This window comes from Halomonas smyrnensis AAD6, assembly GCF_000265245.1.
Classification (GTDB): Bacteria; Pseudomonadota; Gammaproteobacteria; order Pseudomonadales; family Halomonadaceae; genus Halomonas; species Halomonas smyrnensis.
The window spans coordinates 56890-111604 of record NZ_AJKS02000002.1 but is presented as its reverse complement, the minus strand read 5'-3'; the positions used below and the strand labels follow the sequence as shown (position 1 = coordinate 111604).

Annotated in this window: 56 protein-coding genes and 1 pseudogene (2 of these 57 running past the window's edge); 33 read left to right on the top strand and 24 right to left on the bottom strand. The window is 68.0% G+C overall.

Going from position 1 to position 54715, the window contains the following annotated elements:
• Together slyA and UYS_RS0202590 are read right to left on the bottom strand one after the other, a co-directional pair.
• Positions 1–342, bottom strand: partial view of a transcriptional regulator SlyA gene (slyA, locus tag UYS_RS0202595; RefSeq protein ID WP_016853935.1) — the 5' portion only. It extends 99 nt beyond the left edge of the window; only the first 342 of its 441 coding nucleotides appear in the window; the start codon lies at positions 340–342; its stop codon lies off the left edge, out of view.
• A gap of 72 nt (positions 343–414) precedes the next feature.
• Positions 415–1575 carry a DUF5924 family protein gene (locus tag UYS_RS0202590; RefSeq protein ID WP_016853934.1) on the bottom strand — a complete coding sequence of 387 codons (1161 nt, stop codon included), beginning with the start codon at positions 1573–1575 and terminating at the stop codon, positions 415–417.
• Between the two features lie 188 nt (positions 1576–1763).
• Here UYS_RS0202590 and fadB point away from each other — a divergent pair, with 188 nt between their 5' ends.
• Positions 1764–3929, top strand: coding sequence for a fatty acid oxidation complex subunit alpha FadB (gene fadB / locus UYS_RS0202585; protein WP_016853933.1), 2166 nt, complete (start codon positions 1764–1766; stop codon positions 3927–3929).
• A 20-nt stretch (positions 3930–3949) separates the two neighbouring features.
• Positions 3950–5128, top strand: coding sequence for an acetyl-CoA C-acyltransferase FadA (gene fadA, locus UYS_RS0202580; protein WP_016853932.1), 1179 nt, complete (start codon positions 3950–3952; stop codon positions 5126–5128).
• Between the two features lie 265 nt (positions 5129–5393).
• Here the strand turns inward: fadA and UYS_RS0202575 are convergent, their stop codons facing one another.
• Complete coding sequence (locus UYS_RS0202575) at positions 5394–6065, bottom strand: GntR family transcriptional regulator (RefSeq protein WP_016853931.1); 672 nt, start codon at positions 6063–6065, stop codon at positions 5394–5396.
• Between the two features lie 135 nt (positions 6066–6200).
• Here UYS_RS0202575 and UYS_RS0202570 point away from each other — a divergent pair, with 135 nt between their 5' ends.
• The 4 genes from UYS_RS0202570 to madM all read left to right on the top strand — a co-directional run bounded on the left by UYS_RS0202570 (position 6201) and on the right by madM (position 10484).
• Positions 6201–7568: a malonyl-CoA decarboxylase gene (locus tag UYS_RS0202570; RefSeq protein ID WP_040477885.1), complete on the top strand. Its 1368-nt coding sequence runs from the start codon at positions 6201–6203 to the stop codon at positions 7566–7568.
• A gap of 37 nt (positions 7569–7605) precedes the next feature.
• Positions 7606–9156, top strand: a complete 1551-nt coding sequence (locus tag UYS_RS0202565) for a malonate--CoA ligase (protein WP_016853929.1) — start codon at positions 7606–7608, stop codon at positions 9154–9156.
• A gap of 122 nt (positions 9157–9278) precedes the next feature.
• Complete coding sequence (gene madL, locus UYS_RS0202560; protein ID WP_016853928.1) at positions 9279–9710, top strand: malonate transporter subunit MadL; 432 nt, start codon at positions 9279–9281, stop codon at positions 9708–9710.
• Between the two features lie 12 nt (positions 9711–9722).
• Positions 9723–10484: a malonate transporter subunit MadM gene (madM, locus tag UYS_RS0202555; RefSeq protein WP_016853927.1), complete on the top strand. Its 762-nt coding sequence runs from the start codon at positions 9723–9725 to the stop codon at positions 10482–10484.
• 34 nt (positions 10485–10518) lie between these two features.
• On the opposite strand, the gene UYS_RS0202550 is transcribed toward madM, so the two are convergent.
• A complete protein-coding gene (locus UYS_RS0202550) occupies positions 10519–10980 on the bottom strand; it encodes a flavodoxin family protein (protein WP_026068297.1) in 462 nt (153 codons plus the stop codon).
• 123 nt (positions 10981–11103) lie between these two features.
• Here UYS_RS0202550 and UYS_RS0202545 point away from each other — a divergent pair, with 123 nt between their 5' ends.
• The gene (locus UYS_RS0202545; RefSeq protein WP_016853925.1) at positions 11104–11580 is read left to right on the top strand and encodes a YbhB/YbcL family Raf kinase inhibitor-like protein; all 477 of its coding nucleotides are present in this window, start codon (positions 11104–11106) and stop codon (positions 11578–11580) included.
• A 54-nt stretch (positions 11581–11634) separates the two neighbouring features.
• On the opposite strand, the gene UYS_RS0202540 is transcribed toward UYS_RS0202545, so the two are convergent.
• Positions 11635–12534 (bottom strand): LysR family transcriptional regulator, encoded by a 900-nt coding sequence (locus UYS_RS0202540; RefSeq protein WP_016853924.1) that lies wholly within the window; start codon positions 12532–12534, stop codon positions 11635–11637.
• A 103-nt stretch (positions 12535–12637) separates the two neighbouring features.
• Between UYS_RS0202540 and UYS_RS0202535 the strand changes: the two genes are divergently transcribed.
• The 4 genes and pseudogenes from UYS_RS0202535 (at position 12638) to UYS_RS0202520 (ending at position 17241) form a co-directional block, all read left to right on the top strand.
• Complete coding sequence (locus tag UYS_RS0202535) at positions 12638–13522, top strand: HalD/BesD family halogenase (protein WP_016853923.1); 885 nt, start codon at positions 12638–12640, stop codon at positions 13520–13522.
• 89 nt (positions 13523–13611) lie between these two features.
• Positions 13612–14895, top strand: coding sequence for a M24 family metallopeptidase (locus tag UYS_RS0202530; protein ID WP_016853922.1), 1284 nt, complete (start codon positions 13612–13614; stop codon positions 14893–14895).
• Positions 14896–15098: 203 nt separating this feature from the next.
• Positions 15099–16590 (top strand): annotated as a pseudogene (locus UYS_RS16725) (CoA-acylating methylmalonate-semialdehyde dehydrogenase).
• Between the two features lie 366 nt (positions 16591–16956).
• Positions 16957–17241 carry a YrhK family protein gene (locus UYS_RS0202520; protein ID WP_016853920.1) on the top strand — a complete coding sequence of 95 codons (285 nt, stop codon included), beginning with the start codon at positions 16957–16959 and terminating at the stop codon, positions 17239–17241.
• Between the two features lie 17 nt (positions 17242–17258).
• Here the strand turns inward: UYS_RS0202520 and UYS_RS0202515 are convergent, their stop codons facing one another.
• Positions 17259–18197, bottom strand: a complete 939-nt coding sequence (locus tag UYS_RS0202515; RefSeq protein WP_016853919.1) for a zinc metalloprotease HtpX — start codon at positions 18195–18197, stop codon at positions 17259–17261.
• Between the two features lie 279 nt (positions 18198–18476).
• Between UYS_RS0202515 and rloA3 the strand changes: the two genes are divergently transcribed.
• The 3 genes from rloA3 to UYS_RS0202500 are packed head-to-tail and all read left to right on the top strand — an operon-like array spanning position 18477 to position 20114.
• Positions 18477–19052, top strand: a complete 576-nt coding sequence (gene rloA3, locus UYS_RS0202510; protein WP_016853918.1) for a retropepsin-like aspartic peptidase RloA3 — start codon at positions 18477–18479, stop codon at positions 19050–19052.
• A gap of 55 nt (positions 19053–19107) precedes the next feature.
• Complete coding sequence (locus UYS_RS0202505) at positions 19108–19716, top strand: O-methyltransferase (protein ID WP_016853917.1); 609 nt, start codon at positions 19108–19110, stop codon at positions 19714–19716.
• A gap of 32 nt (positions 19717–19748) precedes the next feature.
• The gene (locus tag UYS_RS0202500) at positions 19749–20114 is read left to right on the top strand and encodes a thiol-disulfide oxidoreductase DCC family protein (protein WP_026068296.1); all 366 of its coding nucleotides are present in this window, start codon (positions 19749–19751) and stop codon (positions 20112–20114) included.
• Positions 20115–20132: 18 nt separating this feature from the next.
• On the opposite strand, the gene UYS_RS18330 is transcribed toward UYS_RS0202500, so the two are convergent.
• Positions 20133–20303 carry a hypothetical protein gene (locus UYS_RS18330; RefSeq protein ID WP_016853915.1) on the bottom strand — a complete coding sequence of 57 codons (171 nt, stop codon included), beginning with the start codon at positions 20301–20303 and terminating at the stop codon, positions 20133–20135.
• 145 nt (positions 20304–20448) lie between these two features.
• Between UYS_RS18330 and UYS_RS0202490 the strand changes: the two genes are divergently transcribed.
• Together UYS_RS0202490 and UYS_RS0202480 are read left to right on the top strand one after the other, a co-directional pair.
• Positions 20449–20886 carry a nucleoside deaminase gene (locus UYS_RS0202490; RefSeq protein ID WP_026068295.1) on the top strand — a complete coding sequence of 146 codons (438 nt, stop codon included), beginning with the start codon at positions 20449–20451 and terminating at the stop codon, positions 20884–20886.
• A gap of 299 nt (positions 20887–21185) precedes the next feature.
• The gene (locus UYS_RS0202480; RefSeq protein WP_016853912.1) at positions 21186–21524 is read left to right on the top strand and encodes a zinc ribbon domain-containing protein YjdM; all 339 of its coding nucleotides are present in this window, start codon (positions 21186–21188) and stop codon (positions 21522–21524) included.
• Positions 21525–21555: 31 nt separating this feature from the next.
• Here UYS_RS0202480 and UYS_RS0202475 read toward each other — a convergent pair whose 3' ends face one another.
• Entirely contained in the window at positions 21556–22461 is a 906-nt protein-coding gene (locus tag UYS_RS0202475; RefSeq protein ID WP_016853911.1) for a complex I NDUFA9 subunit family protein, read from the bottom strand.
• A gap of 198 nt (positions 22462–22659) precedes the next feature.
• Between UYS_RS0202475 and UYS_RS0202470 the strand changes: the two genes are divergently transcribed.
• The 4 genes from UYS_RS0202470 (at position 22660) to UYS_RS0202455 (ending at position 26444) form a co-directional block, all read left to right on the top strand.
• Positions 22660–23448, top strand: coding sequence for a FadR/GntR family transcriptional regulator (locus tag UYS_RS0202470; protein WP_016853910.1), 789 nt, complete (start codon positions 22660–22662; stop codon positions 23446–23448).
• On the top strand, positions 23445–24464 hold the full coding sequence (locus UYS_RS0202465) for a TRAP transporter substrate-binding protein (protein ID WP_016853909.1): 1020 nt from the start codon (positions 23445–23447) through the stop codon (positions 24462–24464). Before UYS_RS0202470 ends, UYS_RS0202465 begins: the two co-directional genes overlap by 4 nt.
• A gap of 82 nt (positions 24465–24546) precedes the next feature.
• The gene (locus UYS_RS0202460; protein WP_016853908.1) at positions 24547–25143 is read left to right on the top strand and encodes a TRAP transporter small permease subunit; all 597 of its coding nucleotides are present in this window, start codon (positions 24547–24549) and stop codon (positions 25141–25143) included.
• Positions 25143–26444, top strand: coding sequence for a TRAP transporter large permease (locus UYS_RS0202455; RefSeq protein WP_016853907.1), 1302 nt, complete (start codon positions 25143–25145; stop codon positions 26442–26444). The genes UYS_RS0202460 and UYS_RS0202455 overlap by 1 nt, the downstream gene beginning before the upstream one ends.
• Positions 26445–26698: 254 nt before the next feature.
• Here the strand turns inward: UYS_RS0202455 and UYS_RS0202450 are convergent, their stop codons facing one another.
• From UYS_RS0202450 to UYS_RS0202415, 8 genes are all read right to left on the bottom strand, one after another.
• The gene (locus UYS_RS0202450) at positions 26699–27220 is read right to left on the bottom strand and encodes a gluconokinase (RefSeq protein ID WP_016853906.1); all 522 of its coding nucleotides are present in this window, start codon (positions 27218–27220) and stop codon (positions 26699–26701) included.
• A gap of 100 nt (positions 27221–27320) precedes the next feature.
• A complete protein-coding gene (locus UYS_RS0202445; RefSeq protein ID WP_016853905.1) occupies positions 27321–28163 on the bottom strand; it encodes a nitrilase-related carbon-nitrogen hydrolase in 843 nt (280 codons plus the stop codon).
• A gap of 46 nt (positions 28164–28209) precedes the next feature.
• The gene (locus UYS_RS0202440) at positions 28210–29520 is read right to left on the bottom strand and encodes an MmgE/PrpD family protein (protein WP_016853904.1); all 1311 of its coding nucleotides are present in this window, start codon (positions 29518–29520) and stop codon (positions 28210–28212) included.
• An 88-nt stretch (positions 29521–29608) separates the two neighbouring features.
• Positions 29609–30496 (bottom strand): glycine betaine ABC transporter substrate-binding protein, encoded by an 888-nt coding sequence (locus UYS_RS0202435; RefSeq protein ID WP_016853903.1) that lies wholly within the window; start codon positions 30494–30496, stop codon positions 29609–29611.
• Positions 30497–30611: 115 nt separating this feature from the next.
• Entirely contained in the window at positions 30612–31493 is an 882-nt protein-coding gene (locus tag UYS_RS0202430) for a glycine betaine ABC transporter substrate-binding protein (protein WP_016853902.1), read from the bottom strand.
• 63 nt (positions 31494–31556) lie between these two features.
• Positions 31557–32288 carry an ABC transporter permease gene (locus UYS_RS0202425; protein WP_016853901.1) on the bottom strand — a complete coding sequence of 244 codons (732 nt, stop codon included), beginning with the start codon at positions 32286–32288 and terminating at the stop codon, positions 31557–31559.
• Positions 32289–32292: 4 nt separating this feature from the next.
• Positions 32293–33450: an ABC transporter ATP-binding protein gene (locus UYS_RS0202420; RefSeq protein WP_016853900.1), complete on the bottom strand. Its 1158-nt coding sequence runs from the start codon at positions 33448–33450 to the stop codon at positions 32293–32295.
• A gap of 46 nt (positions 33451–33496) precedes the next feature.
• The gene (locus UYS_RS0202415; protein ID WP_016853899.1) at positions 33497–34162 is read right to left on the bottom strand and encodes an ABC transporter permease; all 666 of its coding nucleotides are present in this window, start codon (positions 34160–34162) and stop codon (positions 33497–33499) included.
• 392 nt (positions 34163–34554) lie between these two features.
• Here UYS_RS0202415 and UYS_RS0202410 point away from each other — a divergent pair, with 392 nt between their 5' ends.
• The 7 genes from UYS_RS0202410 to UYS_RS16720 all read left to right on the top strand — a co-directional run bounded on the left by UYS_RS0202410 (position 34555) and on the right by UYS_RS16720 (position 41404).
• A complete protein-coding gene (locus UYS_RS0202410) occupies positions 34555–35016 on the top strand; it encodes an SUF system Fe-S cluster assembly regulator (RefSeq protein WP_016853898.1) in 462 nt (153 codons plus the stop codon).
• 70 nt (positions 35017–35086) lie between these two features.
• Positions 35087–36529: a Fe-S cluster assembly protein SufB gene (sufB, locus tag UYS_RS0202405; protein WP_026068293.1), complete on the top strand. Its 1443-nt coding sequence runs from the start codon at positions 35087–35089 to the stop codon at positions 36527–36529.
• 107 nt (positions 36530–36636) lie between these two features.
• Positions 36637–37389 carry a Fe-S cluster assembly ATPase SufC gene (gene sufC, locus UYS_RS0202400; RefSeq protein WP_016853896.1) on the top strand — a complete coding sequence of 251 codons (753 nt, stop codon included), beginning with the start codon at positions 36637–36639 and terminating at the stop codon, positions 37387–37389.
• A complete protein-coding gene (gene sufD, locus UYS_RS0202395; RefSeq protein WP_016853895.1) occupies positions 37386–38735 on the top strand; it encodes a Fe-S cluster assembly protein SufD in 1350 nt (449 codons plus the stop codon). Before sufC ends, sufD begins: the two co-directional genes overlap by 4 nt.
• 3 nt (positions 38736–38738) lie before the next feature.
• Positions 38739–39980: a cysteine desulfurase gene (locus tag UYS_RS0202390; RefSeq protein ID WP_016853894.1), complete on the top strand. Its 1242-nt coding sequence runs from the start codon at positions 38739–38741 to the stop codon at positions 39978–39980.
• An 80-nt stretch (positions 39981–40060) separates the two neighbouring features.
• Positions 40061–40636 (top strand): putative Fe-S cluster assembly protein SufT, encoded by a 576-nt coding sequence (sufT, locus tag UYS_RS0202385; protein ID WP_016853893.1) that lies wholly within the window; start codon positions 40061–40063, stop codon positions 40634–40636.
• A 12-nt stretch (positions 40637–40648) separates the two neighbouring features.
• Entirely contained in the window at positions 40649–41404 is a 756-nt protein-coding gene (locus UYS_RS16720; protein ID WP_040477856.1) for a SanA/YdcF family protein, read from the top strand.
• On the opposite strand, the gene UYS_RS0202375 is transcribed toward UYS_RS16720, so the two are convergent.
• From UYS_RS0202375 to UYS_RS0202360, 4 genes are all read right to left on the bottom strand, one after another.
• A complete protein-coding gene (locus UYS_RS0202375) occupies positions 41325–41771 on the bottom strand; it encodes a hypothetical protein (protein ID WP_016853891.1) in 447 nt (148 codons plus the stop codon). The two genes, UYS_RS16720 and UYS_RS0202375, sit on opposite strands and share 80 nt — an antisense overlap.
• An 88-nt stretch (positions 41772–41859) precedes the next feature.
• A complete protein-coding gene (gene rimK, locus UYS_RS0202370) occupies positions 41860–42768 on the bottom strand; it encodes a 30S ribosomal protein S6--L-glutamate ligase (protein ID WP_016853890.1) in 909 nt (302 codons plus the stop codon).
• 28 nt (positions 42769–42796) lie between these two features.
• Positions 42797–43234, bottom strand: a complete 438-nt coding sequence (locus tag UYS_RS0202365; RefSeq protein WP_016853889.1) for an ATP-dependent zinc protease family protein — start codon at positions 43232–43234, stop codon at positions 42797–42799.
• 37 nt (positions 43235–43271) lie between these two features.
• A complete protein-coding gene (locus UYS_RS0202360) occupies positions 43272–44300 on the bottom strand; it encodes a DUF3549 family protein (protein WP_016853888.1) in 1029 nt (342 codons plus the stop codon).
• Between the two features lie 323 nt (positions 44301–44623).
• Here UYS_RS0202360 and UYS_RS0202355 point away from each other — a divergent pair, with 323 nt between their 5' ends.
• The 5 genes from UYS_RS0202355 to UYS_RS0202335 all read left to right on the top strand — a co-directional run bounded on the left by UYS_RS0202355 (position 44624) and on the right by UYS_RS0202335 (position 47722).
• Positions 44624–45382 carry an amino acid ABC transporter substrate-binding protein gene (locus UYS_RS0202355; protein WP_016853887.1) on the top strand — a complete coding sequence of 253 codons (759 nt, stop codon included), beginning with the start codon at positions 44624–44626 and terminating at the stop codon, positions 45380–45382.
• A 15-nt stretch (positions 45383–45397) separates the two neighbouring features.
• Positions 45398–46072, top strand: a complete 675-nt coding sequence (locus UYS_RS0202350) for an amino acid ABC transporter permease (RefSeq protein ID WP_016853886.1) — start codon at positions 45398–45400, stop codon at positions 46070–46072.
• Positions 46069–46815, top strand: coding sequence for an amino acid ABC transporter ATP-binding protein (locus tag UYS_RS0202345; RefSeq protein ID WP_016853885.1), 747 nt, complete (start codon positions 46069–46071; stop codon positions 46813–46815). Before UYS_RS0202350 ends, UYS_RS0202345 begins: the two co-directional genes overlap by 4 nt.
• Positions 46816–46881: 66 nt before the next feature.
• Positions 46882–47214 carry a YqcC family protein gene (locus UYS_RS0202340; protein WP_016853884.1) on the top strand — a complete coding sequence of 111 codons (333 nt, stop codon included), beginning with the start codon at positions 46882–46884 and terminating at the stop codon, positions 47212–47214.
• A gap of 7 nt (positions 47215–47221) precedes the next feature.
• Complete coding sequence (locus tag UYS_RS0202335; RefSeq protein ID WP_016853883.1) at positions 47222–47722, top strand: gamma-glutamylcyclotransferase family protein; 501 nt, start codon at positions 47222–47224, stop codon at positions 47720–47722.
• A gap of 84 nt (positions 47723–47806) precedes the next feature.
• Here the strand turns inward: UYS_RS0202335 and UYS_RS0202330 are convergent, their stop codons facing one another.
• Both UYS_RS0202330 and UYS_RS0202325 read right to left on the bottom strand, forming a co-directional pair.
• On the bottom strand, positions 47807–48421 hold the full coding sequence (locus UYS_RS0202330; RefSeq protein WP_016853882.1) for an OmpW/AlkL family protein: 615 nt from the start codon (positions 48419–48421) through the stop codon (positions 47807–47809).
• A 164-nt stretch (positions 48422–48585) separates the two neighbouring features.
• Positions 48586–49194 carry an OmpW/AlkL family protein gene (locus UYS_RS0202325; protein WP_016853881.1) on the bottom strand — a complete coding sequence of 203 codons (609 nt, stop codon included), beginning with the start codon at positions 49192–49194 and terminating at the stop codon, positions 48586–48588.
• Between the two features lie 288 nt (positions 49195–49482).
• On the opposite strand from UYS_RS0202325, the gene UYS_RS0202320 reads away from it, so the two are divergent.
• The gene (locus UYS_RS0202320; protein ID WP_156821519.1) at positions 49483–49788 is read left to right on the top strand and encodes a hypothetical protein; all 306 of its coding nucleotides are present in this window, start codon (positions 49483–49485) and stop codon (positions 49786–49788) included.
• Between the two features lie 71 nt (positions 49789–49859).
• On the opposite strand, the gene putP is transcribed toward UYS_RS0202320, so the two are convergent.
• Together putP and putA are read right to left on the bottom strand one after the other, a co-directional pair.
• Positions 49860–51350 carry a sodium/proline symporter PutP gene (gene putP / locus UYS_RS0202315; RefSeq protein WP_026068291.1) on the bottom strand — a complete coding sequence of 497 codons (1491 nt, stop codon included), beginning with the start codon at positions 51348–51350 and terminating at the stop codon, positions 49860–49862.
• A 180-nt stretch (positions 51351–51530) separates the two neighbouring features.
• On the bottom strand, positions 51531–54715 hold the 3' portion of the coding sequence (gene putA / locus UYS_RS0202305; protein WP_016853877.1) for a bifunctional proline dehydrogenase/L-glutamate gamma-semialdehyde dehydrogenase PutA. 7 nt of this gene lie beyond the right edge of the window; 3185 of the gene's 3192 nt are visible here — the last part of the coding sequence; the start codon falls outside the window, past its right edge; the stop codon is at positions 51531–51533.

The window sequence follows — 54715 nt, the reverse complement described above, 5'->3', positions numbered from 1 at the left end:
CATCTCTTCCCGGGCCTGGCTGACCACGGCATCGATGCGCTCGAGCAGCGGCATGGCCGCGTCGGTGAGCATGATGCGCTTGGTGCGCCGGTCCTTGTCGCAGGGGCAGCGCTGTATCAGCCCCTGTTCGGCGAGCTGATCGAGGGTGCGCACCAGCGAGGGCGCCTCGACGCCGATGGTTCGGGCGAGGTCGCACTGCGGCTGGTCATCCCCCATCTGCCAGAGATGGTAGAGCGTGACCCAGCGGGTCTGGGTCAGCCCTTCGGGGGCCAGCCGGCGATCGATGACCGCGCGCCATAAGCGCGGTAAACGAGAAAGCGTAAAACCGATGTTCTGTTGCATTAGTGTCTGCACAAACGATGAATCCTAAGGGATTGTCCGGAGCTGCGGAGTGTAATGCAAGTCGTTAGCGCTCTACGGTGCTTCCGCCGGCCGAGCGATGAGACGCCGCAGATCCAGCCCGGGCAGCCCGGCCGGCAGGCGTATACGACCATCGGCCAGGGTCGCCTGTTCCGGCGTGTCGCTGACCCGGAAGCGCAGCACGCCGATCCGCTGGCCGCTGGCGGTCATCACGTCGACTCGCCAATTGCCCGACGGCTCCTCCGGGAAGTGGCGCTTGTGGGTCCAGGCCCGGTAGCCGGCCTCGCGTCCGCCCTGGATCTGCAGCGGAATGCGATCCACCAGCCGGCCGTCCTGACGCCACTCGTGCACGACCTTCTCCTCGAGGCCCCGCGGGGCGTGGATCGCGGTGTAGGCGTAGAGACCGTGGCCGGTCAGCGCCTCGGGCGTGAGGCGCAGCTCGCCCTCCGGGCGCCGGGCCGGCTCGTCGAAGGACGGCGACAGCGCATGGCCCGAAAGCCACAGGCTGGCCGGCGGCACCCAGGCGCGTCCCAGCCAGCCGAGGCCGGCCAGCAGCGGCAGCAGCACCATCATGGCCAGCCAACGGGCGGTGTTCATCGGCCGCAGCAGCTGCATCAGGCTCGGCAGGCTGAAGACCATCATCGCGACCAGCGCGATGACCAGGCTCTCGCCGGTGGTCAGGTGCAGCACCGTCGGCAGCGTCACCAGCACCACCAGGAACACGCACTGGGCGTGGAAGGCGAAGTAGAGCCAGCGGTGCCGGGCGGCCAGGCGGTAGTAGAGCGGATCGAGGATCGACAGCAGCGCGAGCCCCACCATCAGCGCCGTGAACAGCCCCTGGGCGCTGGTCCAGACGGTCGTCGCCAGCAGGAACGGCAGGGCGAAGAACAGTGTCTCCTGGTGGACCATCTGGGCGATGAAGGTGGTGATGCCGCGTGGCAGGGCGGGATAGCCGCGATGGATCAGCCAGCGGGCGATCAGGCTCTCGGACAGCAGCAGCACCCAGGCCACCAGCATGCCCAGCGCCAGGGCGGCGCCCAGCCACTGCTGGCGCTCCACCAGGAAGAAGCTCGCCGCGCCGGCGAGGAAGGCCACCGGCGGCCACAGCCAGTGCCAGCGACGGGCACGTTCCGCCACGCGGGTGAGGCGATGCTGCCAGCCCTCGAGGCGGGAGGCACGGGGATCGGGGGGCGGTGGCAAGCGGTCGGCAGTCATGGACGCATCCTAGCAGGGCGCCGCGCGCCGCGGGAGTCGCCGCGAAGCGACGGACCCGGCGGAGAGGGGCCATGCCGCGATGACTCAGGAGAGGCGTATCGACCATGGCAGGGCTTGACGCTCTTCTCGGTCTGGCCCAAGCTGATGGAATCAAACGGCCGTATGAATTTCTGCACGGAGATTCGTGGATGATCTACCAAGGCAATGCCATCACCGTGGCGCGCGACGATGACGCCGTCGCCACCCTGACCCTCGACCACCGCGACGAGTCGGTCAACACCCTGTCGTCGGCGGTGGTCGGCGAGCTCGCCGAGGCGGTGGAGGCGCTCGGCGTCGACTCCGGCCTTCGGGGGCTGATCCTGACCAGCGCCAAGGAGGCCTTCGTCGTCGGCGCCGACATCACCGAGTTCCATGGCATGTTCGAGCGCGGCGAGGAGGAGATCCAGGCCATGCTCGAGCGGGTGCACGCCCTCTTCAACGCCATCGAGGACCTGCCGTTTCCCACCGTCACCGCGCTCAACGGCCTGGCCCTGGGCGGCGGCTGCGAGCTGGCGCTGACCACCGACTTCCGGGTGATGAGCGACTCGGCCCAGCTCGGCCTGCCGGAAACCAAGCTCGGTATCCTGCCGGGCTGGGGCGGCTGCGTGCGCCTGCCGCGGCTGATCGGCGCCGACAACGCCATCGAGTGGATCGCCGGCGGCACCCAGAACAAGGCCGACGAGGCGCTCCGGATGGGCGCCGTGGACGCCGTGGTGCCCGATGAGGCGCTGATGGAGGCGGCCCGCGATCTGCTCGACCGCGCCCGCCGCGGTGAGCTCGATCACCAGGCCCGGCGCGCCGAGAAGCGCTCGCCCCTCAGGCTCGACGCCATCGAGCAGATGATGGTGTTCGAGACCGCCAAGGGCTACGTGGCCGGCAAGGCCGGGCCGCACTACCCGGCGCCGATCGAGGCGATCAAGGTGATCCAGAAGGGCGCCGGCGAGACCCGCGAGCGCGCCCAGGCGATCGAGGCCGCGTCCTTCGCCAAACTGGCGAAGACCGATGTCTGCTACAACCTGGTGGGGCTGTTCCTCAACGACCAGGCGGTCAAGAAGGCCGGCGCTCGTTACGCGAAGCAGGCGCGCCCCGTCGCGCAGGCCGCGGTGCTGGGCGCCGGCATCATGGGGGGCGGCATCGCCTACCAGAGCGCCTCCAAGGGCACCCCGATCCTGATGAAGGACATCAAGGCCGAGGCCATCGACCTCGGCCTCAAGGAGGCCCGCAAGCTGTTCGCCAAGCAGGTCGAGCGCAAGAAATTCACCACCGAGCAGATGGCCGAGCGGCTGACCCATATCCGCCCGACACTGTCCTACGGCGACTTCGGCGGGGTCGACCTGGTGGTCGAGGCCGTGGTGGAGAATCCCAAGGTCAAGGGCGCGGTGCTGGCCGAGGCCGAGGCCGCGGTAGGCGAGGACACGGTGCTGGCCACCAACACCTCGACCATTTCCATCACCCGGCTGGCCGAGCACCTGAAGCGGCCCGAGAACTTCTGCGGCATGCACTTCTTCAACCCGGTGCACCGCATGCCGCTGGTCGAGGTGATCCGCGGCGAGAAGACCGGTGACGCCGCCGTGGCGGCCACCGTCGCCTACGCCCGCCAGATGGGCAAGACGCCGATCGTGGTCAACGACTGCCCGGGCTTTCTGGTCAACCGCATCCTGTTCCCCTACTTCGGCGGCTTCAGCGCCCTGGTGGCCCAGGGCGCCGACTTCCGCCGGGTCGACAAGGTGATGGAGCGCTTCGGCTGGCCGATGGGGCCGGCCTACCTGCTCGACGTGGTGGGCATGGATACCGCGCTGCACGCCGGCGAGGTGATGGCCGAAGGCTTCCCCGATCGCATGGGCGACATGAGTGGCGGCGTGATCCCGCGGATGGTCGAGCACGAGCGTCTCGGCCAGAAGAACGGCAAGGGCTTCTACGCCTACGAGGAAGACCGGAAGGGCAAGCCGCAGAAGCTCGAGGACGACGAGGCCCTGGCGCTGGTGCGGCAGGTGGCCGAAGGCGAGCAGGACTTCTCCGACGAGGCGATCATCGCGCGGATGATGGTGCCGCTGTGCCTGGAGGCGGTGCGCTGCCTCGAGGACGGCATCGTCGGCAGCGCCGCCGAGGCCGACATGGCGCTGATCTACGGCATCGGCTTCCCGCCGTTCCGCGGCGGGGCGCTGCGCTACATCGACGCCATGGGGGCGGAGGCCTTCGTCGCCCAGGCGGACGAACTGGCCGCCGAGCTGGGGCCGCTCTACGCGCCCACCGACGGGCTGCGCGAGATGGCGCGCAGCGGCCAGCGCTTCCACCGCGACGCCGACCCGGCCTGATTCACAGGGAGACAGTATCGATGAGTTTGCATCCGAGAGACATCGTGGTGGTCGACGGCGTGCGCACCGCCATGGCCAAGGCCAGGAACGGCGCCTTCCGCCACGTGCGCGCCGAGAACCTGTCCGCCGCCGTCATGCAGGCGCTGTTCGACCGCAACCCGGGACTCGATCCGAAAGAGGTCGACGACGTCATCTGGGGCTGCGTGAACCAGACCCTGGAGCAGGCCATGAACATCGCCCGCAACGCGGCGATCATGACCGGCATTCCGCGCAGCGTGCCCGCCCAGACCGTCAACCGGCTGTGCGGCTCCTCGATGAGCGCGCTGCACATCGCCGCCGCCAACATCCGCGCCGGCATGGGCGACGTCTACGTGATCGGCGGCGTCGAGCACATGGAACACGTGCCCATGACCCACGGCATCGACGTCAATCCGGCGGCCAGCAAGCACGCCGCCAAGGCGGCGATGATGATGGGTCTGACCGCCGAGCTGCTGGGCAAGATGCACGGCATCTCGCGGGAGGATCAGGACGCCTTCGGCGTGCGCTCCCACCGGCTGGCCAGGGAGGCCCGGGACGGCGGCGGCTTCGATCGCGAGATCGTCGGCGTCGAGGGCCACGACGCGCGCGGCTACCGGGTGCGGGTCGACCGTGACGAGGTGATCCGCGACGATGCCAGCCTCGAGGCGATGGCCGAGCTCAGGCCGGCCTTCGACCCCAAGAACGGCACCGTCACCGCCGGCACCTCCTCGGCGCTGTCGGTGGGCGCCAGCGGCATGGCGGTGATGAGCGCCGAGCGCGCCGAGGCGCTGGGCCTCGAGCCCATCGCCCGGGTGCTCTCCACCGGGGTGGCGGGCTGCGACGCCTCGATCATGGGCTACGGCCCGGTGCCGGCCTCGAAGAAGGCGCTGAAGGCGGCGGGGCTGACCATGGACGATATCCAGACCGTGGAGCTCAACGAGGCCTTCGCCGCCCAGTCGCTGCCGGTGCTCAAGGACCTGGGCCTGCGCGACCGCATGGACGAGGCGGTCAACCTGCACGGCGGCGCCATCGCCTTGGGCCATCCGCTGGGCTGCTCCGGGTCGCGCATCTGCACCACCCTGCTCAACGTGATGCGCGAGCAGGACACCAGCCTGGGCCTGGCGACCATGTGCATCGGCATGGGGCAGGGCGTGGCCACGGTATTCGAGCGCCTCAGGTAGCGCTTTCGTGGCATAGGGGATGAGCTCGATCGGCGCCAGGCCATCGCGAGGACGCAGTGAACCCTCCCATGGGCGCTTCTTTTGCCCTGCGGCGCTCTCGCATCCTGCTCCGCTTGCAGGACCGGTGCTGGCCTTCCCTGGCCAGCCCGTTCGGCGGAATTCGCCTCACCCTTGGCAAAAGAGCCTCGCTTTGTCTTGTCCCCGGCGCTCATCTTCCCGGTCATCGTGACGACGGCACCCCTCGGGGTGCCGTCGTTGTTTTTGCTCAGTCGTTGCCGGTCTGCTGGAGCTGCTGCACCGAGGCGACCAGGTCGTTGAAGCGCTCGCCCTGCACCTGGACGTGGGACTCGATCTCGGCCTCGGCGCGCCGCTCGTCGCCGGCGGCGATGGCGTCCAGCACCGCCTCGTGTTCCGCCAGCGAGCGCTCGGGGCGGTGGCGCAGGTGCAGCTGCATGCGCCGGTAGGGCTGCAGCACCGCGTGCAGCCGCGTGGCTTCCTGGGCCAGGAAGGCGTTGTGGCTGGCCTCGTAGATGCGCTGGTGGAAGACGCTGTTCTCGTAGTAGTAGCCGTTGGCGTCGCCGGCCTCGGCCATGCGCCGGCAGGCCTCGTGGGCCTCGCGCAGCGCCTCCAGCTCCTCGGCACCGATGCGCCGCGCCGCCAGCCTCGCGCACATGCCTTCCAGTTCGGCCATCACCTCGAAGCGTTCCACCAGCTCGGCCACGCTGAGCTGGGTCACGAAGGTGCCGCGCTTCGGCACCACCTTCACCATGCCCGACATCGCCAGCTGCTGGATCGCCTCGCGGACCGGCGTGCGCGAGCAGTCGTACTCCCGCTCCAGGGCCTCCGGGTCGAGGCGCGCGCCGGGCGGGTAGCGCCCCTTGATGATGGCGTCTTCCAGCAGGTCGCGCAGTCGCTGCGCCTGGGAAACCTTGCTCATGTGCTGTCCTCCCGCTTGACACAACTATATCTTGGACCTACTTGTTATATATAACAACTCGGCGTCATGTATCCCATGTGCCGAATCAACGCCACCGCAAGCACGGCTCTGGTCCCTGGAGGACGCGGCATGAAGATGAACATGGATTTCCTGGAAGGCCTGCTGTCGAGCGTGGCCCGTCGGGCCCGCCAGCGCCAGGGCGGCGAACGCTCCCCCCGCCGCGGGCGAGCGTCGGCGCCCTGCGGCGCCGGTGAGATCCTCTCGGCCTGCGACGCCCTGCTGGCCGGAGGCGGCGGCGAAGCCTCGCAGATCCTGGTCGCCCAGCGGGTGCTCAGCGGCTATGCCGCCCTGGAGCCCGAGGCGCGCCGTGACGTCCTGACCCGGCTCGCCGAGCGCCACGGCGCGCGCCCCGAGGCGATCCATGCCGCCTACGCGGCCTATCGCGAGGGGGAGGGCGAGGCCGGCCTGCGGGCGCTGATCGAGGCCTGCGAGCCGCCGCGCCAGGAGCTGCTGCGCCGGCTCAACCTGTGCCCAGGCGGCACCTTCGAGCTGGTCAAGATGCGCGCCGACCTGCTGGGACACCTCGACGAGGCGCCGGCGCTGGCCGGCCTCGACGAGGACTTCGCGCACCTGTTCGCGTCCTGGTTCAACCGCGGCTTCCTGGTGCTCCGAAGCATCGACTGGAACACCCCGGCGGCGGTGCTCGAGAAGCTGATCCGCTACGAGGCGGTACACGAGATTCAGGACTGGCGCGCGCTGCGCCGGCGCCTCGATCCCGAGGACCGGCGCTGCTACGCCTTCTTCCACCCGGCCATCGGCGACGAGCCGCTGATCTTCGTCGAGGTGGCGCTGTGTCGCGGCATCCCCGGCAATATCCAGACGCTGCTGGCCGGCGGCGACGAGGTGGCGCCCCAGGACGCCGACACCGCGGTGTTCTACAGCATCAGCAACTGCCAGGCCGGCCTGAAGGGCATTTCCTTCGGCAACTTCCTGATCAAGCAGGTGGTGCAGGAGCTCCGGCGCGAGCTGCCCGAGCTTGCCAACTTCGTGACCCTGTCGCCGGTGCCGGGCTTCGCCAAATGGCTGTCGGAGCGGCGCGAGGCCGGCGAATGCCGTCTGTCGCCCGAGGCCGCCGAGGCCCTCGACGCCACCGCCTGGCGCGACGACCAGGCGGCCCGGGAGGCGCTCGAGCCCGAGCTCACGGCGCTGGCCGCCCACTATCTCACCGAGGCCAAGCAGCGCCACGGCCGGCCCCGCGACCCGGTGGCGCGCTTTCACCTGGGCAACGGGGCGAGCCTGCATCGCCTGAACTGGCCCGCCGACGCCTCTGCCAAGGGCTGTCGTCAGGCCCATGGCCTGATGGTCAACTACCGCTACGAGCCGGACCGCATCGAGCAGAACCACGAGGCCTACAGCCGAGAGGGCAGCGTGGTCTGCGCCGGCGATATCCCGCGCCAGGCCAGGCGCGCCCAGCCGCTGCTGGCCGCGCCGGCCGATGCCTGATTCCCCCGATTTCCCCACGATCACGAGGACGACTGCCATGCACAATCACAACCTGTTCCTGCAGTTCGAGGCCCACTTTCGCGAGACGCCGGACAAGACGCTGATCGATACCCCCGAGGGGCGGCGCTACGCGTATGCCGAGATGCTCGAGACCTCGCAGCGCCTGGCCGCGGTGCTGCAGTCCCTCGACGTGCAGCCCGGCGACCGGGTGGCGGTGCAGGTCGACAAGAGCCCCGAGGCGATCATGCTCTACCTGGCCTGCCTGCAGGCCGGCGCGGTCTACCTGCCGCTCAACACCGGCTATACCGGCGCCGAGATCGAGTACTTCCTGGGCGACGCCGCGCCGCAGCTCTACGTGTGCCCGCCGGCACGGGCGGCGGACGCCAACCGCTTCTACCAGGAGGGGCGGGTGGTCCACGTGGAGAGCCTGGGCACGGCCGGCGACGGCAGCCTGATGGAGCGTGCCGCCGCCGCCGAGCCGATGACCGAGATCGCCTGCCTCGAGGCCGATGACCTGGCGGCGATCCTCTACACCTCCGGCACCACCGGGCGTTCCAAGGGGGCGATGCTCAGCCACGCCAACCTGGCCTCCAACAGCCGGGCCTTGGCCGAGGCCTGGCGCTTCACCGCCGACGACCACCTGCTGCATGCGCTGCCGATCTTCCATACCCACGGGCTGTTCGTGGCCTGCAACATCGTGCTGACGGTGGGCGCCTCGATGACCTTCCTGCCCAGGCTCGACGTCGAGCGGCTGCTCGACCTGATGCCCGGGGCCACGGTGCTGATGGGCGTGCCGACCTTCTACACCCGGCTGCTGCAGTCGCCGCGGCTGGATCGCGATGCCGTGGCCAACATGCGGCTGTTCGTCTCCGGCTCGGCGCCGCTGCTGGCCGAGACTCATGATCAATTCCGAGAGCGCACCGGCCATGTCATCCTCGAACGCTACGGCATGACCGAGACCAACATGAACACCTCCAATCCCTACGCTGGCGAGCGGCGCCCCGGCACGGTCGGCTTCCCGCTGCCGGGCAGCGAGGTGCGCATCGCCGACCGCGACGGCGGCAACGAGGTCGCCGACGGCGAGACCGGGCTCCTCCAGGTGCGCGGCCCCAACGTCTTCGTCGGCTACTGGCGCAAGCCGGAGAAGACCCGCAGCGAGTTCCGCGACGACGGCTTCTTCATCACCGGCGACCTGGGCCGGATCGACGACGACGGCTACCTGCACATCGTCGGCCGCGACAAGGACCTGGTGATCTCCGGCGGCTACAACGTCTATCCGAAGGAGGTCGAGCAGCTGATCGACGAGCTGCCGGGCGTCGCCGAGTCCGCGATGTTCGGCGTCCGGCACCCGGACCTCGGCGAGGGCGTCACCGCGGTGATCGTGGCCCGCGAGGGCGAAACCGCCCCCGACGAGGCGGCCGTTCAGGCGGCGCTCGCCGACCGGCTGGCGCGCTACAAGCAGCCCAAGCGGGTGTTCCCCATCGAGGCGCTGCCGCGCAACGTGATGGGCAAGGTGCAGAAGAACCAGCTGCGCGACGCCTACGCCGATCTCTACGCCGGGAAGGAGGCGGCCGCCACGGCAGGATGAAGGAGCACCATGCCCGGCCCATCGGCCGGGCCCCAGGCGGCGCGCAGACGCGGCCGGGAGCACGCTGACACTCGGGACGTCCCGAGGCTCGAACAACGACAATCACAATAAGGACCTGACCCATGGTGATCTACGGAGTGGCCCTGCTGGCGGGGTGCATGATGCTGGGCCTGGCAACGGGCGATGTGCTGGGCCATCTGCTCGGCATCGAGGCCAATCTCGGCGGGGTGGGCATCGCGATGCTGCTGCTGATCTTCGCGACGGGCTATCTCAAGGCCCGAGGCAAGCTGCCGGAGGCGACGGTCAGCGGCATCAAGTTCTGGAATGCGATGTATATCCCCATCGTGGTGGCCATGGCGGCCAGCCAGAACGTCGCCGCGGCCCTGAGCGGCGGGGCGGTGGCGCTGCTGGCCGGTGTGCTGGCGGTGGTGCTGGGGCTGGCCATGGTGCCGGTGTTCGCCGGCAAGCCTTCGCGGGAGCGGGCCGAGCGCGGCGCCTCGTCGTCCGGCGCTTCGCACGCCCGGGCCCAGCCGGCTCGCGCGGCCCATCGCTAAGGAGGGCGTCCCATGCTGCAGTCACTCTATGACCTCGTCGACAAGTATCACCTGGTGGCGGCCTTCGCCGTCATCGGGCTCACCATGTATCTCGCCTACTGGATCAGCGAGCGCTTCACCCGCGGCAAGCTGCACGGATCGGCGATCGCCATCATGCTTGGCCTGGCGCTGGCCTATGCGGGCGGCAAGATCACCGGCGGCGCCGACGGGCTCGCCGACATCACGCTGTTCTCCGGCCTGGGGCTGATGGGCGGCGGCATGCTGCGCGACCTGGCGATCATCGCCACCGCCTACGGCGTGCGCTTCGACGAGGTGCGCGAGGCCGGGGTGCGCGGCGTGATGGCGCTGTTCGCGGGGGTGGTGGTGTCCTTCGTGGCCGGCGGGCTGGTGGCGGTCGGCTTCGGCTACACCGATCCGGTGGCGATCACCACCATCGGGGCGGGGGCCGTGACCTACATCGTCGGGCCCGTCACCGGGGCGACGCTGGGCGCGAGCTCCGAGGTGATCGCGCTGTCGATCGCCGCGGGGCTGGTCAAGTCGATCCTGACCATGATCGCCACGCCCCTGGCCGCGCGCTGGATCGGGCTCGACAACCCGCGCTCGGCGATGATCTTCGGCGGCATGATCGGCACCACCAGTGGCGTCGCCGCGGGGCTCGCCGCCACCGATGCGCGGCTGGTGCCCTACGGCGCCATGACCGCGACCTTCTACACCGGCCTCGGCATCCTGCTGGCGCCCACGGTGCTGTTCCTGGTCGTGCGCGGGCTGGTGTAGATCCCCGGGCGCCGGCCATCGAGGCAGGCGGGGCCTAGAGCACGCCCGCCTCGAGCCCTGCCGCCATCGCCATGCCGAGCTCTTCCACCCGGGCCTCGAAGTCATCCTGCCACTCGCCGCGCAGCGTCAGCGGGGCCTGTGCCCACTTCCAGCCGAGCCCGGTGACGATGCCTTCCACGGCGCGCCGGGTGCCGGTGCCGTCGTGGCCGGCGCGGATGTAGAGCGCGCAGGGCAGGCCACGGGTGTCGTCCAGCACGGCGTAGTAGCTGCGGTCGAAGAAGTCCTTCAGCGCGCCGCTCATATAGCCTAGGTTCTCGGGCGTGCCGAGCAGGATGGCGTCGCAGGCGCGCACGTCATCGGGGCCGGCCTCCAGCGGCGGCCTGACGACCACCTCGATCGCCTCGATATCGGGATGACGGGCCCCTCGCTCGGCGGCCTCGCGCAGCCGGCGGGTGTTGGGGGAGGGCGCATGGGCCACGATCAACAGTCGCTTCATGGGAGCCTGCCGGGTTGAAGAGTGTCCGGCCCGCCATCATACAGGGCACAGCGGCGTTGACAGGCGCCAACGCCTTGTCGACGCTGAATCCGGTATTCACGACCCCATCAGGGAGGACGTCTCATGGCCTTTGCCCTTTCGAAGATGCAGGTGACCAGCTCCGCCTTCGAGAACTTTCAAGCGATGCCCGGACGGCATGTGACGGACGGTGACGATCTGTCGCCGCCCCTGGCCTGGGAGAACCCGCCGGAGGGCACCAAGGGCTATGCGGTGATCTGCCATGATCCGGATGCGCCGCTGGTGCAGCACGGCCAGCAGGGCTTCGTGCACTGGCTGCTCTACAACCTGCCGGGCTCCGTCACCTCATTGGAGGAGGCCACCACCGTTGGCACCCGCGGGCACAACGACTTCCAGCGCAACGGCTACGGTGGCCCCATGCCGCCGGAAGGCCACGGTACGCATCTGTACTACTTCTGGGTGCTGGCGCTGGACAAGCCCACGGCGCTGCCGGAAGGGCTCTCCATGACCGAGCTGCTCAAGCAGCTCGAGCCGCACCTGCTGGGCATGAACCGGCTGATCGGCACGTATCAACGCGGCTGATCACCGCCTGACAGGCAGCAAGCGTCAGTGCTCGGGCCCCGCCATTGGCGGGGCTCAGTCGTTGGCGGCCTCGTCGCTTGTCTCGCCGGCCGGCGGGGCGGCGATATCGTCGTTTTCGGTGACGATGCGCTCGAGTTCCTCGCAGAAGGCCTCCAGCGCCTCGCGGGTGTGGCCCGGGCGACGATGCAGTTCGATCTCGACCTGCCCCAGCGCCGGCAGGCCCTCCGCCTCGCCGACGATCCGGCAGCCCGCCGGCACGCTGCGTGGCGTCTTCACCGTCACCGCCAGGCCCGCCTGGACCGGCAGGTTGATGCCGGTGGGCGAGGTGCTGGCGTAGCGGATCTCCCAGCGCCGCTCGTCGCGGCCCAGCGCCGACAGCGCATGGGCGCGGAAGGTGCAGCCCTCCGGGTTGAGTGCCAGCGGCAGCACCTCCCAGTCCTCCAGCCGGCAGTCCTCGGCGACTACCCACACCATCGGCTCCCAGCCCAGCAGCTGCCCCGACTGCGTCGGCACGTGGCGGATCGACAGCACCGCGTCCAGCAGGCCTTCCTGAAACTGGCCGACCAGCGCCGCGCTCATGTCGCAGGTGATGTTGAGGCGCGTGTCCGGAAAGCGCCGGGCGTAGCGCTTGAGCAGCTCGGGCAGGTAGGCGCTGGCCTGTTCCTCTGAGGTGGCGAAACGGATCAGCTCGCCGCGCTGGCGCTCGCCCAGGGCCTCACGGGCCTCGTCCTCCAGGGTCAGCATGTGACGGGCATAGGGCAGCAGCCGCTCGCCGTGGCGGGTCAGCAGCACGCTGCGGCTGGTGCGCTCGAACAGCGACTGCCTCATCTGATCCTCGAGGCGCTTGATCTGCAGGCTCACCGCCGACTGGGTGCGATGCAGCACCTTGCCGGCGGCGCTGAACCCCTGGCACTCGGCCACGGTGACGAAGGCGCGGAGCAGGTCCGTATCCATAAATTGATGAGCCTTTGAAATTGGTTGTATCTCAATGATTCATTTTTATTATGGAGATGCCGTCACTAGGCTGTCCAGCATGCACAAGACAGCGGAGACAACCATGCCTGTGGAACCCTCGGTCGATACCCCCGCCAATGCCCTCGATGGCCTCATCGATCTGCAACGCTACCCCCTCGACGATCTCGACGGCGACACCGGACGCGCGCTGATCGATCGCTGCCGCCGCCAGCTGGCGGACGACGGCTGCGTGGTGCTCAAGAACTTCGTGCCCGACGAGGCCCTCGAGCGCCTGGAGCGCGAGACCGAGCGCCTGTCCCCCGAGGCCCACTACAACCAGACCGAGACCAATCCCTACAACAGCGACGCCGATCCCTCCAGGCCGGCCAGCCATCCGCTGAACCGCTTCGGTGACCGCACCAACGGCTTCGTCGCCGGCGACCGCATCGATGGCGACACCATCATCCGCCAGGTCTACCAGAACGCCGACTTCCAGCGTTTCATCGCCACCGTGGTCGGCATGGAGGAGATCCACCAGTACGCCGACCCGCTGGCCGATCTGGTGGTGAACGTGCTGCGCGAGGGCTGCCAGCATCCGTGGCACTACGACACCAACGAGTTCATCGTCACCATGATGACCCGCCAGTCCCACGGCGGCGGCCGCTTCGAGTATGCCCCGGGCATCCGCAGCCCCGAGGGCGAGAACTTCGACGAGGTCGAGGAGGTCATCGACGGCGACCGCTCGCGGCTCAAGTCGCTGGATCTCCAGCCCGGTGACCTGCAGATCTTCTTCGGCCGCTACTCCCTGCACCGGGTCACCCCGGTCGAGGGCGCGAAGGAGCGCCACACGGTGATCTTCGCCTACGCCAAGGAGCCGGGCTTCATCGGCCGCCCCGAGCGCGCCCGCCGCATCTTCGGCCGCATGGCGCCGGTCCACGAGCGGCTGCTCGACGAGGGCATGCAGCGCAGCGACGCCCTGGCCGACTGATCGCGCCGGCCGATCGCCATGCCCCTGGTGCCGGTCCGGCCGGCGCCATCCAGCCCGACACTCCATCACGACCCTCCGAGAGACCTGACATGAGCATCGTGGATTTCGAGAAGCTGACCGACAACGAACCGGAACAGATCCCGGTGATCCCCTCGGCCCCCATGGCCAACGGCGACAGCATCCCCACCGCCTTCGATCCGAAGCAGCTGCGCGCCGGCCGTCTCGAGCGCCTGCGGGCCATGATGGCCGAGCAGGGCTATGCCGCCGTGGTGCTGTTCGACCCGTACAACCAGCGCTATGCCACCGGCTCGCGCAACATGTTCGGCTACTTCCTGCGCAACTCGACCCGCTACGTCTACGTGCCGCTCGACGGCCCGGTGATCCTGTTCGAGTACCCGGGCAGCGCCCACGTCTCCACCTGGCTGGAGACCATCGACGAGTCGCGCACCTCCAAGGTGGTGTGGTCGGCGGTCAACCAGCGCGACAACCTGTCCTCCGATCCCTTCGGCGTCGAGATCGCCGAGCTGATCCAGGAACACGGCCGCGGCAACAAGAAGATCGGCCTGGATCGCTGCGCCCTGAACCTGGCGCGCTCGCTGGAGGCCCAGGGGCTGGAGGTCTTCGACTGCATGCAGGACACCCTGCACTGTCGTCGCATCAAGACCCCGGAGGAAATCGCCTGCCTGGCCCAGTCCATGGCCGGCAGCGAGGCCGCGGTGGCCGAGGTCGAGGCCGCCATCAAGCCCGGTGTCACCGAGAACGAGCTGTTCGCCATCATGTACGGCGACGTCATCCGCCAGGGCGGCGAGTTCATCGAGACGCGCCTGCTCAACTCCGGGCCGCGCACCAACCCCTGGTTCAACGAGGCAAGCGACAGGGTGATCCGCCCCGGCGAGCTGGTGGCGCTCGACACCGATACCATCGGCTGCCACGGCTACTACTCCGACTTCTCGCGTACCTTCCACGTCGGCCCGGGCAAGCCCAGCGCCTACCAGAAGAGCCTCTATCGCATGGCCTATGACCAGGTGCACCACAACATGGGCATCCTCAAGCCGGGCATGAGCTACCGCGAGATCGCCGAGCAGGCGTGGAAGATTCCCGAGCGCTTCCTCGACCGCCGCTATCCCTCGATCATCCACGGCGTCGGCATGCACGGCGAGACGCCGCTGGTCGCCCACCACATGGACTTCGACCGCTTCTCCAAGGACGGCATCCTGGAGCCCGGCATGGTCGTCTCGGTGGAGAGCTACATCGGCGAGGTCGGCGCCGCCGACGGCGTCAAGCTGGAGGAGGAGGTGCTGGTCACCGAGACCGGCATCGAGAAGCTCTCGCGCTACCCGTTCGACGAGGCGCTGCTCGACCGGGAGGTCTAACGGCTGCCGCCTGATAGACGAACGCCGGGGACAAGGCGAAGCGAGGGTCTTTTGCCATGGATGGCAAAAGTAGCGCCCAGGGAAGGGTTTACAGCGCCCTCGCGCAGGCTTGTTGCCGGCACAGCTCAGCGGGCCGATGGAAAAAGTCTATCCCGGAAGACACCGCGACGACGTGTCTTCCTAATCAATTCAAGAGAGACCCCATGACAGACGTTAACCACTGGATCGCCGGCGACCGCGTGGCCGGCGAGCGCAGCATCGACGTGTTCAACCCGGCGACCGGCGAGGCGATCCGCCGCGTCGCCCTGGGCGATGCGGCCACCGTGGAGCGGGCCATCGCCGCCGCCCGCGAGGCGCAGCCGGCCTGGCGCGATCTGCCGCCGGCCAAGCGCGCCCAGGTGATGTTTCGCTTCAAGATGCTGCTCGAGCGCGACGCCGACGAGATCTGCCGGCTGGTCGCCGAGGAGCACGGCAAGGTGCTCGAGGATGCCATGGGCGAGCTCAAGCGCGGCATCGAGAACGTCGAGTACGCCTGCGGCGTGCCGGAGCTCTTGAAGGGCGAGTACTCCCACAACGTCGGCCCGGGCATCGACACCTGGTCGAATCATCAGCCGCTGGGCGTCGTGGCCGGCATCACGCCGTTCAACTTCCCGGCCATGGTGCCGATGTGGATGTTCCCGATGGCCATCGCCTGCGGCAACACCTTCGTCCTGAAGCCGTCCGAGCAGGACCCCTCGACCTCGATGATGATGGCCGAGCTGCTCAAGGAGGCCGGTCTGCCGCGCGGTGTCTTCAACGTGGTGCAGGGCGACAAGGACTCGGTGGAGGCGCTGATCGATCACCCCGACGTCAAGGCGCTGTCCTTCGTCGGCTCCACCCCGATCGCCAACCTGATCTACGAGCGTGGCGCGCGCCAGGGCAAGCGCATCCAGGCGCTGGGCGGCGCCAAGAACCACATGGTGGTGATGCCCGATGCCAACCTCGACAAGGCCGTCGATGCCCTGATCGGTGCCGCCTACGGCAGCGCCGGCGAGCGCTGCATGGCGATCTCCGTGGCGGTGCTGGTCGGCGACGAGACCGCCGAGGCCCTGGTCGGCAAGCTCGCCGGCCGGGCCCGCACCCTGAAGGTCGGCCCTGGCATGGAGAACGCGGCTGGACATGGGCGCGCTGGTCAACGCCGGCCATCGCGACAGGGTCGCCGGCTACATCGAGCGTGGCGAGCAGGCCGGCGCGGAGCTGGTGGTCGACGGCCGCGAGCATCCGCTGGTCGAGGAATCAAAGGGCTACTTCCTGGGCGCGACCCTGTTCGACCGGGTGACGCCGGCGATGGACATCTACCGCGACGAGATCTTCGGCCCGGTGCTGTGCGTGGTGCGCGTCGAGACCTTCGAGGAGGCCATCGCGCTGATCAACGCCCACCAGTACGGCAACGGCACCTGCGTGTTCACCCGTGATGGTGAGGCCGGTCGCCGCTTCAGTGATGCCATCGAGGTCGGCATGGTCGGCATCAACGTGCCGCTGCCGGTGCCGGTGGCCTTCCACAGCTTCGGCGGCTGGAAGGAATCGCTGTTCGGTGACCTGCACGCCTACGGCCCCGACGCGGTGCGCTTCTACACCCGCCGCAAGGCCGTGTCTCAGCGCTGGCCGCAGCGCTCCCAGCAGGAGAGCGCCCAGCTCAACTTCCCGTCCAACTGACCGTCTCTAACCGAGCGTGTCGAACTGACCGTCTCTCACCGAGCGTGCCGAACCGACTGTCCTGAACCGAGTCTCCTCGGTGACACCATCGCGCCCGCCCCGTTGCCACAACGGGGCGGGCGCGCGAGGTTCTGCCGGCCTCGATCCGGCGGTGCGCATCGGCGACACGGTGAGCATCCGGTGGTCGACGGCGTCGCCATTCTGGTGCATTTTCGCAACAAGCGGCGGGTCGCCCACGGCCCGACGCGCCGATCGACGCCACCCGCTCGGTGGCCGCGCTGGGCGGCTGGAGGTCGGCGACGAGGCGTTCGAGCGGCTGCGACGCGCCGCTCCCCGAGACATTCCCCATCGTCCAAGGAGATGCGCATGGCGCTATTCGATCGAGACCGGCGCGAGGAAAACCCGCGTACCCGCCGGCTCTACGCCCTCTGGGAGCTGATCTACACCTTCGTCGACTTCGGCGCCGCGGCCGCCTTCCTGGTCGGCTCGGTGCTGTTCCTCTACGAGAGCCAGCAGACGCTGGCGACCTGGTGCTTCATCGTCGGCTCGGCGCTGTTCGCCTTCAAGCCCACCATTCGCACCGTGCGCGACCTCAAGCTCGCGTCCATGGGTGACGTCGAGGACCTGGAGCGGGAAGGCCGCCGTGACTGAGCCGCCGGCGGCTTCTCTCAGTGCCAGCGGTGCCCGCCACGACGCCGGGTCGGGATCGGGCGCCGCACCGGCATGGCCTCGTCGGTCTCGCCGAACGGCGCATGTGGGGCGTCATCGAACTCGGCCAGTCGGCGGATGCGCGCCTCGGTGGACGGATGGGTGCGCAGCCAGGCGATCTCCACCGGCGGGCGACGCCCGAACAGGCTCGCAAGCCAGCCTCGGCGCCGGCGCTCCAGTACCACCAGCGCCGAGGCGAGCCCCGCCGGATCCCCGGTGAGCGCGACGGCCTCCATGTCGGCGGTGTATTCTCGGTTGCGCGACAGCGCCAGTGACAGCAGCACGCTGAGCGTCGGTGCCACGGCGATCACCAGCAGGATGAGCCAGGGCAGGGAGCGCTCGCCGGTCAGCATCATCGGCAGGCTGACCAGGATCGCCAGCTGCACGGCGGTGGTCAGCCACAGCGTCATGCGGGTCATGGCCGTGGCGATCGACAACACCCGGGTGTCGCCGCGCCGCAGATGGCTCACCTCATGGGCCAGTACCCCGCCCAGCTCGCGCATCGTCAGCGAGCTCAGCAGGCCGTCGGTGACCGCGATGCCGCCATCGTGGGGACCGCCCACGGCGAAGGCGTTGATCTCCGGCGAGGGCGCGCGGTAGAGCTGCGGCGCGATCGTCAGGCCGGCGCCGGCGTAGAGGTGCCGGAGCAGCGCATGCACCTCCGGCGCCCGGGACGCCGGCAGCCGCTCGGCGCCGGCCCGGTCCAGGATCATCCGGGCCGGCATCCAGCTCATCATCACGGCCGTCACGATCACCGCCGAGAGGCTCATCAGCACGCCGCTCGGCCCCGCCAGCAGGTAGCCGGGCAGGGACAGCGTCAGCGTCAGGCCGCCCAGGATCAGCACCGTCTGCAGCCCGTTGAACAGGCGATGCCGGCCGAGTTCGTGTTCCAGCACCATGCCGCGTCCCCCGTCGTTGGCCCTTTCTCCTAAGGCTAGCCGCCTCGCCCGCGATCGCGGCACGACAACCGACACAAACATTGATCGGCGTCATCGTCGTGAGTGGTCGCTCGCCTGCGCAGGATCATGCGCCCGCCAAGCGCGGTCGTCTTGCTGCCGGCGCGGACGACGAGCGATGGACCGACGGAACCCTGGACGCCTGGAACGTGTCAGATGACACTCGATCCTGACCGGCCTGCGCCGGAACCGTCCTCAACCGTGTGATTCGAAGGAGAGAACATGCACAAGCGTCTGACCCGGGCCCTGCTGCCCGTCGTGAGCGCCGGCCTGCTGTCCGGCACCGCCCTGGCCAGTGATGCCGATGCGCCGGAAGTCTACGGCTGGGTGGAGAAGGCCCTGATCGATCCGAGCTGGGGCGTGGAAGTGAAGGCCAAGCTGGACAGTGGCGCCCTGACGTCTTCCATGCAGGCGGATAACATCGAGCAGTTCGAGCGCGACGGCGAAGACTGGGTGCGCTTCGAGGTCGAGGTCGAGGACGAGGAGAGCGGCGAGATCGTCAGCCACGAATTCGAGCGTCAGCTCTATCGCGACCTCACCGTGGTTGGCGCCGGCGGCCGGGATCATCGCCCGGTGGTGCTGATGACGATCTGCATGGGCGACGAACGCTTCGAGGAGCAGTTCAGCCTCGAGGACCGCAGCGACATGAACTATCCGGTGCTGCTGGGTCGCCGGACCATCCAGAGCCTCGGCTATCTCGACGTCACCGAGACCTTCCTGCAGTCGCCGAGCTGCGATGACGACTCGACCCTGCATCGTCATGCCGACAAGGAATACGAGGACAAGATCGGCGTCTGAGGGCCGCCACCCGCGAGCGCGACGACCGAGAGACGAAATGCCAGAGGATATGGCCATGGAACACGCCACGCCCTTCGGGGCCCTGCTGGCCGAGCTGGAGCGTCTCGGCGAGCACCACGACCGGAACGTCACGGCGCCGGACGAGCGGCTGCGCAACATCACCCGCGATACCGGCGAGTTCCTCGCCGTGCTGGTCCGGGCGACCGGCGCGCGGCGCATCCTCGAGATCGGCACCTCCAACGGCTATTCCACCCTGTGGCTGGCCGAGGCGGCCCGGGCGCTCGGCGGCCGGGTCACCACGGTGGAGTGGGCCGCCGGACGCTGGGGCATGGCCGGCGAGCACTTCGCCCGGGCCGGGCTTGTGGACGTGATCGAATCGCTGCACGCCGAGGCCGGCCGGGTGCTCGACCGCGAGGCCCCGGCCTCGCGGGACCTGGTGTTCCTCGATGCCGACCGGGAGCGCTACGTCGACTGGTGGCCCGTGGTGCGCGAGACCCTGGCGCCGGGCGGGCTGCTGGTGGTGGACAACGCCACCTCCCATGCCGACGAGCTGGCGCCCTTCATCGACCTGGTGGAGGCGGACGACGACTTCACCACCAGCCTGGTACCGGTGGGCAAGGGCGAGTTCCTGGCCACCCGGACGCCGGCGGCCGCCTCCGCCTGATTCCTGCGATGCGGCGCCGCCACGAGGTCGCCATGGCCGACGCCCCGACCCTGCGGGTCTACTACGATGCCGTCTGCCCGAAATGCCGCCGCGATCGGCGCCGCTACGAGCGGATGGCCGGCGAGGCGTCGGCGGTGGAATGGGTCGACGTCACCGCCAACCAGGCGCGCCTGCGCGAACGCGGCATCGATCCGAATGATGCCCTGCATTCCCTTCACGTCGAGGACGAGCACGGCCGGCTGTTTGACGGCCTCGACGCCTACCTCCTGCTGATGTGTCGGGTGCCGCGGCTGCGCCCGCTGGCGTGGCTGATCGGCCTGCCGCTGATCAAGCCGGCACTCGCCGTGGCCTATCGTCACGGGGTGCGCCGCCGCCTGCGCCGCCAGGGGCGGCGGTGAGCCGTTGCCGGGCGCCCGTCAGCGCGGTCGCCAGGCCGCCGGCAGATGCTCGACCAGATAGTCCATGAAGGCGTTGACCTTGGGCGTCAGCGCCAGCCGGTCGTCCACGCACAGACAGATCTCCACCTGCTCCGACAGCGCGCGGGTGCCGCTGCCGCCTCTTTCCTCCACGTCCTCGAACCGTGGCACCGGGCATCCCGCGGCGATGCGCGGGGCAGGCGTCGTGGACACAGCGTTCGAGACGGCGCTGGTCGAGCAGGCAGAGGAGGGCATAGGCTGGTGGTCACCGACCGGCGCCGGGCCGTCGGGCATCGCGACACTGGGGGCATTGGACATGGAGCATTTCATGAGGGCGGCGATGGAGGCCGCGCAGACCAGCCGAGACGAAGGCGGCATTCCGATCGGGTCGGTGCTGGTGCATCGCGGGGTGATCCTCGGCAGCGGCCACAACCAGCGGGTGCAGCTCGGCAGCACCGTGCTGCACGGCGAGATGGACGCCCTGGAGAACGCCGGGCGGCAGTCGGCCGATATCTATCGCGAGTCGACCCTCTATACCACGCTGTCGCCCTGCGCGATGTGCACCGGGGCGATCCTGCTCTACGGCATCCCGCGGGTGGTGATCGGCGAGAACCGCACCTTCCTCGGCGAGGAGGCGCTGCTGCGCGAGCGCGGCGTCGAGGTCGAGGTGCTGCAGGACCCGGACTGCATCGCCCTGATGGAGGGCTTCATCGCCGAGAAGCCCAGGCTGTGGCACGAGGACATCGGCGAGTAACGGATCGGGCCAGCGGGGGCTGGGTGGCGGCGGATTCCAGCAGTGAGGTGACCTGCCGCGGCCGGGTGTCGAGGGCTGCCTTGAACACCTGCATCCGGGCCTGCCGGGCGGTCTGGTCGTGCGCCAGCCTCTGCGACCGGGCGACGACGTTGTTGACGGATGAGTCCATCGCTCTTTTCTGCATGAGAGAAGGTCGGTCTCACCCTGGCAGGCTCCTGACCGAGGGCAGCGGCGACATGGCGTTCGCGCGTCCCAGGGTGTAGGCTTTCGCGCTCTCCGAATCCCCCCGAGGTCTTTTCATGAGCGATATGCCCCAGTGCCCACAGTGTGCCTCCGAGTTCACCTATCACGACGGCCTGCGGTACGTGTGCCCCGAGTGCGCTCATGAGTGGACCGATGCGGCCCCGGACGCGGAAGATGACGCCCCGGTGGTTCGCGATGCCAATGGCAACGCGCTGGCCGATGGCGATACCGTCACCGTGATCAAGGACCTCAAGGTCAAGGGCTCGTCCTCGGTGGTGAAGGTGGGCACCAAGGTAAAGGGCATTCGCCTGGTCGACGGCGACCACGACATCGACTGCAAGGTCGAGGGCATCGGCCCGATGAAGCTGAAGTCGGCGTTCGTCAAGAAGGCCTGAGCCTCGCCCGCCGCGCCCGATCGAGCGGGCCTCAGCGGGCTGGCGACGCCAGGCTGTCCGGCAGGCCCTCGCGCAGCGAGCGCGGCCTGAGCCCCAGGTCGTCGAAGGTACCGACGCCGTCGGTGACCACGTTGTCGTGCTGCATGAGGATGACCTGGTCACGGGTCAGCGGCGGGTCCGGCAGCCGCGAGAGCGCGCCGGCCAGGGTTCGCCACAGCCAGAAGGGCACCGGCACCAGCGGGCGTTCCCGGCCGAGCCGGGCCATCACCAGTTCGACGATCTCCCGATAGCGCAGCACGTCGCCGCCGCCCAGCTCGAACAGCCGCCGTGCCGGCGCCTCGGGGCCGGTCAGGCGGGCGAGGGCGCGCGCCGCGTCGATGACGTGTACCGGCTGCAGGCGGGTCTCGCCGCGTCCGAACAGCGGGATTGCCGGCAGCCGGACGAGCCGCGCCAGGCCGCCGAGAAAGGCATCATCCGGGCCGAACAGCACGCTCGGTCGCACGATGATCGCCCTGGGCATGGCCGCCAGCACCGCGCGCTCGCCCCGTGCCCGGGCGCGCACGTAGGCCGAGGGCGAGCTGTCCTCGACGCCGATCCCCGACAGCTGCACCAGCCGGTCGATGCCGGCCTCCCGCGCGAGCCGCGCCAGCCGGCCGGCCCCTTCCACATGAATCGCCTCGAAGCCGAGGTCCCGGGTCTCCACGTAGAGGCTGACCGCATTGACCACCGCCGCCGCGCCCTTCAGCGCCGCGGCCACCTCTTCCTCATGGCGGATATCGGCCGCGACCAGCGCCAGCGGATCGCCGCTCTCGGCCCAGCTCGGCCAAACCGGGTGGCGGGCCACCAGCCGCGTGGGCCGACCGGCTTCCACCAGTTCACGCACCAGGGCATCGCCGAGAAAGCCGCTGCCGCCGAAGACGACGATCGGTCGCGTCATGTCGTTCCTTGTCGCTGCTCCGGGTTCATGGAGGCATTGTGCCTGACGTCCGTGGGGTCGCAAGGGTTCGGGCGCGATGCGCTCGGCCCTCGAAAAGAGACCAAAGTCTAAAGGCATCAAGTCCGATTTTATCCGAGCCTATGTCCGACATAACGAGAATGGAGTCCGACAGGGCTCCGTAACAGCGGAACGCCGATCATGTCTCACGCCGCCGACCCTATGCGCCGCTCCGTGCGGCCCGACATCGCCGATGTGCTCGCCGAGGACATCTTCAGCGGCCATTACGGGCCGGGCGACTTCGTGCCCAGGGAGCTGGACCTCTGCGAGCGCTTCGGCGTCAGCCGCAGCACCGTGCGCAGCGCCCTGCAGACGCTGGTCACGGCGGGTCTGCTGACGCGCATCTCCGGTCAGGGCACCCGGGTGCGGGCGCTGACCGAGTGGCATCTGCTCGATCCCCGGGTAAGCGGCTGGATGGCGCGCTTCGCCCAGCCCAATCCGCGCATTCAGCGCGAGATCTTCGCCTTCCGGGTCGCCGTGGAGCCCTTCGTCGCGCGCCTGGCCGCGGAGCACGCCAACGCCGCCGATCTGCTGGCCATCGAGTCCGCCTACGAGGGCATGATCCGCGCGCTGGAACACGACGATCTGCACTGGGAAGGCATCTCCCACAACGACTACGACGTGGCCTTTCACGAGGCCATCTTCGCGGCGTCGCACAACCTGGTCTGGGCCCAGATCAGCCACGTGCTGAAGCCGGCCATCGCGCTGCTGGTAGAGCGCTCAAACCATAGTGCCGACGAGCTCCATGACAGCATGGAACGCCATCGCCGGATGATGGAGGCGATTCGCCTGCGTCAGCCGGAACAGGCCGCCGCGGCGGCCCTCAAGGTGCTGGAACGCACCGGCCGGGACCTGGGCCTCGAGGCCCTGCTGCCGGCCCTTCCCACCCTCGATGTTTCGACAACAAGCAGCGATAAGGAAGCCTCATGATCACACGCATGCCTCTCAAGACTCTGACCGCCGCCGTGCTCGGCGCCATGGCCGTCAACGCCCAGGCCGCCGACTACGAGTGGACCTTCCAGACCTCCGAGACCTCCGGCGAGCCGCAGTTCGAGATGAAGAAGGCCTGGGCCGATAACGTCGAGCAGATGTCCGATGGCCGCATCAGCATCGAGATCCTGCCGGTGAACGCGGTCGTCCAGGCCAACCAGACCCTGCAGGCGGTGCAGTCCGGCATCCTCCAGGGCCACCTGACCGATCCGAGCTACTTCACCGGCCAGAACCCGGCCTTCGGCATGATCGGCAACCTGGTCGGCGCCTGGAGCGATCCCTACGACTTCCTCGACTACATGAACAACGCCGGCGGCGAGGCGCTCTACAACGAGCTGGTCGAGCCCTACGGCCTGCACCTGATCGGTGCCGCCGCCACCGGGCTCGAGTCGCTGCCGTCCACCAAGCCGGTGCGTTCCATCGAGGACATGCAGGGCCTCAAGCTGCGCGCCCCCGAGGGCATGGTCTACAACATCTTCGAGGCCGCCGGTGCGACCCCGGTCAACCTGCCGGGCTCCGAGGTCTACACCGGCCTGGAGAAGGGCGTGATCGACGCCGCCGACTACACGGTGTTCGCCACCAACCAGGCCCAGGGGCTCCACGAGTTCGCCCCGTATCCGCTGTACCCGGGCTTCCACTCCCTGCCGATGGTGTCCGTGTCGCTGAACAAGGAGATCTGGGACAGCCTGCCGGCGGACCTCCAGGCGATCCTCGAGACCTCTGTGGATGACCTGGCCTACGAGATGGTCGCCGAGCTCAAGACCCGCGACCTCGAGGCCGTGCGCGAGGCGCGCCAGAACCCGGACATCGAGATCATCGACCTGCCGGCCGAGGAGCGCGTCAAGTTCCGCAACATCGCCAAGGAAGAGTGGGCCAACTGGGCAGAGAAGAACGAGATCACCCAGGAGTTCTACGACTCCGTGGTCGGCTACCTGGAAAACCACAACCTGATGTGATTCACCCGCCGGCATCGGATGGTGCCGGCCATCATGACGGCGGGCCACTCTGGGTGGCCCGCTCCTGTATCGAGGAAGTTCCATGACACAAGCGTCTCGTCGTCCGGAGGGCGAACCGGCCGCCGCCGAGGCGAGCCCGCCCGATCCGGCTCGCAACGCCTTCGATCGCGCCATCATGGCCGGCGGTCGTGTGGCGGCCTGGCTGGTGCTGGTCGCCATGGCGATCAGCGTCTATGAGGTCATCATGCGCTACGCCTTCAATTCCCCCACCTCCTGGGTCCACGAGAGCGTGGTGATGCTGGTGGCGGTGAGCTTCGCCCTGGGCGGTCCCGCGACGCTGGCCTGCAACCGCCACATCCGGGTGCGCGTGATCTACGACAGCGCCGGGCCGCGCCTGAAGCTGTGGCTCGACCGCTTCAACGACCTGGTGACCTTCGGCTTCTGCCTGGCCATGACCTACGCCGCCTTCGTGATGTTCTGGGGCGCCTCTCACAATCCGCTGGGCGAATGGCAGCTGGAGCGTTCCGGCACCTCCTGGAACCCGCCGTTTCCGGCGCTGGTGAAGGGCATGATCCTGCTGGCACTGGCGATCATGTGCCTTCAGGCCCTGCTGCACGTGGTGCAGTCACTGCGCGGCAAGCCCGCTCCCACCCCGGATGACACGGAGGGCACCGCCTGATGGATATCGCAACCGGAACCATGTTGATGGTGGGGCTGATCTTCGCCCTGCTGATCACCGGCCTGCCGCTGGCCTTCATCACCGGCCTGGTCGCGCTCTCCTTCACCTTCGGCTGGTTCGGGCCCAACGCCCTGCCGCTGGTCACCAGCCGGGTCTACGGCTTCGTCACCGAATACTCGCTGGTGGCGGTGCCGATGTTCGTGTTGATGGCCTCGCTACTGGACCGATCGGGGATCGCCAAGGACCTGTTCAACGCCATGCGGGTGTTCGCCGGCCGCCTGCCCGGCGGCGTGGCCGTGCAGACCGTGGTGGTGGCCTTCTTCCTGGCCGCGCTGTCCGGGATCATCGGCGGCGAGATCGTGCTGCTGGGCATCCTGGCGCTGCCACAGATGCTGCGACTGGGCTACGACAAGCACCTGTCGATCGGCGTGGTCTGCGCCGGCGGCGCGCTCGGCACCATGATGCCGCCGTCCATCGTGCTGATCATCTACGGCCTGATCGCCTCCGAGTCGATCGCCGACCTGTTCACCGCGGCCATCACCCCGGCGGTGATCCTGATGGCCAGCTACATCGGCTACGTGCTGGTGCGCTGCCTGAAGAACCCCGAGATGGGCCCGCCGATGACCGACGCCGACCGCGAGGAAGGCTTCGCCAGCCGCGGCCAGGCGCTGCGCGCCATCATCGTGCCGGCGCTGATCGCCGGGCTGGTGCTGGGCTCGATCTACGGCGGCGTGGCCTCGGTCACCGAGGCGGCGGCCATGGGGGTGTTCGGCGTGCTGCTGGCGGTGGTCGCCCGCGGCGAGTTCTCGTTCAAGACCCTGCACCAGAGCCTCGGCCAGACCCTGACCACCTGCGGCATGATCATCTGGATCGGCATCGGCGCCGCGGCGCTGGTGGGCGTCTACAACCTGATGGGCGGCAACCGCTTCATCTCGAGCATGATCATGGGCCTCGACGTGGCGCCGATCGTGATCATCCTGGTGATGATGGCGATCCTGCTGGTGCTGGGCATGTTCCTCGACTGGATCGGCGTGGCCATGCTGACGCTGCCGATCTTCGTGCCGATCGTCGAGCAGCTGGGCTACAGCCCGATCTGGTTCGGCATCCTGTTCGCGGTGAACATGCAGGTGTCCTTCCTGTCGCCGCCGTTCGGTCCGGCCGCCTTCTACCTCAAGGGCGTGGCCCCGCCCGAGGTCAGCCTCAAGGACATCTTCGTCGCGGTGCTGCCCTTCATCGCCCTGCAGCTGTGCGTGCTGTTCGCGCTGCTGTTCTGGCCCAACATGGCCATGTGGCTGGTGTAAGAAGGCCGGAGTAAATGGCGGCCGTGGTAAAAAGGCCACCGCCGTAAAAAGCCGTACCCATGGCGAGCCATCGAACTGTCGATGACTCGCCATCAGGTGGCGGAAGTGTCCCCCGAAAAGCGCGCCATATCGCCACGCGATATGGCGCGCCTTTGTTGATGGGGTTTCATGAAGGCGTTGCGGTTTTTTCCCGCAAAAGAAAACGGCGCCTCGGCGCCGTTTTCTGTTTTCTGGCTGTGTCTATCGGTGGAGGGTTAGTCGGAAGCGTCACGCGATATCGTCGCGAGAAAGTCCTCGACGATCGCCTGGGGCGGGCGGCGGATATCGGCCAGGACGGCCTCGTCCTCGCCGGGCGCTTCCAGGGTAGCGAGCTGGCTGTCGAGCATGTGGGCGCCGGCGAAGAAATGATCGCCGCGGGAGCCGAGGCGCTCCAGCAGCACCTCGCGGCTGCCGGCCAGATAGAGGATCGCCAGGTCGGGGGCGGCTTCGCGAAGCTGGTCGCGGTAGCGGCGCTTGAGCGCCGAGCAGCCGATGACCAGATCGCGGCCCTCGTCGCGATACTGCCGATACAGGTCGGCGAGGGTCGCCAGCCAGGCGGCGCGATCATCATCGTCGAGGGGCTCGCCGCGGCTCATCTTGGCGATGTTGTCCGGGCCGTGATGGTCGTCCCCGTCGATGAAGGTGGCCCCGAGGGAGGCGGCCAGATGGCGCCCGATATGGGACTTTCCCGATCCGGAAACGCCCATGACGAGGAGGCTCTTGGCGGTCGTCTTCATGCGCGAGTCTGCTTCTTATGGCGTCGAAAGAATGTCGGGAATTCTAGCATTTTTTGCCGGCATGGGGAGTGGAAAAGGGCGCCACCCGATCAGGGCTTTCTCAGCGATAGCCGGCCATGAGCTCGCGGATGAGCGGCGTGTCGGCATCGCGAAGGGTCGGCAGCTCGAAGCGGGCCTGGGCGATGGCGGTGCGCGACAGGGTCGCGGTGATCAGCCCCTCGCCGTCCTCGGCCTCGGCCAGGGCCTCGCCGCGCGGCCCGAGAATGCGCGAGCCGCCCCAGAAGTGGCTGCCGTTTTCCGGCCCGAAGCGGTTGGCCATGATCACCGGGGTGCCGTAGGTCATGGCGTAGAAGCGGACGTTGAGCACCCAGTTCTGCTCGTTGGAGAAGTCCTCGCTGACGATGCCCGAGGCCGAGTTGATCGGCGCGCACAGCACCGTGGGCCGGGGCAGCAGGGCGGCGTGCACCAGGGCGGGGTTCCACAGGTCGGCGCAGATCAGCTGGGTCGCGGACCAGCCGGGGCGCACCTCGGCCTGGGTGAGCTCGCTGCCGTGGGTGAACCACTTGCCTTCCTCGAGCCCGCCGTAGGTGGGCAGGTTGAGCTTGCGATGCACGGCGACGATCTCGCCGTGCTGGAGGATCGCCAGGGCGTTGTAGTACTCGCCGGGGCTGGCTTCCTCGACGAAGCCGACCACCGTCTGCATCTCGCCGCAGGCGCGGGCCAGCCGGGCCAGGCGAGGATCCTCGACCGGCATGGCGACGCGCATGACCTCGCCGCCGAGCCCGTAGCCGGTCAGCGAGAGCTCGGGGAAGACCAGCAGCGCCACGCCGCGCTGGCCGGCCTCGTGGATGATCTCGAGATGGCGCTCGAGGTTGGCGTCGACCTCGCCCAGCGCGGCGTTGATCTGGGCGGCGGCCACAGGGAGTTCGTCCTGATAGTGCATGTCACGGTCTCGTCGTTGCAGCGGGAGGGAAGGCGATGCTCGGGCGTCATTCTGCCTCGGGCGGGCCGAGCAGGGCGAGCAGATCGCCGGCCGGGCGTGTCTCCAGGGTCTGGATGACGCGTTCGAGGCGGTCTGCGCGCTCGCCGAGCACCGGGCCGGCGAGGGCGCGGTACTTGGCGACCAGCTCGTCGTCGGACAGCGGATTGTGCGGATTGCCGCGGGCCTCGCAGGGCTCGCTCTCGATGATCCGGCCGTCGCTCAGATGCAGCCGCGCCGAGGCCCAGCGCTCGGCCGGGAAGCGCGCATTGAAGGCGTCGCTCTCGCGGATCTCGACCCGCTCGGCGAGGGCGCGGGGCAGCGGCGCGTCGAGTTCGGTGACGGCCTCGGCGTCGAGGGTGCCGCGGGCCAGCGCGCAGGCCACCGACCAGGGCAGGCTGTACTGGGCCTGCTCGGTGCTGTCGGGGTGCGTCACATGCAGCCGTCGTCCCTCATGGAAGGTGGTGATCTCGATGCGCGCGATCGTCGCCGGGTCGCCGGTCCGATCGCGCAGCGACAGCACCGCCTCCACCGCCGGCTGGGCCCAGCGGCATACCGGGTAGGCCTTGAAGTACTGCTCGTGAAGGTACCGGCGCTGCTCCCGGTCGGCCCAGAGGTGTTCGACCTCGGGGGCGGTGGCGGTCAGTGCGGGGGCGCCGGTGAAGCCGTCGCGGGCCAGCAAGGCGGCGGAGACGCCGGTCATGGCGCCCCAGCCCGAGCCGTCCTTGAGCATGGTGGGATGATCGATGCAGCGCATCATCTGGCTGCGCGGTCCGTAGAACTCGGCGATGCCCAGGGCGTGGTGGAGTCGCTCGCGATCCAGGCCCATCAGGCGGCCGGCCACGGCCGCCACGCCCAGGGCGTTCCAGGCGCCGGAGGTGTGGTAGTCGGGGCTGGTGGCATGTAGCGCGATACCGGCGCGGGTGGCGATCTCGTAGCCCATGGCCAGCAGGCCGAGGAAATCGCGGCCGGACAGCCGTTCCACCTCGGGGAGGGCGAGCAGCCCCGGCAGCAGGGCGACCCCGGCATGGCCCTTGGTCAGCACCTGGCCGTCGTGGGCGTCCAGGGCATCGATCAGCCAGGAGCCGTGCAGGGCCACGCCGGTGGGCGAGGCACGCCCCTCGGCGAACAGCAGCGGTCGGTCGCCGCCGTGCTGGGAGACGGCGAAACGCCGGGCAGGCGCGGCGAGTGCGGTGCGGGTGGCGCCGGCGGCCACGCCGACGAGGTCCAGCAGGCAGCGTTTGGCCTGGGCCAGCAGGGCGTCGTCGGTAAGCGGGTCGGCGTCGAGCATCCAGTCGAGCAGGGCGTTGGGCTGGGGCATGGTAATCGATCTCCCGGATCGTGGGGATAAACGACGAAGGCCGCCCCGGGGCGGCCTTTGCAGCGGTCGCGTGACGGTGGGCGCCGTCTTACAGCAGGTCGTGTTGCTCGAGGAAGGCCTCGGCCACGTCCTCGACGGTCTCGCGCTCGACGTCGACCCGGGCGTTGAGCCTGGCCATGGTCTGGTCGTCGAGCAGCGCGGACAGCGCGTTCATCTGCTCGGCGAGGTCCGGGTTGGCCGTCAGGGTTTCCTCGCGCACCACCGGCGTCAGGGCGTAATCGGGGAAGAACCGCCGGTCGTCCTCCAGCACGGTCAGATCCAGGGCCGGAATGCGGCCGTTGGTGGCCGTCGTCATGGCGACATCGACCTCTTCCTGGTCGAGCGAGGGCAGGGTCAGGCCCTGGTCCATGCGCTTGACGTTGCGGCGGCCGAACTCGAAGCCGTAGGTCTCCTGCATGGGCCGCAGGCCGTCATCGCGGGAATAGAAGGTGGCATTGGAGGCCAGCACCAGCTCGTGGCCGGCGTTGATGGCCTCGGCGAGGTCGGAGATGCTGGCAATGTCGAGCTCGTGGGCCTGATCCTCGCGCATGGCCAGGGCATAAGTGTTGTTGGCCTCGGAGGGATCCAGCCACACCAGGCCCTTCTCGGCGTCGAGCGCCTTGACCCGCTGGTAGGCCTCTTCCGGCGACAGCGACTCGGTCACCTTGTTATAGCTGATCAGCGAGGTGCCGGTGTATTCCCAGTAGAGATCGACCTGACCGTTCTCCTGCGCCTGGCGCAGCACGGTGGTGCCCATGCCCGAGCGCTCTTCCACCTCGTAGCCCCTGGCGTCCAGGTACTGGACCGTCATGTCGGCGAGGATCAGCTGCTCGGTGAAGTTCTTGCCGCCGACGGTGATGGTGTCCGCCTGGGCGAGCGCCGGGGTGGCGGCGAGCAGGAGGGTGGCAGCGGCAGTGTGGCTCAGGGGAAAACGCATGGGAATGGCTCCGGATATCGGGCAGGGCAAAGAGGCCCGCTCGTGCCGAGCGGGCTCTTGCCAGTGGGAAAAGATCGCGAAGGCCGTGACCGGGACGGTCACGCGCCGGGGAGGATTACAGCAGCTCGTTGTCTTCGAGGAAGGACTCGGCCACGTCCTCGATGGTCGCACGCTCGACGTCGACCCGGGCGTTGAGGCCGGCCATGGTCTCGTCGTCGAGCAGCGCGGACAGCGCGTTCATCTGCTCGGCGAGGTCCGGATTGGCCTCCAGGGTCTCCTCGCGCACCACCGGGGTCAGCGCATAGGCCGGGAAGAAGGCCTGGTCGTCCTCGAGGACCTCGAAGTCGAAGGCCGGGATGCGGCCGTCGGTGGCGAACACCAGGCCGACGTCGACCTGACCGTCGCGCAGCGCCTGGTAGACCAGGCCGGAGTCCATGCGCTTGACCTCTCCGCGGCCGACGCGGAAGTCATAGGCCTGCTGGAGCGGGCGCCAGCCGTCCTCGCGAGCGTAGAACTCGGCGTTCATGGCGAAGGTCAGATCCTCGCCGTCGTTGACCGCCTGGGCCAGATCGGAGAGCGAGTCGATGCCGGTCTCCTCGACGCTATCCTGGCGCATGGCCAGGGCGTAGGTGTTGTTGGCCGCCGAGGGCTCCAGCCACACCAGGCCCTTCTCGCCGTCGAGTTTCTTGACCCGCTGATAGGTCTCCTCGGGCGACAGCGACTCGGTGACATCGTTGTAGTTGATCAGCGAGGTGCCGGTGTATTCCCAATAGAGGTCGATCTGGCCGTTCTCCTGGGCCTGGCGCAGCACGGCGGAGCCCATGCCGGCCCGGGTCTCGACGTCGTAGCCGAGCCCGCTCAGGTATTGGGTCGTCATGCTGGCCAGTATCTGCTGCTCGGTGAAGTTCTTGCCACCGACCACGATCTCCTCGGCCTGGGCGGTGGTCATGGCGCCGGCCAGTGCCAGGCCGGAAAGTGTCATCATCACGCCTTTCATGTTGATCTCCTTGTTGTTGCGTCTTGGCCGCCCGCAGGCGGCCGATAGGAAAACAGGGCCTGCTCAGCTGCGCGAGGGATTGACCCCGCGCGGCACCACCAGGAAGGCGGTGGTGGCCACGATGGCATCGACCATGATCGCCAGCAGGGCGGTGGGAATGGCCCCGGACAGCATCATCACCGGGTCGTAGAGATCGATGCCGGTGAAGATCAGCTCGCCCAGGCCGCCGGCGCCGATCAGGAAGGCCAGCGGCACGGTGCCCACATTGATGGTCAGTGCCGTGCGGATACCGGCGAAGATCACGTAGAGGGCATTGGGCATCTCGACGCGCAGCAGGCGCTGGGCCGGCGACATGCCGATGCCCGAGGCGGCCTCCATGAGCGCCGGGTTGACGCCCTTGAGGCCGGCGTAGGTGTTGCGGGTGATCGGCAGCAGCGTGGCCACGAACAGCCCGAACACCGCCGGCACGGTGCCGATGCCGAGAAAGCTCATCGACAGCGCCAGCACCGCCAGCGTCGGAATGGTGGTGCCGACGTTGAGCACCTGCATGGCCGATTCGGCGACGCGCGCCATGCTGGGGCGCGACAGCAGCACGCCCAGCGGAAGGGCCACCAGGATGGCCAGGCCGCCGGACATGAGGGTCAGCCACAGGTGCTGCACGGCCAGGAACTGGACGTCGGGCAGGTAGAAGATGAAGTCGTCGATGACCCCGCTGGACTGGCTCCACACGCCGAGGAAGAAGATGGCGATGAGCAGCGCAATGCGCAGGGCCCCCTTCAGGCTCCGGATCGGCATCGGCTTACTCCTTGGTGGCCGGTTCGGCGGTCGCGGCGGATTCCGTGGGGCGAAACCGCGAGCCCAGGTGGTGGGTCATGGCGCGCTGGGTGATCTGGCCACAGACCCGGCCGGCCTCGTCCACGCAGGGCAGCCAGGTGATGTCGTTGGAGAACATCAGCGAGGCGACCTTGCGCAGGTCGTCGTCCAGCGACACGGTGGCCGGCACGTTCTGGAAATGGTCGCGGCAGTAGCCCCGGGTGGTGCGCGCCTGGGAGCGGGTGATGACGCCGACCGGCTGGCGGCGATCGTTCACCACCAGGATCGCGTTCTGGTAGCCGAAGTCGTCGATCCGGGCCAGGGCGGTCTCCAGGGTGTCGCTGGGCGACACGGTGCCGATCTCGTCGGAGACCACGTCGCGCACCTTGACCAGGTTGAGGCGCTTGAGCGCCCGGTCCTCGCCGAGGAAGGACTCGACGAACTCGTCCTTGGGGTTGGCCAGCAGCTCGTCCGGGGTGGAGTACTGCTCCAGGCGGCCGGCGCGGAAGATGGCGACCCGGTCGCCCATCTTGATCGCCTCGTCGATGTCGTGGCTGACGAACATGATGGTCTTGTTGAGTTCCTGCTGCATCTTGAGGAACTCGTCCTGGATCACCGCGCGGTTGATCGGGTCGATGGCGCCGAAGGGCTCGTCCATCAGCATCACCGGCGGATCGGCGGCCAGCGCCCGGGCCACGCCGATGCGCTGCTGCTGGCCGCCGGACAGCTCGTTGGGATAGCGCTTGAGGAAGGCGTCCGGGTCCAGCGCGATCATGTCCATCAGCTCCCGGGCGCGCTCCCGGTACTTGGCCTTGTCCCAGCCCAGCAGCTTGGGCACCACCGTGATGTTGTCCTCGATGGTCATGTTGGGGAACAGGCCGATCTGCTGGATCACGTAGCCGATATTGCGGCGCAGCTCCTGGGTGTTCAGGTCGGTGGTGTCCTCGCCGTTGATGAACACCTTGCCCGAGGTGGGGCGCACGATGCGGTTGATCATCTTCAGCGTGGTGGTCTTGCCGCAGCCGGAGGGGCCGAGCAGGATGCAGATCTCGCCGGCCGGCACCTCCATGTTGATGTGGTCGGCGGCGGTGACCGCGCCCTTGGGGGTGTCGAAGACCTTGGTCAGGTTGTCGAGTCGAATCATGCGGGGGAATCCTTGTTTGATGAGCCGGGGCCCGCGCGGGACGGGATCAGGCCGTCTCGGCGGCGCGCTCCATCCCTAGGGGCGTCAGGCGCTTCTGTAGCGCCAGCAGGCCGTAGTCGACGATGATCGCCAGCAGGCTGACCGCCACCGCGCCGACGATCAGCTGGCGCGGGTCGGACTGCGAGATGCCGCGGCTGATGAAGGTGCCGAGCCCGCCGGCGCCGATGTAGGCGGCGATCGCCATGACGCCGATGTTGAGCACCACGGCGGTGCGGACCCCAGCCATGATCACCGGCACCGCCAGCGGGATCTCGACCATGCGCAGCCGCTGGTTCTGGCTCATGCCGATGCCGCGGGCCGCCTCGCGCAGGGCCGGGTCGACGTTGTGGATGGCGGTGTAGGTGTTGCGGATGATCGGCAGCTGCGAGTAGAGCAGCACGGCGATCACCGCCGGCAGATAGCCGATGCCCTGGCCGATCAGCGACAGCACCGGGATCATGATCCCGAACAGCGCGATGGACGGCACCGTGACGATGATCGAGGCCGCATACAGCACCGCCTTGGCCAGGCGCTCGTTCTTGGTGATGGCGATGCCGATGGGCACCCCGGTGAGGGTGGCGATGCCGACGGCGACCCCGACCAGCGCGATGTGCTCGAGGGTCCTCGAGAGCAGCAGGTCGAGGTTGTCGATGGCGTACTGAAAGAGTTCCAAGTCCCTATCTCCTGGTCGTTCCCATGCCGATACAGCATAGCGGTCGGTCTGCGTTGATGGCGTGGGGCGCCTTCGGCGGTGGGTGAAGCCGCGTTGGAAGGCCGTGAAACGGTGACACAGCTTAGCAAAGCTCTCTATCTATTTGTTTTTCCATGAATGACGATGCGCAATGGGAAGAATTGCGGGCCCTGATGCATGTGTTGGGGTGGGGCGGGGGACGCATTGTGGAAATGAATGAGAACGATTGTTGTTTTTGATGTGAATGGCGCCGAACGTGTCGCCAACGGCATGTCCGGCGGCGTAAAGCGCCGCGACGAGGGTTCACATCGCCGACATACAGGACTAAAATGGTCCGCAATCGATCACCAGGGGTGTTCCCGGGGAGGCCTGTCTTGCTGAAGCTGTCCAGACTGACCGACTACGCGGCGGTGGTGATGGCACAGATTGCCCGCCATCCCGAGCAGCCGCATGCGGCGGCGGAACTCGCCGAGGCCGTGCAGGTGCCGCATCCGACGGTCAGCAAGACCCTGAAGATGCTGGTACGCGCCGGACTGCTGGAATCGCGCCGCGGTGCCCAGGGTGGCTACTCCCTGGCGCGTCCGGCCTCGCAGATCACGGCCTGCGACATCATCGCGGCGATCGAGGGGCCGGTGGCGATGACCGAATGCAGCCAGGCCGAGGGCGACTGCGAGCTGGTGGACACCTGCGGGGTGTCCGACAACTGGCAGCGGGTGTCGCTGGCGGTGCAGACCCTGCTCCACAGTGTGACCCTGGCCCACCTGGCCGACACCACCCCGATCAAGCTGCCGGTGCAGCTGCCCATACAAAGCGTGAGTCTGGCCGTCGAGGCCTGATCACCCGCGGATTCACCACCCGAGGCGAGCCCGGCTCGCCGACCCAACCAGCCCGGGAGGGGGAGACATCATGGCAAGTCAGGAAATGGAACAGCTTGTCCGTCGCGAATACAAAGAAGGTTTCGTGACCGACATCGAGAGCGATACGGTACCGCCGGGTCTGGACGAGAACACCATCGCCTTCATCTCCAAGAAGAAGGGCGAGCCGGAGTGGATGCTGGAGTGGCGCCTGCAGGCGTATCACCAGTGGCTGAAGATGACGCCGCCTTCCTGGGCGCATCTGGACTACCCGCCGATCGACTACCAGGCGATCTCCTACTACAGCGCCCCCAAGCGCGACGAGGACAAGCCCCAGAGCCTCGACGAGGTCGACCCCAAGCTGCTCGAGACCTACGAGAAGCTGGGCATCCCGCTGCACGAGCGGGCGGCCCTGGCCGGCGTGGCGGTGGACGCGGTGTTCGATTCCGTTTCCGTGACCACCACCTTCAAGGAGAAGCTGCACGAGGCGGGCGTGATCTTCTGCTCGATCTCCGAGGCGATCCGCGACTACCCGGAACTGGTCAAGCAGTACCTCGGCAGCGTGGTGCCCCAGGGGGACAACTACTTCACGGCGCTGAACTCCGCGGTGTTCACCGACGGCTCCTTCGTGTTCGTGCCGGAAGACGTGACCTGCCCCATGGAGCTGTCCACCTACTTCCGCATCAACGCCGCCAACACCGGCCAGTTCGAGCGCACCCTGATCGTCTGCGAGAGCCGCGCCCAGGTCTCCTACCTGGAAGGCTGCACCGCACCCCAGCGCGACGAGAACCAGCTGCACGCGGCGGTGGTCGAGCTGGTGGCACTGGAAGACGCCTCCATCAAGTACTCCACGGTGCAGAACTGGTACCCGGGCGACGAGGACGGCAAGGGCGGCATCTACAACTTCGTCACCAAGCGTGGCGACTGCCGCGGCGACCGCTCCCACATCAGCTGGACCCAGGTCGAGACAGGCTCCGCCATCACCTGGAAGTACCCGTCCTGCGTGCTGCGCGGCAAGGACAGCGTCGGCGAGTTCTACTCGGTGGCGGTGACCAACGGCCGCCAGCAGGCCGATACCGGCACCAAGATGATCCACATCGGCGAGGGCTCGCGCTCGACCATCGTCTCCAAGGGCATCTCCGCCGGCCGCTCCGAGCAGTCCTATCGCGGGCTGGTCAAGGTGGGGCCTCGGGCCAAGGGCGCGCGCAACTATACCCAGTGCGACTCGCTGCTGATCGGCGACACCTGCGGGGCCCATACCTTCCCCTATCAGGAGATCGGCAACAGCACCGCCACCGTGGAGCACGAGGCGACCACCTCCAAGATCGGCGAGGACCAGCTGTTCTACTGTCAGAGCCGCGGCCTCTCCGAGGAGGATGCGGTGAACATGATCGTCAACGGCTTCTGCAAGGACGTCTTCCAGGAGCTGCCGATGGAGTTCGCCGTCGAGGCCGAGGCGCTGCTCAACGTCACCCTCGAAGGGGCGGTCGGATAAGGCCGTTCGCCCCTGCGGGCCGCTCGCGCGTGTCTCCGGATTCGCGAAAAGGTCAAAAATTTCAAGGAGTCGCGCCGGCGGCTCATTACGAATCAAAGGTAGTCAAGATGCTCGAAGTCAAGGATCTGCACGTCACGGTCGAGGGTTCCGAGATCCTCAAGGGCCTCAACCTGACCATCGGCGCCGGTGAAGTCCATGCCATCATGGGCCCCAACGGGGCCGGCAAGTCCACGCTGTCCGCGGTGATCGCCGGCAAGGACGGCTACGAGGTCACCTCCGGCTCGATCACCTACGAGGGCCAGGACGTCCTCGAGATGGAGATCGAGGAGCGCGCCCGCGTCGGCCTGCTGCTGGGCTTCCAGTACCCGGTCGAGATCCCGGGGGTGAAGAACATCTACCTGCTCAAGGCCGCGCTCAATGCCAAGCGCGAGGCCGAGGGCCTGGGCGAGATTCCGGCGCCCGAGTTCATGAAGCTGATCAAGGAGAAGATCGCCTTCATGAAGATGGACGCCAGCTTCCTGCAGCGCGCCGTCAACGAGGGCTTCTCCGGCGGCGAGAAGAAGCGCAACGAGATCCTGCAGATGCTGGTGCTGCAGCCGAAGCTCGCCATGCTCGACGAGATCGACTCCGGCCTCGACATCGACGCCCTGAAGGTCGTCGCCGAGGGCGTCAACTCGCTGCGCGCCGAGGATCGCAGCATCCTGCTGGTGACCCACTATCAGCGCTTGCTCGACTACATCGTGCCGGATCGGGTGCACGTGCTGGTCGACGGCCGCATCGTCAAGAGCGGTGATGCCGAGCTGGCGCGCGAGCTCGAGGACCGCGGCTACGACTGGCTGCTGGAGGGCTCCGCGGCATGAATGACGACGTGCAACGCTTCCTCGATCGCCTGAGCGAGCGCAGCGCCCAGCGCGGCGACGAGCCGACCTGGATCGCCGCCCGGCGTCAGGCCGGCGCCGCCCGCTTCGAGGCGATGGGCTTCCCGCATCGCCGCGTCGAGGCGTGGAAGTACACCGACGTGCGCGACATCGCCCGCACCGACTTCGCGCTGACCGACGACGCCGAATTCTCGCCGGCCGCCGCGGCGGCGCTGACCCTGCCGCTGGACGCGCACCGCCTGACCTTCGTCGACGGCGTCTTCGCCCCGGCGCTGTCGGACCTCGGCAACCTGCCGGCCGGCGTGCAGGTGCTGCCGCTGTCCCAGGCCCTGGAAGAGAACCACGAGGCCGTGGGCGGCCCGCTCGGCCGGCTCACCGGCGTCGACTTCTCGGCCTTCGCCGCGCTCAACACCGCCTTCTTCGAGGAGGGCGCGCTGGTCCGCCTGGCGCCGCGCACCGTGGTCGACAAGCCCATCGTGCTGCAGTTCCTGTCCCGGGCCGGCGAGCAGCCGGTGATGAGCCACCCGCGCATCCTGGTCGAGGCCGGCGGCCGCAGCCAGGCGACCCTGATCGAGCATCACGCCGGCGAAGAGGGCGCGGCCAACTTCACCAACCTGGTGGAGGAGATCATCCTCGATCGCGGCGCCATCCTGACCCACTACAAGCTGCAGGAAGCGCCGCTCAAGGACCGCCACATCGCCAGCATCCAGGTGGAGCAGGGTCGCGACAGCCGCTACACCTCGTTCAACCTGAACCTGGGTGGCGGCCTGGTGCGCAACGACGTGGTCAGCGACCTCAACGGCGAGGGCGCCGAGGCGACGCTGCACGGCCTGTTCTACGGCCAGGGTCGCCAGCATGTGGACAACCACACCGAGGTCAACCACAACGCGCCGCACACCCGTTCCAGCGAGAACTACAAGGGCATCCTCGATGACCGGGCCCATGGCGTGTTCAATGGCCGGGTGGTGGTCAAGCGCGACAGCCAGAAGATCGAGTCCGAGCAGAGCAACGCCAACCTGCTGCTCTCCGACCGCGCCGAGGTCGACACCAAGCCCGAGCTCGAGATCTACGCCGACGACGTCAAGTGCGCCCACGGCGCCACCACCGGCCAGCTCGACGAGGAAGCGGTCTACGCCCTGCGCGCTCGGGGCATCGACGAGCAGACCGCCCGCGGCCTGCTGACGCTGGCCTTCGCCGGCGAGGTCATGGAGCTGGTCGACCTCGACGCCGTGGCCGAGCGGGTCGAGCTCACGGTGGCCGGCAAGCTGCCGGAACGCTTCAACCTGGCCGGGCTGGTGGAAGCCGCCGCGGCGCTCAACGAGGACTGATCCATGGTCGACTTCAGCGATCTGCTGCTCGACGTGGCGCGGGTCCGTCGCGACTTCCCGATCCTCGATCGGGAGGTCCATGGCAAGCCGCTGGTCTATCTCGACAACGCGGCCACCAGCCAGACCCCGCGTCAGGTGATCGAGGTCTTCGACGACTACTACGGGCGCTACAACGCCAACATCCATCGCGGCCTGCACACCCTGTCCGACGAGGCCACCGCGGCCTTTGAGGGCACCCGGGAAACCGTGCGTGCCTTCCTCGGCGCCGCCGAGAGCCGCGAGATCGTCTTCACCCGCGGCACCACCGAGGCGATCAACCTGGTGGCGGGGAGCTGGGGCCGCGCCAACCTGGGCGAGGGCGACGAGGTGCTGATCTCGCGCCTGGAGCACCACTCCAACATCGTGCCCTGGCAGCTGCTGGCCGCCGAGAAGGGCTTCACCCTCAAGGTGATCCCGGTGGACGAGCGCGGCGTGCTCGACCAGGCCGCCTACCGCGACCTGATCTCCGAGCGCACCAGGCTGGTGGCGGTCAACCACGTCTCCAACGCGCTGGGCACCGTCAATCCGGTGGCCGACATGGCCCGGGTGGCCCACGAGCACGGCGCGCTGATCCTGGTCGACGGCGCCCAGGCCGCGCCGCACCAGAAGGTCGACGTGCAGGCGCTCGGCGTCGACTTCTATGCCTTCTCCGGCCACAAGGTCTATGGCCCCACCGGCGTCGGCGTGCTCTACGGCCGCGCCGAGCTGCTCGAGGCCATGCCGCCCTGGCAGGGCGGTGGCGAGATGATCGCCACCGTGTCCTTCGAGGCGCCCACCACCTTCGCCGGCATCCCCCACAAGTTCGAGGCCGGCACCCCGGCCATCGCCGAGGTGATCGCCCTGGGGCGCGCGCTCGAGTGGGTCGAGGAGATCGGCCTGCCGCTGATCGGCGCCTGGGAGTCGCGGCTGCTCGAGCACGCCACGCGCAGCGTGTCTCGCATCGACGGCCTGCGCATCCTCGGCACCGCGCCCGAGAAGGCCGGCGTGCTGTCGTTCGTGGTCGAGGGCGCCCATTCCCAGGACATCGGCCTTTTGATCGACCAGCTCGGCGTGGCGATCCGCACCGGACACCACTGCGCCCAGCCGCTGCTGTCCTCGTTCGGCGTCGATGCCACCTGCCGCGCCTCCTTCGCCGCCTACAACACCCCCGAGGAGGTCGACGTCTTCGTCGACGGCCTGGAGCGGGTCGTGGGCATGCTGCGCTGAGCGCCGCTCCCGGATCACGGTCGCGGCGGGCCCCATGAGGACGCGCCGCGGCCGCTGTGAATGAAGCTCCAAGGAGTCCTATGAGCGAGATCGACGATCCCCTGGCGAGCCTGCACAAGGGCCAGGTCCTGCCCCTGCAGCGCGACGTCGAGGTCATCTCCATTCCCTTCGGCAAGACCATCACGCTGCCCGAGGACAGCGAGGTCAGCGTGATGCAGGCCAAGGGCAACTCGGTCAGCGTGGGTCACGAGGGGCGGCTCTACCTGATCGAGGGCAGCCATCTCGACGCCCTGGGACTCGAGGCCGTGCCGCGTCCGACGCTGCCCGAGGACGCCTCCGAGGAGGCGATCGAGCAGTTCGTCTGGGACCAGCTGCGGACCTGCTTCGACCCCGAGATTCCGGTCGACATCGTCGAACTCGGACTGGTCTACGGCTGTCGTATCGAGCGGCTGATCACCGGCGAACGGATCGTCACCATCCGCATGACGCTGACCGCGCCGGGCTGCGGCATGGGCGACGTCATTGCCGCCGATGCGCGCCACAAGATTCTCGGCGCCCCGCAGATCAGCCAGGTGCACACCGAGATCGTCTTCGATCCGCCCTGGAGTCGCGAGATGATGAGTGACGAGGCCAAACTCGAGCTCGGCATGTTTTAACCGGAAAGGCGGATGCCCATCTCATTGTGGAAAGGTGTCAGGGGACTGTTGATGTCGCTGGGGGTGCTCGCACTCCTGGCGATTTTGCTGTTCGTGGGCGCCAATCTGTGGATGCTGGCCGACACCCGGGAGCGTATCGATCACGGGCTGTCGCAGTGCGGCCCCGAGCGGGTGGCCATCGTCTTCGGCACGTCCCACTGGACGCGCAGCGGCAAGCGCAATCCGCACTTCGAGGGGCGCATGCAGGCCGCGGCGAGGCTGTACCGCAGCGAGCGGGTGCTGCACCTGCTGCTGTCCGGCGACAACAGCACCCGCTACTACAACGAGCCGGTGACCATGTGGCGGGACCTGCGCGGCCGTGCGGTGCCCGATGCGGCCATGACGCTGGACTACGCCGGCTTCAGCACCTTCGATACGCTGTCACGGGCGCGCGGCGTCTTCGACGTGGATCGGGCGCTGCTCGTCACCCAGTCGTGGCATCTGCCGCGGGCGCTGTTCATCGCCGAGGCGCTGGGGATCGAGGCGCGCGGCTGCGCGGCGCCGGAGCGCCCCACGGAGGGGGTGCTGTGGCTGAAGGCTCGGGAGTGGGTCGCGCGAGTGGCGACCCTGGGCGATCTCTACGTCTGGGGGCGGGAGCCCCATTTCCTGGGACCCGAGGAGCCGCTGCAGATCGTGCCGCGGGCGGCGATCAGCGCCGCTGATGCTTCTTCTGCTGCCGATACAGCTCGCGAATCAGCGAGCGACAGTGCTTCCAGCACTCCTCGATGACCGCCTCGATGGCGTCGGGCAGGGGGTGGGTGTACAGGGTGGAAAGCGCCTGCATCAGCACCCGCTCCTGTTCCAGCAGCTCGTTGATCAGCACCTGGCTGTCGTCGCCGACGAAGCTCTTCAGTCGGCTCCATAGCCACATGTAGTCGTCGCGCTCGACATCGGCATCGCGGGGGAGGAGGGCAAGATGCCGGCGGGCCAGCTCCTGCAGCTCGCGCATCAACGCTTTTCGGGTATCGAAATAGGGCTGCAGGACTTCGCGCAGGCTCGGCCGCAGGCGCTCATGGTTGTCCTGGAAATAGTCGATGCTGTCGGCCAGCGCCTCGAGGACGCTGTCCATCGCCACCTGGCGATTATCGAGAAACATGGGCGGTCACCTCCTCCGGTGACGCAGATTGTGGGGGTGTCGACGGGCTTTTGCCACCCCCAGTGGCCAAATATTTAGGCGTTGTGGCTTATCCTTTCGGCTTGGGCGGCGCCTTGCGTCGCGGGGTCGAACTCTTCTCCAGGTGCTCGATGATCAGCCCGGCGATGTCCTTGCCCGTGGCGGTCTCGATGCCCTGCAGGCCGGGCGACGAATTGACCTCCATGATCACCGGGCCATGGTTCGAGCGCAGCAGGTCGACCCCGGCCACGCGCAGGCCCATGGCCTTGGCGGCACGGATCGCCGTGGAGCGCTCCTCCGGGGTGATGCGGATCACGCTGGCGCTGCCGCCGCGGTGCAGGTTGGAGCGGAACTCGCCCTCGGCGGCCTGGCGCTTCATCGACGCCACCACCTTGTCGCCGATCACCAGGCAGCGGATATCGGCGCCTTTGGCCTCCTTGATGTACTCCTGGACCATGATGTTGGCCTTCATGCCCATGAAGGCCTGGATCACCGATTCGGCGGCCTGGTTGGTCTCGGCCAGCACCACGCCGATGCCCTGGGTGCCCTCCAGCAGCTTGATGACCAGCGGGGCGCCGCGAACCATGGTGATCAGGTCAGGAATGTCATCCGGGGAGTGGGCGAAGCCGGTCACCGGCAGGCCGATGCCCTTGCGCGACAGTAGCTGCAGCGAGCGCAGCTTGTCCCGCGAGCGGGTGATCGACACGCTGTCGTTGAGCACCGGGGTGTTCATCATCTCGAACTGCCGCAGCACGGCGCAGCCATAGAAGGTGATCGAGGCGCCGATGCGCGGAATCACGGCATCGAAGGGTTCGAGCTGTTCGCCCTTGTAGTGGATCGAGGGCTGATGGGAGGCGATGCTCATGTAGCAGCGCAGGGTGTCCACCACCCGGGTGGTATGGCCCCGCTGCTCGGCGGCTTCGATCAGCCGGCGAGTGGAATAGAGTCTGCGATTACGGGACAGCAGCGCGATATGCATAGGGCCTCCGATGCCATGGGGGAGCGGTTCAGGGTTCGCCGTGCAGGAAGCCGGCGCCGGGTGCCACCAGCAGCCGCCGCAGGGCACGACGCCCGAGCAGCATGGGGTGGCGCATCTGGCGACGGTCGGCGAGGGTCAGCTCGACGGGGAACTCCAGTTCGCCGAGCTGCATCAGCGTGCGGATCACGTAGCGCCATTCGGCCTGGCCGTTGGAGCTGGTGACCTGGCGCCGGTCGTAAAGGTGCAGGCAGTGCACATGGGCCGGGCTCGTCGGCCCGCCGCCACGGGTGGTGAAGCTGACCCACAGGTGGCCGTCCTGCTCGAAGGATTCGATGTCCTCGGCGTGCAGGGATGAGGTCCTGGCGCCGGTATCGGCCTTGGCGCACAGCGTCAGGCCGAGTTCCGGCAGGGTCACCATCTCGCGGCGGCCGATCACCGCCTTGGCCTGGTAGGGCAGCTCCTTCATGGCATCGCTCCTTGTGAGGTCATCCGCGAGAGTGAGGTCATCCGCGAGACAGGGCGCCCAGGCGGCGACCGATGGCGGAATCCGGCGCGGCTTCGCGCAGCGTCACCAGCACCGGCAGCCGCAGGCGCGGGATCAGCGCCAGATCGCGGGCCACGGTGGAAAACTCCGCGCGCGGCGTGTCGGCGAGTCGGGTCAGGAAGCGCGGCAGGCGCTCGCCGTCCTCCAGGTGTCGCCAGCCGCGTCCGGCGATGGCCGCCAGCAGATCCGGGCCGCAGGCCTCGGGGTCGTCGAGCAGGGCGTCGAACCAGGCGCCGGCGATCGTGCTCTCGGCGCCGGACACGGCGCGCACGCAGGCGCAGAAGGTCTCGATGTCGCCGGCCTCGGCGGCCGCTTCGCCCCGGGCGCGCAGCGCCTCGGCCAGCGGCCGTGAAACGCCGACATGCTCCAGACAGTAGCACAGCGAGGCCAGCACTTCGTCGGGCAGGGTCGGCAGGCGTGCCGCCAGTCGCTCGGCCTGGTCGTCATCCATGCGCACGGCGACGTCGGCCAGGCCCTGCAGGCCCAGTGCCCGCCAGTCCAGGTCCTGCTGGCCTTCCAGGTAGGCCTCGGCGGGCTCCATGTGCTGGCTGGCCGGCTGCCCCGTGTCGTGGCTCGCCCGGGCGTGCAGCACGGCCTGGAAGGGCAGGGACGGGGTGAAGGCCAGGGGATTGTCCTTCATCAGGTTGTCGATCGCCTCGCCGTCCTCGCGGCCGAGGCCCTGGACGTTGCGACCCAGGGTTTCCAGCAGGCGCTGCAGGAAGGCGTCGCGGGGCGCCGGGTCGAGCCGGCCCTGTTCGTCCAGCGGCAGCGCCAGGAACCAGATCAGCGGATCTTCCATCTCGCCGAGACGAAACACCATCGCCAGCCGCGCCTTGCCTTGCCAGGGCTGGGGCCAGGGCCGCTCGTCCCGCTCCAGGGCGGTCAGCGTCTCAAGCTCGCAGGGTTCGACGCCGCGCCCCATGTGGTAGAGCCATGTCTCTGCTCCGGTGCGTGCGAAGAAGTCGTGGAAGCTGTCGATCGGCTGCATGCGGTTTCCCTCTGTGACGAGCGTGCACTCTACCGTGGTGCCCCGACGCTGTCAGCCCGTGGCAGCGGGCGTTGATGAGCCGGCTGATCAAAACCTGAACGATCCCGCTTCGCGCCCACCGTATCGGCCTCGGCGACGGCTTTCCAGTGGTTATCCACAGGAACATTCAGCGCTGCTGTGAATGAATGCATCGCCTGGCCGCTATGGCGCCCATAATGGGCCACTATTGGTCCATGACCGAGATTTCCACTACGGTCTGTGCGAAAATGAAATATTAAATGGTCGTTTTTATTCCAAAAGCAGAATCCCAACGGAGGCACATCATGCTTCGTCGCTTCACTCTGACGCTACTCTCCGCCGGCGCCATCGCCTTCTGCGGCGGCGCCTTCGCCCAGGACACGACGCTCCGGGTCGGCATGTCGGGGGGGTATTTCCCCTTCACCTTCGTCGAGCAGGACACGCTCAAGGGCTTCGAGGTCGATGTCATGAACGCGGTGGGCGAGGAGATGGGCGCCGAGGTGACGTTCGTGACCGCCAACTTCTCCGGCCTGTTCGGCATGCTGGAGTCCGGTCGCATCGACACCATCGCCAACCAGATCACCATGACCGAGGAGCGCGAGGCGAAGTATGCCTTCACTTCGCCCTACGTCTATGACGGCGCTCAGGTGGTGGTCAAGGAGGGCCGCGACGAGATCGGCGGCGTCGAGGACCTGCGCGGCAAGCGCGTGGCGGTGAACCTCGGTTCCAACTACGAGCAGCTGCTGCGCGAGCTGCCCTACGCCGACGACATCGATATCCGCACCTACGAGAGCAATATCGAACAGGACACCGCGCTGGGCCGCGTCGATGCCTTTATCATGGATCGCGTCAGTGCCAGCCAGGTGATCCAGGAGAAGCCGCTGCCGCTGCAGCTGGCCGGTCAGCCGTTCTCCGAGATCCACAATGCCCTGCCGTTCCGCGATACCGAGCAGGGTCGCGCCCTGCGCGACGAGGTCGACGCGGCGCTCGAGGCCCTGCGCGAGGACGGCACCCTGACCGATATCTCCGAGCGCTGGTTCGGCAACGACATCACGCGGCCCTGAGGCGAAGCACCCGACATGAGCGTGCTCGATTTCGACTACATGCTGGGGCTCGCGCCCATCCTGCTCGGCTATCTGCCGCTGACCCTGGCGATGGCCGCGGCGGGGATGGTGCTGGCCCTGGCCCTGGCCTGCGGGCTGGCGGTGATCCGGGTGCTGAAGCTTCCGGGGCTGAACGGCATCACCCTGCTGTTCATCTCCTTCTTCCGCGGCACTCCGCTGCTGGTGCAGCTGTTCCTGTTCTACTACGGCCTGCCCCAGGTATTGGCTTTCCTGACCCAGATCGATGGCATCACCGCCACCATCATGGGGCTGACGCTGCACTTCTCGGCCTACATGGCGGAGTCGATCCGCGCCGCCATCGTCGGCGTGGACCGCAGCCAGACCGAGGCGGCGCTGTCCATCGGCATGACCAACGGCCAGCTGATGCGGCGGATCGTGCTGCCCCAGGCCACCCGGGTGGCCGTGCCGACGCTGATGAACTACTTCATCGACATGATCAAGGCCACCTCCCTGGCGTTTACCCTCGGCGTCACCGAGCTGATGGGGGCGACCCAGAAGGAGGCGGCCGGGAGCTTCCTCTACTTCGAAGCCTTCATCACCGTGGCGGTGATCTACTGGGCCATCGTCGAGCTGCTGGCCTGGTGCCAGCGGCGCCTGGAACGCCGACTCAACGAGGCCTATCGCCGATGATCAAGGTCAATCAACTCGTCAAGCGCTTCGGCCACGCCACCGTGCTCGACGGCATCGATCTGGAGATCGAGCGGGGCGAGATCATCGTGGTGATCGGCCCGTCGGGCACCGGCAAGTCGACCCTGCTGCGCTGCCTCAACTTCCTGGAGCGGCCCGATGCCGGCCGGCTGACCCTGGGCGATCTGGAGGTCGACGTGACCCGGGCCAGCCGCGCCGACATCCTGGCCGCACGACGCCGCACCGCCTTCGTGTTCCAGAACTATGCGCTGTTCGCCAACAAGACGGCACTGGAGAACATCGCCGAGGGACTGATCGTGGTCAATCGCTGGTCCAAGGCGAAGGCCCATGCCCGGGCCAGGGAAATCCTCGAACGCATCGGCCTGGCCGACAAGGCGGACGCCTATCCGGCCTCGCTGTCCGGCGGCCAGCAACAGCGGGTCGGCATCGGCCGCGCCATGGCCGCCCAGGCCGAGGTGATCCTGTTCGACGAGCCGACGTCGTCGCTGGACCCGGAATGGGTCGACGAGGTGCTGGCGCTGATGAAGCGGCTGGCCGCCGAGCGCCAGACCATGCTGGTGGTGACTCACGAGATGGCCTTCGCCCGGGACGTCGCCGACCGGGTGGTGTTCATGGAGGGCGGGCGGATCGTCGAACAGGGCCCGCCCTCGCGGCTGTTCCAGGCCCCCGAGGATCCGCGTACCCGGGATTTCCTGCGCAAGGTCTTGCCCCCGGCACCGGCGTGACAGGGGGTGGCCCGCATCGTGCAGGCGCGGGATAATGGTCCCCTAGTCAGATCAGAGGTATTTCTCATGACCGTTCATCAGGAACTCGAGCAGGCATTGCGCGAACTCGAGTCCACCATGAAGGCGTCCGACCTGTGGCGCATGGAGCGTCCCGCGCCGGAGGCCTTCGACAGTTCCGAGCCGTTCTGCATCGACACGATGTCACTGCCCCAGTGGCTGCGTTTCGTGTTCATCGCCCGGCTGGATGCGCTGGTGGAGGCGCGCGCGCCGATGCCGGCGAGCTGCGACGTGGCCCCCGCCGTGGAGGCCTATCTGATCCAGGAAGGCGCGAAGGCCAGCCAGCGGGTGCTGATGGGCAAGGTGATGGAGCGGATCGACCAGCTGGTCACCGAGAACTGAGTCGCTCATGCCCTACTACTTCGCCTACGGCAGCAACATGAACGCCGCCCGGATCGAGGCACGGATCGGCACGACCCGGCGAGCCTTGTCCGGGGTGCTGCGCGACCATGGCCTGCGCTTCGACAAGGCCTCGCGGGTGCCCGGCATCAGCCATGCCAACGTGGTGCCCGCCGCCGGTGAGCGGGTCGAGGGGGCGCTGTTCGAGCTGCTCGCCCCGGAGCAGATCGAGTGCATGGACCCCTTCGAGGGCTACCCCCACGACTACGATCGGCTGCGCCTGCCCATCCATACGGGGCAAGGCCCCATCGAGGCCTGGGTCTATGTGGCCGCGCCGGGAACCACCGGCGAGGCGCTGCGGCCGGCGCGGGAGTATCTCGATCATCTCCTGGCCGGCAAGCCCTTCCTGAGTGCCGACTATCACGCCCGCCTGGCCGAGGTGGAAGCCATCGAGGGGCTCGACGACGAGACGCTCAAGGCGTTGGGGCTGTCGCGCCATATCGCCTGCTAGCGGCCCCGGCACTCGTCATGTCGCTTGCACACAAGAAAGGCCCGCCATTCGGCGGGCCTTTCTTGCAGGGCATGTCGAAGCGGCTCAGAAGCGGAAGCTGATGCCGCCCATCACCACCAGCGGGTCGATCTCGACGTTGCCGATGTCGGTGCCGTTCAGCTCGGCATCGGTGTCGATGTCGAGGTACCAGGCGGCGGCATTGAAGGCCCAGTGTTCGTCGATCAGCAGGTCGACGCCCAGCTGGGCGGCCGCGCCCCAGGAATCGTCCAGCTCCAGATCACCGCCGTCGATGTGTTCGTCGGAGAAGTGGGTGTAGTTGACGCCCACCCCGGCATAGGGCTGCACCCGCGCCTGGGTGCCGCCGAACGGATAGTACTGCAGGGTCAGGGTCGGCGGCAGGTGCTTGGTGGAGGCGAGGTTGGCGTCGTTGAGCCGGATATCATGCTCGAAGGGCTCGGCGGCCAGCAGTTCCACGCCCAGCTTGTCGGTGAAACGATAGCCCAGGGTGAAGGCGAAGCCGTTGTCGTCCTGCACGTCGACGTCGTAGGTGCCGCCGGCGAGATCGCCGTTATCGCTCTTGGGCGCGACCTTGACCACGCCGACGCGGGTGTAGATATCGCCGGCGCCGTAGGCGAGCACCTGGCTGCTGGCGACGAGGCCGGTGGCGACGATCAGGGTGGAGATCAGGGGGCGGCGCATGGGGCTGGCTCCTCGGTGAAGTAAGCGAGGGCCCCAGTCTACGGGGTGCGCCGCGGCGCCGATTTGACTCAAGGCAAAATCGTTCGCGGCTCGAATTGATGCACATCAAAAGATGACGCCGGGCACGGGGCCCGGCGTCATGGCGATCATCTCGGCGTCGAGCATCAGAAGCGGTAGGTGAAGCTGCCGCCGACGGTGACCGGATCCACTTCGGCCTCTCCGATGTCGGTACCGTCGAGCTTGGCGTCGGCGTCCACGTCCGCGTATTGGGCGAAGGCGCCGATCAGCAGGTGATCGGTCAGGGCGAAGTCCACGCCTGCCTGGGCGGCGGGCCCGTAGGATTCCTCGATCTCCAGCCCGGACAGTTCCTCGTCGGAGAAGTGCGTGTAGTTCAGGCCGGCGCCCACGTAGGGCTGAATCCGTGAGTCGGTGCCGCCCATGGGGTAGTAGTTGAGCATCAGGTTGAGCGGCATGCGCTCCACGCTGCCGATGCCGGCGCCGTCGAGGGCCAGGTCGTGCTCGAAGGACTCGGTGCCGTTGAGTTCGACGCCGAACTTGTCGTGGAACTGGTAGCCCAGGCCATAGGCGAAGCCGCGCTCGTCGGAGATATCCAGATCAGCACCGGCCACGCGGCCGTTGTCATCCTTGACCTCGGTCTTGGCGATACCGCCGCGCACGTAGAAATCGCCGGCCTGGTAGGCCATGGCGGACTGGGCGCCGACGAGGCCGGCAGCGGTGAGGGCGGTAGCGGTGATCAGGCGAGTCATTTTCATGGGAAGCCTCCCGTTGTGTTCCTGAATGCCGGCGCCGAGTGATTCGGCGTCTTCGGCGTCCTTGCATCGCGTGCCTAGAGCATAGAAACACTGTTTCTAAATGTCTTGTAGAATTTTTCTATCACGAGATGGCTGATCTGGTCGCATCATGATGAAGTGCTTCACTGACAGGGCCTTATCTCGTATAGGTCGGGTATAGCTTTCACATTTCCTGCATGGAATTCGCCGATCTCGGGGTTTTCGGCTTCACTGAATCGGTGAGACAGGCGACAGCGAGAGGGAATGGTCATGCGCGTCGGGAGGCGCTTTCCCGCCAGGCCGAGGCCGGGCGACAGGCCGCTGGTCGCGCTGCTGACGGCGGCGGGGCTGTCGGTATGGTTGCTGTATCAACCCGCGCTGGTGCAGGGGCTCGATTGGCCCTGGCGAGCAGTGCTGGTGCTGCTGGGCATGTGGGCGCTGGGTTGCGCCTTCGCGCGGCCGCTGGCCATGTCGGTCGGCGGGCGGGGGCTGTGGCGGCTCTCCGCCGCGACCTGGAGCCGGGCGCTGTTGCCGCTCTTTGCGCTGGCGCTGGTGGGGCGTAGCCTGCTGGGCTGAGTCCGGGCGGGGTCGGCGAGACACGAAAAAGGGCTCCCGCAGGAGCCCTTCTCGGCGCTTGATACGCGTCCTTATCGAGTGATGTGCTGATATTCGCCGGCGTCGGCGGTCACGCTGCTCACCACCAGAATGGCAATGAAGGCGGCGATGAAGCCGGGAATGATCTCGTACACGCCGGGGCCACCCAGGAAGGAGCCGTTCCAGCCCAGCGAGATCCAGAGCATCACGGTGACGGCGCCCGCGATCATGCCCGCAATGGCGCCCGCGCCATTGGTGCGCGACCACATCAGCGACAGGATGATCAGCGGGCCGAAGGCCGCACCGAAGCCGGCCCAGGCGTTGCTGACCAGCCCCAGGACCTGGGAGTCCGGATCGGACGCGATGACGGCGGCCACCAGGCCGACCAGGGCGACGCAGACGCGGCCCACGGTGACGGTCTCTCTCTCCGTCGCCTGCTTGCGCAGGAACAGACGGTAGAAGTCTTCGGTCAGCGAGGAGGAGGCCACCAGCAGCTGGCTGGAGATGGTGCTCATGACGGCCGCCAGCAGCGCGGCATAGAGGAAGCCGGTGATGAGCGGGTGAAACAGCAGGTCGGCGAGGATGATGAAGATCGTTTCAGGATCCTCGACATTCATGCCGTTGCGCACCGCGTAGGCGCGGCCGAAGATGCCCAGCGAGACCGCGCCGATCAGCGAGATGAGCATCCAGCTCATGCCGATGTTGCGGGCAATGGGCACATCCTTGAGGGTGCGGATGGCCATGAAGCGCACGATGATGTGCGGCTGGCCAAAGTATCCCAGGCCCCAGGTCACCGCCGACAGCCAACCGATCAGCGTCAGGCCGTCGGTCCACGACAGCAGGGTGGGATCGACCTCGTTCAGGGTCTGGGACGCCTGACCGAAGCCGCCGCCGCCCTCGCCGAACAGCACCACCGCCGGCATGATCACCAGGGCCAGCATCATGATGCAGCCTTGCACGAAGTCGGTCATGCTCACGGCCATGAAACCACCGACCACGGTGTAGGCCAGCACCACGCCCAGCGTGATGATGATGCCCGTGCCGTAGTCGCTCATGCCGCCGATGTTGATCACGCCGGAGAACGCGCTCTCGAAAAGCTTGCCGCCCGCGACCAGGCCGGATGCCGTGTACACCGCGAAGAACACCACGATGACGATGGCGGAGACCGTTCTCAACGGGATCGCCTGGGTCGGGAAGCGATTCGCCAGGAACTGGGGAATGGTGATGGCGTTACCGTAGTGCACCGTCTGCTCGCGCAGGCGCGGCGCCACCAGCAGCCAGTTGAAGAAGGCCCCGACCAGCAGGCCGATGCCGATCCAGGCCGAGCCCAGCCCCGAGACGAACATGGCCCCGGGCAGGCCCAGCAGCAGCCACCCACTCATGTCCGAGGCGCCGGCGGACAGGGCCGCCACCTTGGGACTCAGGGACCGCCCCCCCAGGATGTAGCCTTCCGAGGTCGACGTTGACTTGCGCATGGCATAGAGACCGATGGCGATCATCAGCGCAAAGTACGCAAAGAGACTGATCCAGACACCAATAGCCATATGAACTCTCCTGTTGGTTAGGCCGGATGAATATCCAGCGGGTGGCTGGTGGGCATGCCGGCCGCCACGCGGGTGGCGAGGATCACGTCCAGAGAGCGTAGGCACCTGAGGCCATGGGTGGCGTTGTTTTCGACCATGAGGGACTTCCTTCAGTTTGTTGTCGTTACGGACGAGCGGGGATCACTCGTCTCCCAGCGCAAGCAGTGACGCATTGCCGCCGAGGGCGGCGGTATTGATCGTCACCGTCTTTTCCGTGGCGAACCGCAGTAGATAGTGGGGTCCACCCGCCTTGGGGCCCGTTCCGGAGAAGCCCTGGCCGCCGAACGGCTGGACCCCGACGACGGCCCCAATGATATTGCGGTTGACGTATACGTTGCCAACGCGAATTTTCTGCGCGATCTCCTCGGCGAAGGATTCGTTGCGGCTGTGCACGCCGAACGTCAGGCCATAGCCGCGTCCGTTGATCGATTCGATCACCCGGTCGAGGTCCTGGGCCTTGTAGCGCACGATGTGCAGTACCGGGCCGAACTGCTCGCGCTCCAGGGCGTCGATGCCGTCGATCTGGAAGGCGCTGGGGGCGATGAAGGTGCCCTCGGCGGTATGCGCCGGATCGAGACGGGTCTCGGCCAGCAGGCGACCCTCGCCCTTGAGCCGGTCGATGTGCGCCTGCAGCCCCCGGCGGGCGTCCTCGTCGATCACCGGGCCCACGTCGGTGCCCAGGTCGCGCGGGTCGCCCACGTGCAGCTCGGCCATGGCGCCCTCGAGGATTTGGATCACGCGGTCGGCCACGTCGTCCTGGAGGTAGAGCACGCGCAGCGCCGAGCAGCGCTGGCCGGCGCTCTGGAAGGCCGAATGGATGACGTCGGCCACGACCTGCTCGGGCAGGGCGGTGGAATCGACGATCATGGCGTTCATGCCGCCGGTCTCGGCCACCAGGGTCGGCAGCGCGGCGTTCTCGCGGTTGGCCAGGGCGCGATTGATGATCTGGGCGGTGTCGGTGCCGCCGGTGAACACCACGCCGGTGACGCGCGGATCGCTGGTCAGCACGCTGCCCACGGTGGGACCGTCGCCGGGCAGCAGCTGCACCACGTCGCGGGGCATGCCGGCCTCGCGCAGCAGCTCGACGACCCGATGGGCGACGATCGAGGTCTGCTCGGCGGGCTTGGCCAGCACGGTGTTGCCGGCCACGGCGGTGGCGACCATCTGGCCGCAGAAGATCGCCACCGGGAAGTTCCAGGGGCTGATCGCCGCGAACACGCCCTTGCCGCCCATCATCAGCTCGTTGGACTCGCCGGTCGGCCCCGGCAGGCGGGTCGGTTCGGCGAACAGCTCCTCGGCGCGCACGGCGTAGTAGCGGCAGAAGTCCACCGCTTCGCGGATCTCGTCGACGCCGTCGGTGAGCAGCTTGCCGCCCTCGCGGGAACACAGCGCCATCAGCTCCGCCATGTTCGCCTCCATCAGGTCGGCGAAGCGACGCAGGATGTCGGCGCGTTCGCTCACCGGCGTCGCTTCCCAGCGCGGGAAGGCCGCCCAGGCGGCGTCCAAAGCCTGCTCGGCCTGAGCCTTGGTGGTCCACAGCACCGTGCCGACGCGCTGGCGGCGGTCGTAGGGCGCGGTCACCTCGTGGGTCTGCGCCGGGTCGCCGGCCACGTCGAAGGCCAGCAGCGGGCGCGCCTCGTACACGGTGTCCATGTGCTTCGCCATGGCATCCATCAGCGGCTGGTACTGGCTGCGGATGTTGAGGTTCGCGCCCTTCGAGTTGGGGCGACCGGGCCCGTAGAGATCGCGGGGCAGGGGAATCTGGGGGTTGGCCAGGCCATCGTACTGGCGCAGGGTCTCCGCCGGGTGCACGCACAGCGATTCCACCGGCACCTTGGGATCGACCAGCTGGTGGACGAACGACGAGTTGGCGCCGTTCTCGAGCAGCCGGCGCACCAGGTAGGGCAGCAGGTCCTTGTGGGCGCCGGTAGGCGCGTAGATGCGGCAGTAGGTGCCCTGGGGGGCGCGCTTGAGGGCCGCGTCGTAGAGCGCCTCGCCCATGCCGTGCAGGCGCTGGAACTCGAAGGCCCGGTCGGCGGCGTTGGCCTGCTCGAGGATGCTGGTGATGGTGTGGGCGTTGTGGGTGGCGAACTGCGGGAAGATCCGGCCGCGGGTGGCGTCGGAGAGCAGGAAGCGCGAGCACACCAGATAGGCCACGTCGGTGGCGGACTTGCGGGTGTAGACCGGATAGCCGTCCACGCCCAGCTGCTGGGATTCCTTGATCTCGCTGTCCCAGTAGGCGCCCTTGACCAGGCGCAACGGGATCTCGTCGCCCTGGTGCTCGGCCAGGCGATTGAGATAGTGCAGCACCGGCAGGGCGCGCTTGGAATAGGCCTGGACCACCAGGCCGAACTTGCCCCAGCCGCGGCAGGTCTCGCTTTCGTAGACGGCGCGGAACACCTCCAGCGACAGCTCCAGGCGGTCGACCTCTTCGGCGTCGATGGTCACGGCCACGTCGCACTCACGGGCCATCTGGGCCAGTTCGCGCACGCTGCCGACCAGCTCGCGCAGCACCTGCTCGCGGCGGCCGAACTCGTAGCGCGGATGCAGTGCCGACAGCTTGATGGAGATCGACGGTGTGGGCGTCTTCGCCGACAGCGAGCGGCTGGTCTTGCCGACCCGCTCGATGGCGCGTGCGTAGTCGTCGAAGTAGCGCTTGGCGTCGCGTCGGGTGCGGGCGGCCTCGCCGAGCATGTCGTAGGAGTAGGTGTAGCCCTTGTCGAACAGCGGCTTGGAGCGCTTGAGCGCCTCGTCGATGTCGCGGCCGAGGACGAACTGCTTGCCCATGACCTTCATGGCCTCGACCATGGCGCGGCGGATCACCGGCTCGCCCATGCGGTTGACCATCTTGTTGATGAAGCCGGACGGCCGGCCCTCCTGAGGCTTGTCCAGGGTCACCACGCGGCCGGTCATCAAGAGGCCCCAGGTCGAGGCGTTGACCATCCAGGATTCGCTCTTGCCGAGGTGTGCCTTCCAGTCGGCGGGGCCGAGCTTGTCCTCGATCAGGGCATCGGCGGTGGCCTTGTCGGGAATGCGCAGCATGGCCTCGGCCAGACACATCAGCATCAGGCCTTCATGGGTATCCAGGCTGTACTGCTGGAGCAGCTCGTCGATGGTGTCGACGGCCGTGTCCATTTCGCGGATCTCGCGCACCAGTTCGGCGGTCTTCTCGGCGGTGCGGGCGAAGTCCTGGCGGCCCGCGCCGAGTGCCTGGATCAGCTCCTCGACGAAGTCGCTCTCGTCGACCACGTAGTGCTCGCTGATGCGGGCGAAGAGGGTGTCGAGGTCCTGACGCCAGGTGGCGTCTTCCAGCATGTTGTTGGCAT

Coding starts and splice junctions, on each gene's coding strand:
- UYS_RS0202575 (WP_016853931.1), bottom strand. CDS start 6,065: ATGAGCAAGGTTTCCCAGGCGCAGCGACTGCGCGACCTGCTGGAAGAC.
- UYS_RS0202565 (WP_016853929.1), top strand. CDS start 7,606: ATGCACAATCACAACCTGTTCCTGCAGTTCGAGGCCCACTTTCGCGAG.
- UYS_RS0202455 (WP_016853907.1), top strand. CDS start 25,143: ATGGATATCGCAACCGGAACCATGTTGATGGTGGGGCTGATCTTCGCC.
- UYS_RS0202540 (WP_016853924.1), bottom strand. CDS start 12,534: ATGGATACGGACCTGCTCCGCGCCTTCGTCACCGTGGCCGAGTGCCAG.
- madL (WP_016853928.1), top strand. CDS start 9,279: ATGGTGATCTACGGAGTGGCCCTGCTGGCGGGGTGCATGATGCTGGGC.
- sufD (WP_016853895.1), top strand. CDS start 37,386: ATGAATGACGACGTGCAACGCTTCCTCGATCGCCTGAGCGAGCGCAGC.
- putP (WP_026068291.1), bottom strand. CDS start 51,350: ATGGCTATTGGTGTCTGGATCAGTCTCTTTGCGTACTTTGCGCTGATG.
- UYS_RS16720 (WP_040477856.1), top strand. CDS start 40,649: ATGCCCATCTCATTGTGGAAAGGTGTCAGGGGACTGTTGATGTCGCTG.
- UYS_RS0202590 (WP_016853934.1), bottom strand. CDS start 1,575: ATGACTGCCGACCGCTTGCCACCGCCCCCCGATCCCCGTGCCTCCCGC.
- UYS_RS0202420 (WP_016853900.1), bottom strand. CDS start 33,450: ATGATTCGACTCGACAACCTGACCAAGGTCTTCGACACCCCCAAGGGC.
- madM (WP_016853927.1), top strand. CDS start 9,723: ATGCTGCAGTCACTCTATGACCTCGTCGACAAGTATCACCTGGTGGCG.
- UYS_RS0202470 (WP_016853910.1), top strand. CDS start 22,660: ATGTCTCACGCCGCCGACCCTATGCGCCGCTCCGTGCGGCCCGACATC.
- UYS_RS0202325 (WP_016853881.1), bottom strand. CDS start 49,194: ATGAAAATGACTCGCCTGATCACCGCTACCGCCCTCACCGCTGCCGGC.
- sufB (WP_026068293.1), top strand. CDS start 35,087: ATGGCAAGTCAGGAAATGGAACAGCTTGTCCGTCGCGAATACAAAGAA.
- UYS_RS0202520 (WP_016853920.1), top strand. CDS start 16,957: ATGGCGCTATTCGATCGAGACCGGCGCGAGGAAAACCCGCGTACCCGC.
- fadA (WP_016853932.1), top strand. CDS start 3,950: ATGAGTTTGCATCCGAGAGACATCGTGGTGGTCGACGGCGTGCGCACC.
- UYS_RS0202435 (WP_016853903.1), bottom strand. CDS start 30,496: ATGCGTTTTCCCCTGAGCCACACTGCCGCTGCCACCCTCCTGCTCGCC.
- rloA3 (WP_016853918.1), top strand. CDS start 18,477: ATGCACAAGCGTCTGACCCGGGCCCTGCTGCCCGTCGTGAGCGCCGGC.
- UYS_RS0202365 (WP_016853889.1), bottom strand. CDS start 43,234: ATGAAGGAGCTGCCCTACCAGGCCAAGGCGGTGATCGGCCGCCGCGAG.
- UYS_RS0202350 (WP_016853886.1), top strand. CDS start 45,398: ATGAGCGTGCTCGATTTCGACTACATGCTGGGGCTCGCGCCCATCCTG.
- UYS_RS0202460 (WP_016853908.1), top strand. CDS start 24,547: ATGACACAAGCGTCTCGTCGTCCGGAGGGCGAACCGGCCGCCGCCGAG.
- UYS_RS0202390 (WP_016853894.1), top strand. CDS start 38,739: ATGGTCGACTTCAGCGATCTGCTGCTCGACGTGGCGCGGGTCCGTCGC.
- UYS_RS0202530 (WP_016853922.1), top strand. CDS start 13,612: ATGAGCATCGTGGATTTCGAGAAGCTGACCGACAACGAACCGGAACAG.
- UYS_RS0202480 (WP_016853912.1), top strand. CDS start 21,186: ATGAGCGATATGCCCCAGTGCCCACAGTGTGCCTCCGAGTTCACCTAT.
- UYS_RS0202375 (WP_016853891.1), bottom strand. CDS start 41,771: ATGTTTCTCGATAATCGCCAGGTGGCGATGGACAGCGTCCTCGAGGCG.
- UYS_RS0202450 (WP_016853906.1), bottom strand. CDS start 27,220: ATGAAGACGACCGCCAAGAGCCTCCTCGTCATGGGCGTTTCCGGATCG.
- sufT (WP_016853893.1), top strand. CDS start 40,061: ATGAGCGAGATCGACGATCCCCTGGCGAGCCTGCACAAGGGCCAGGTC.
- UYS_RS0202500 (WP_026068296.1), top strand. CDS start 19,749: ATGGCCGACGCCCCGACCCTGCGGGTCTACTACGATGCCGTCTGCCCG.
- UYS_RS0202345 (WP_016853885.1), top strand. CDS start 46,069: ATGATCAAGGTCAATCAACTCGTCAAGCGCTTCGGCCACGCCACCGTG.
- rimK (WP_016853890.1), bottom strand. CDS start 42,768: ATGCATATCGCGCTGCTGTCCCGTAATCGCAGACTCTATTCCACTCGC.
- UYS_RS0202535 (WP_016853923.1), top strand. CDS start 12,638: ATGCCTGTGGAACCCTCGGTCGATACCCCCGCCAATGCCCTCGATGGC.
- UYS_RS0202440 (WP_016853904.1), bottom strand. CDS start 29,520: ATGCCCCAGCCCAACGCCCTGCTCGACTGGATGCTCGACGCCGACCCG.
- UYS_RS0202330 (WP_016853882.1), bottom strand. CDS start 48,421: ATGCGCCGCCCCCTGATCTCCACCCTGATCGTCGCCACCGGCCTCGTC.
- UYS_RS0202320 (WP_156821519.1), top strand. CDS start 49,483: ATGCGCGTCGGGAGGCGCTTTCCCGCCAGGCCGAGGCCGGGCGACAGG.
- UYS_RS0202465 (WP_016853909.1), top strand. CDS start 23,445: ATGATCACACGCATGCCTCTCAAGACTCTGACCGCCGCCGTGCTCGGC.
- UYS_RS0202490 (WP_026068295.1), top strand. CDS start 20,449: ATGGAGCATTTCATGAGGGCGGCGATGGAGGCCGCGCAGACCAGCCGA.
- UYS_RS0202475 (WP_016853911.1), bottom strand. CDS start 22,461: ATGACGCGACCGATCGTCGTCTTCGGCGGCAGCGGCTTTCTCGGCGAT.
- UYS_RS0202335 (WP_016853883.1), top strand. CDS start 47,222: ATGCCCTACTACTTCGCCTACGGCAGCAACATGAACGCCGCCCGGATC.
- UYS_RS0202340 (WP_016853884.1), top strand. CDS start 46,882: ATGACCGTTCATCAGGAACTCGAGCAGGCATTGCGCGAACTCGAGTCC.
- UYS_RS0202425 (WP_016853901.1), bottom strand. CDS start 32,288: ATGCCGATCCGGAGCCTGAAGGGGGCCCTGCGCATTGCGCTGCTCATC.
- sufC (WP_016853896.1), top strand. CDS start 36,637: ATGCTCGAAGTCAAGGATCTGCACGTCACGGTCGAGGGTTCCGAGATC.
- UYS_RS0202570 (WP_040477885.1), top strand. CDS start 6,201: ATGAACATGGATTTCCTGGAAGGCCTGCTGTCGAGCGTGGCCCGTCGG.
- UYS_RS0202545 (WP_016853925.1), top strand. CDS start 11,104: ATGGCCTTTGCCCTTTCGAAGATGCAGGTGACCAGCTCCGCCTTCGAG.
- UYS_RS0202445 (WP_016853905.1), bottom strand. CDS start 28,163: ATGCACTATCAGGACGAACTCCCTGTGGCCGCCGCCCAGATCAACGCC.
- UYS_RS0202550 (WP_026068297.1), bottom strand. CDS start 10,980: ATGAAGCGACTGTTGATCGTGGCCCATGCGCCCTCCCCCAACACCCGC.
- UYS_RS0202360 (WP_016853888.1), bottom strand. CDS start 44,300: ATGCAGCCGATCGACAGCTTCCACGACTTCTTCGCACGCACCGGAGCA.
- fadB (WP_016853933.1), top strand. CDS start 1,764: ATGATCTACCAAGGCAATGCCATCACCGTGGCGCGCGACGATGACGCC.
- UYS_RS0202430 (WP_016853902.1), bottom strand. CDS start 31,493: ATGAAAGGCGTGATGATGACACTTTCCGGCCTGGCACTGGCCGGCGCC.
- UYS_RS0202355 (WP_016853887.1), top strand. CDS start 44,624: ATGCTTCGTCGCTTCACTCTGACGCTACTCTCCGCCGGCGCCATCGCC.
- UYS_RS0202515 (WP_016853919.1), bottom strand. CDS start 18,197: ATGGTGCTGGAACACGAACTCGGCCGGCATCGCCTGTTCAACGGGCTG.
- UYS_RS0202505 (WP_016853917.1), top strand. CDS start 19,108: ATGGAACACGCCACGCCCTTCGGGGCCCTGCTGGCCGAGCTGGAGCGT.